56 protein-coding genes, 2 tRNA genes, 1 other RNA gene and 1 pseudogene are annotated in these 51,630 nt (G+C 66.0%); 35 read left to right on the forward strand and 25 right to left on the reverse strand.

Features of this window, described 5'->3' with window-relative positions; genetic code table 11:
* Positions 1–233 (forward strand): C-terminal helicase domain-containing protein (locus Q0925_RS06570; RefSeq protein WP_299333109.1); only part of this gene is annotated, 233 nt, incomplete at its 5' end.
* Between the two features lie 37 nt (positions 234–270).
* On the opposite strand, the gene Q0925_RS06575 is transcribed toward Q0925_RS06570, so the two are convergent.
* Positions 271–825 carry an HTH domain-containing protein gene (locus Q0925_RS06575; RefSeq protein WP_299333112.1) on the reverse strand — a complete coding sequence of 185 codons (555 nt, stop codon included), beginning with the start codon at positions 823–825 and terminating at the stop codon, positions 271–273.
* A 138-nt stretch (positions 826–963) separates the two neighbouring features.
* Here Q0925_RS06575 and Q0925_RS06580 point away from each other — a divergent pair, with 138 nt between their 5' ends.
* Complete coding sequence (locus tag Q0925_RS06580) at positions 964–2,199, forward strand: lactate racemase domain-containing protein (RefSeq protein ID WP_299333115.1); 1,236 nt, start codon at positions 964–966, stop codon at positions 2,197–2,199.
* Here the strand turns inward: Q0925_RS06580 and Q0925_RS06585 are convergent.
* Positions 2,182–4,950: an ATP-dependent helicase gene (locus Q0925_RS06585; RefSeq protein WP_299333118.1), complete on the reverse strand. Its 2,769-nt coding sequence runs from the start codon at positions 4,948–4,950 to the stop codon at positions 2,182–2,184. The genes Q0925_RS06580 and Q0925_RS06585 overlap by 18 nt on opposite strands.
* An 86-nt stretch (positions 4,951–5,036) precedes the next feature.
* Between Q0925_RS06585 and Q0925_RS06590 the strand changes: the two genes are divergently transcribed.
* The 3 genes from Q0925_RS06590 to Q0925_RS06600 are packed head-to-tail and all read left to right on the forward strand — an operon-like array spanning position 5,037 to position 7,140.
* Positions 5,037–5,342: a hypothetical protein gene (locus Q0925_RS06590; RefSeq protein ID WP_299333121.1), complete on the forward strand. Its 306-nt coding sequence runs from the start codon at positions 5,037–5,039 to the stop codon at positions 5,340–5,342.
* 56 nt (positions 5,343–5,398) lie between these two features.
* Positions 5,399–6,403 (forward strand): mevalonate kinase, encoded by a 1,005-nt coding sequence (mvk, locus tag Q0925_RS06595; protein WP_299333124.1) that lies wholly within the window; start codon positions 5,399–5,401, stop codon positions 6,401–6,403.
* Positions 6,400–7,140, forward strand: a complete 741-nt coding sequence (locus Q0925_RS06600; RefSeq protein WP_299333127.1) for an isopentenyl phosphate kinase — start codon at positions 6,400–6,402, stop codon at positions 7,138–7,140. The genes mvk and Q0925_RS06600 overlap by 4 nt, the downstream gene beginning before the upstream one ends.
* A gap of 64 nt (positions 7,141–7,204) precedes the next feature.
* Here the strand turns inward: Q0925_RS06600 and Q0925_RS06605 are convergent, their stop codons facing one another.
* The 4 genes from Q0925_RS06605 to thyX all read right to left on the reverse strand — a co-directional run bounded on the left by Q0925_RS06605 (position 7,205) and on the right by thyX (position 10,108).
* On the reverse strand, positions 7,205–7,951 hold the full coding sequence (locus tag Q0925_RS06605; protein ID WP_299333130.1) for an MBL fold metallo-hydrolase: 747 nt from the start codon (positions 7,949–7,951) through the stop codon (positions 7,205–7,207).
* 82 nt (positions 7,952–8,033) lie between these two features.
* The gene (locus tag Q0925_RS06610; RefSeq protein WP_299333132.1) at positions 8,034–9,068 is read right to left on the reverse strand and encodes a DHH family phosphoesterase; all 1,035 of its coding nucleotides are present in this window, start codon (positions 9,066–9,068) and stop codon (positions 8,034–8,036) included.
* 40 nt (positions 9,069–9,108) lie between these two features.
* On the reverse strand, positions 9,109–9,318 hold the full coding sequence (locus Q0925_RS06615) for a TRAM domain-containing protein (RefSeq protein WP_299333134.1): 210 nt from the start codon (positions 9,316–9,318) through the stop codon (positions 9,109–9,111).
* Between the two features lie 46 nt (positions 9,319–9,364).
* Positions 9,365–10,108: an FAD-dependent thymidylate synthase gene (thyX, locus tag Q0925_RS06620; RefSeq protein WP_299333136.1), complete on the reverse strand. Its 744-nt coding sequence runs from the start codon at positions 10,106–10,108 to the stop codon at positions 9,365–9,367.
* Between the two features lie 374 nt (positions 10,109–10,482).
* On the opposite strand from thyX, the gene Q0925_RS06625 reads away from it, so the two are divergent.
* On the forward strand, positions 10,483–11,061 hold the full coding sequence (locus Q0925_RS06625) for an MBL fold metallo-hydrolase (RefSeq protein ID WP_299333138.1): 579 nt from the start codon (positions 10,483–10,485) through the stop codon (positions 11,059–11,061).
* Here the strand turns inward: Q0925_RS06625 and Q0925_RS06630 are convergent, their stop codons facing one another.
* From Q0925_RS06630 to Q0925_RS06640, 3 genes are all read right to left on the reverse strand, one after another.
* Positions 11,062–11,331, reverse strand: a complete 270-nt coding sequence (locus tag Q0925_RS06630; protein ID WP_299333140.1) for a DUF5827 family protein — start codon at positions 11,329–11,331, stop codon at positions 11,062–11,064.
* Positions 11,332–11,432: 101 nt separating this feature from the next.
* Complete coding sequence (gene sod / locus Q0925_RS06635) at positions 11,433–12,032, reverse strand: superoxide dismutase (RefSeq protein ID WP_299333143.1); 600 nt, start codon at positions 12,030–12,032, stop codon at positions 11,433–11,435.
* A gap of 123 nt (positions 12,033–12,155) precedes the next feature.
* Positions 12,156–12,761 carry a DJ-1/PfpI family protein gene (locus Q0925_RS06640; RefSeq protein ID WP_299333145.1) on the reverse strand — a complete coding sequence of 202 codons (606 nt, stop codon included), beginning with the start codon at positions 12,759–12,761 and terminating at the stop codon, positions 12,156–12,158.
* Positions 12,762–12,842: 81 nt separating this feature from the next.
* Between Q0925_RS06640 and Q0925_RS06645 the strand changes: the two genes are divergently transcribed.
* Together Q0925_RS06645 and Q0925_RS06650 are read left to right on the forward strand one after the other, a co-directional pair.
* The gene (locus Q0925_RS06645; protein WP_299333147.1) at positions 12,843–14,066 is read left to right on the forward strand and encodes an HD domain-containing protein; all 1,224 of its coding nucleotides are present in this window, start codon (positions 12,843–12,845) and stop codon (positions 14,064–14,066) included.
* Between the two features lie 156 nt (positions 14,067–14,222).
* Complete coding sequence (locus Q0925_RS06650) at positions 14,223–14,669, forward strand: universal stress protein (RefSeq protein WP_343218109.1); 447 nt, start codon at positions 14,223–14,225, stop codon at positions 14,667–14,669.
* Here Q0925_RS06650 and Q0925_RS06655 read toward each other — a convergent pair.
* Positions 14,666–15,613 (reverse strand): biotin--[acetyl-CoA-carboxylase] ligase, encoded by a 948-nt coding sequence (locus Q0925_RS06655; RefSeq protein ID WP_299333149.1) that lies wholly within the window; start codon positions 15,611–15,613, stop codon positions 14,666–14,668. The genes Q0925_RS06650 and Q0925_RS06655 overlap by 4 nt on opposite strands.
* Positions 15,610–17,409: an acetyl-CoA carboxylase biotin carboxylase subunit gene (locus Q0925_RS06660; RefSeq protein WP_299333151.1), complete on the reverse strand. Its 1,800-nt coding sequence runs from the start codon at positions 17,407–17,409 to the stop codon at positions 15,610–15,612. The genes Q0925_RS06655 and Q0925_RS06660 overlap by 4 nt, the downstream gene beginning before the upstream one ends.
* Before the next feature lie 106 nt (positions 17,410–17,515).
* On the opposite strand from Q0925_RS06660, the gene asd reads away from it, so the two are divergent.
* Positions 17,516–18,550: an aspartate-semialdehyde dehydrogenase gene (gene asd / locus Q0925_RS06665; protein WP_299333226.1), complete on the forward strand. Its 1,035-nt coding sequence runs from the start codon at positions 17,516–17,518 to the stop codon at positions 18,548–18,550.
* Between the two features lies 1 nt (position 18,551).
* Here asd and Q0925_RS06670 read toward each other — a convergent pair whose 3' ends face one another.
* Positions 18,552–18,932 carry a cyclophilin-like fold protein gene (locus tag Q0925_RS06670; RefSeq protein ID WP_299333153.1) on the reverse strand — a complete coding sequence of 127 codons (381 nt, stop codon included), beginning with the start codon at positions 18,930–18,932 and terminating at the stop codon, positions 18,552–18,554.
* 88 nt (positions 18,933–19,020) lie between these two features.
* Positions 19,021–21,675: pseudogene (locus Q0925_RS06675) on the reverse strand (FAD-binding and (Fe-S)-binding domain-containing protein); the annotation flags it as partial.
* Here Q0925_RS06675 and Q0925_RS06680 point away from each other — a divergent pair.
* From Q0925_RS06680 to Q0925_RS06705, 6 genes are read left to right on the forward strand one after another with little or no spacing between them, the layout of a single operon-like run.
* Positions 21,616–22,626, forward strand: a complete 1,011-nt coding sequence (locus Q0925_RS06680; protein ID WP_299333228.1) for an ABC transporter substrate-binding protein — start codon at positions 21,616–21,618, stop codon at positions 22,624–22,626. The pseudogene Q0925_RS06675 and the gene Q0925_RS06680 sit on opposite strands and share 60 nt — an antisense overlap.
* A gap of 9 nt (positions 22,627–22,635) precedes the next feature.
* Positions 22,636–23,520, forward strand: coding sequence for an urea ABC transporter, permease protein UrtB (urtB, locus tag Q0925_RS06685; protein WP_299333155.1), 885 nt, complete (start codon positions 22,636–22,638; stop codon positions 23,518–23,520).
* Position 23,521: 1 nt separating this feature from the next.
* Positions 23,522–24,637 (forward strand): ABC transporter permease subunit, encoded by a 1,116-nt coding sequence (locus Q0925_RS06690; protein ID WP_299333157.1) that lies wholly within the window; start codon positions 23,522–23,524, stop codon positions 24,635–24,637.
* On the forward strand, positions 24,634–25,383 hold the full coding sequence (locus Q0925_RS06695; protein ID WP_299333159.1) for an ABC transporter ATP-binding protein: 750 nt from the start codon (positions 24,634–24,636) through the stop codon (positions 25,381–25,383). Before Q0925_RS06690 ends, Q0925_RS06695 begins: the two co-directional genes overlap by 4 nt.
* 11 nt (positions 25,384–25,394) lie before the next feature.
* Entirely contained in the window at positions 25,395–26,093 is a 699-nt protein-coding gene (locus tag Q0925_RS06700) for an ABC transporter ATP-binding protein (protein WP_414652099.1), read from the forward strand.
* Positions 26,094–26,140: 47 nt separating this feature from the next.
* Entirely contained in the window at positions 26,141–26,509 is a 369-nt protein-coding gene (locus tag Q0925_RS06705) for a VOC family protein (protein WP_299333163.1), read from the forward strand.
* 57 nt (positions 26,510–26,566) lie between these two features.
* Here the strand turns inward: Q0925_RS06705 and Q0925_RS06710 are convergent, their stop codons facing one another.
* On the reverse strand, positions 26,567–27,493 hold the full coding sequence (locus Q0925_RS06710; protein ID WP_299333166.1) for an HpcH/HpaI aldolase/citrate lyase family protein: 927 nt from the start codon (positions 27,491–27,493) through the stop codon (positions 26,567–26,569).
* Between the two features lie 176 nt (positions 27,494–27,669).
* Between Q0925_RS06710 and gatE the strand changes: the two genes are divergently transcribed.
* From gatE to Q0925_RS06725, 3 genes are all read left to right on the forward strand, one after another.
* Complete coding sequence (gene gatE, locus Q0925_RS06715; RefSeq protein ID WP_299333169.1) at positions 27,670–29,538, forward strand: Glu-tRNA(Gln) amidotransferase subunit GatE; 1,869 nt, start codon at positions 27,670–27,672, stop codon at positions 29,536–29,538.
* Between the two features lie 45 nt (positions 29,539–29,583).
* Positions 29,584–30,021, forward strand: a complete 438-nt coding sequence (locus Q0925_RS06720) for a MaoC/PaaZ C-terminal domain-containing protein (protein WP_299333171.1) — start codon at positions 29,584–29,586, stop codon at positions 30,019–30,021.
* A gap of 107 nt (positions 30,022–30,128) precedes the next feature.
* Positions 30,129–30,287: a hypothetical protein gene (locus tag Q0925_RS06725; RefSeq protein ID WP_299333174.1), complete on the forward strand. Its 159-nt coding sequence runs from the start codon at positions 30,129–30,131 to the stop codon at positions 30,285–30,287.
* A gap of 12 nt (positions 30,288–30,299) precedes the next feature.
* Here Q0925_RS06725 and Q0925_RS06730 read toward each other — a convergent pair whose 3' ends face one another.
* Positions 30,300–31,067 (reverse strand): RNA methyltransferase, encoded by a 768-nt coding sequence (locus tag Q0925_RS06730; RefSeq protein ID WP_299333176.1) that lies wholly within the window; start codon positions 31,065–31,067, stop codon positions 30,300–30,302.
* Positions 31,064–31,636 (reverse strand): hypothetical protein, encoded by a 573-nt coding sequence (locus Q0925_RS06735; protein WP_299333178.1) that lies wholly within the window; start codon positions 31,634–31,636, stop codon positions 31,064–31,066. The genes Q0925_RS06730 and Q0925_RS06735 overlap by 4 nt, the downstream gene beginning before the upstream one ends.
* Before the next feature lie 92 nt (positions 31,637–31,728).
* Between Q0925_RS06735 and folP the strand changes: the two genes are divergently transcribed.
* The 6 genes from folP (at position 31,729) to Q0925_RS06765 (ending at position 36,989) form a co-directional block, all read left to right on the forward strand.
* Positions 31,729–32,874 (forward strand): dihydropteroate synthase, encoded by a 1,146-nt coding sequence (gene folP / locus Q0925_RS06740; RefSeq protein WP_299333230.1) that lies wholly within the window; start codon positions 31,729–31,731, stop codon positions 32,872–32,874.
* A gap of 114 nt (positions 32,875–32,988) precedes the next feature.
* A complete protein-coding gene (locus Q0925_RS06745) occupies positions 32,989–33,666 on the forward strand; it encodes a 6-hydroxymethylpterin diphosphokinase MptE-like protein (protein ID WP_299333179.1) in 678 nt (225 codons plus the stop codon).
* Positions 33,667–33,766: 100 nt separating this feature from the next.
* The gene (locus Q0925_RS06750; protein WP_299333180.1) at positions 33,767–34,699 is read left to right on the forward strand and encodes an RsmB/NOP family class I SAM-dependent RNA methyltransferase; all 933 of its coding nucleotides are present in this window, start codon (positions 33,767–33,769) and stop codon (positions 34,697–34,699) included.
* Entirely contained in the window at positions 34,696–35,217 is a 522-nt protein-coding gene (locus tag Q0925_RS06755; protein WP_299333181.1) for a DUF7122 family protein, read from the forward strand. Before Q0925_RS06750 ends, Q0925_RS06755 begins: the two co-directional genes overlap by 4 nt.
* Positions 35,218–35,259: 42 nt before the next feature.
* Complete coding sequence (locus tag Q0925_RS06760; RefSeq protein ID WP_299333183.1) at positions 35,260–35,604, forward strand: hypothetical protein; 345 nt, start codon at positions 35,260–35,262, stop codon at positions 35,602–35,604.
* 74 nt (positions 35,605–35,678) lie between these two features.
* Entirely contained in the window at positions 35,679–36,989 is a 1,311-nt protein-coding gene (locus tag Q0925_RS06765; protein ID WP_299333184.1) for an amidase, read from the forward strand.
* 15 nt (positions 36,990–37,004) lie between these two features.
* Here Q0925_RS06765 and Q0925_RS06770 read toward each other — a convergent pair whose 3' ends face one another.
* Complete coding sequence (locus Q0925_RS06770) at positions 37,005–38,129, reverse strand: hypothetical protein (RefSeq protein WP_299333186.1); 1,125 nt, start codon at positions 38,127–38,129, stop codon at positions 37,005–37,007.
* Between the two features lie 64 nt (positions 38,130–38,193).
* Between Q0925_RS06770 and Q0925_RS06775 the strand changes: the two genes are divergently transcribed.
* Positions 38,194–38,277 (forward strand) — tRNA-Leu (locus Q0925_RS06775).
* A gap of 724 nt (positions 38,278–39,001) precedes the next feature.
* On the opposite strand, the gene Q0925_RS06780 is transcribed toward Q0925_RS06775, so the two are convergent.
* Together Q0925_RS06780 and Q0925_RS06785 are read right to left on the reverse strand one after the other, a co-directional pair.
* Positions 39,002–39,154, reverse strand: a complete 153-nt coding sequence (locus tag Q0925_RS06780; RefSeq protein WP_299333188.1) for a hypothetical protein — start codon at positions 39,152–39,154, stop codon at positions 39,002–39,004.
* A gap of 61 nt (positions 39,155–39,215) precedes the next feature.
* Positions 39,216–40,250, reverse strand: coding sequence for a DUF7504 family protein (locus Q0925_RS06785; protein ID WP_299333191.1), 1,035 nt, complete (start codon positions 40,248–40,250; stop codon positions 39,216–39,218).
* A 147-nt stretch (positions 40,251–40,397) separates the two neighbouring features.
* Between Q0925_RS06785 and dph2 the strand changes: the two genes are divergently transcribed.
* Both dph2 and Q0925_RS06795 read left to right on the forward strand, forming a co-directional pair.
* A complete protein-coding gene (gene dph2 / locus Q0925_RS06790) occupies positions 40,398–41,432 on the forward strand; it encodes a diphthamide biosynthesis enzyme Dph2 (protein ID WP_299333194.1) in 1,035 nt (344 codons plus the stop codon).
* 94 nt (positions 41,433–41,526) lie between these two features.
* Positions 41,527–41,850: a DUF7322 domain-containing protein gene (locus tag Q0925_RS06795; protein ID WP_299333196.1), complete on the forward strand. Its 324-nt coding sequence runs from the start codon at positions 41,527–41,529 to the stop codon at positions 41,848–41,850.
* Here the strand turns inward: Q0925_RS06795 and Q0925_RS06800 are convergent.
* Entirely contained in the window at positions 41,811–42,269 is a 459-nt protein-coding gene (locus Q0925_RS06800) for a TIGR00725 family protein (protein ID WP_299333198.1), read from the reverse strand. The genes Q0925_RS06795 and Q0925_RS06800 overlap by 40 nt on opposite strands.
* 96 nt (positions 42,270–42,365) lie before the next feature.
* On the opposite strand from Q0925_RS06800, the gene Q0925_RS06805 reads away from it, so the two are divergent.
* A complete protein-coding gene (locus Q0925_RS06805) occupies positions 42,366–43,292 on the forward strand; it encodes a hypothetical protein (protein WP_299333201.1) in 927 nt (308 codons plus the stop codon).
* On the opposite strand, the gene Q0925_RS06810 is transcribed toward Q0925_RS06805, so the two are convergent.
* A complete protein-coding gene (locus tag Q0925_RS06810) occupies positions 43,284–43,781 on the reverse strand; it encodes an NYN domain-containing protein (RefSeq protein ID WP_299333204.1) in 498 nt (165 codons plus the stop codon). The two genes, Q0925_RS06805 and Q0925_RS06810, sit on opposite strands and share 9 nt — an antisense overlap.
* 112 nt (positions 43,782–43,893) lie before the next feature.
* On the opposite strand from Q0925_RS06810, the gene Q0925_RS06815 reads away from it, so the two are divergent.
* The 5 genes from Q0925_RS06815 to Q0925_RS06835 all read left to right on the forward strand — a co-directional run bounded on the left by Q0925_RS06815 (position 43,894) and on the right by Q0925_RS06835 (position 47,528).
* Positions 43,894–44,307: a DUF7548 family protein gene (locus Q0925_RS06815; RefSeq protein WP_299333207.1), complete on the forward strand. Its 414-nt coding sequence runs from the start codon at positions 43,894–43,896 to the stop codon at positions 44,305–44,307.
* Between the two features lie 54 nt (positions 44,308–44,361).
* Positions 44,362–44,671, forward strand: an RNA gene (ffs, locus tag Q0925_RS06820) — signal recognition particle sRNA.
* A 517-nt stretch (positions 44,672–45,188) separates the two neighbouring features.
* A complete protein-coding gene (gene trkA, locus Q0925_RS06825) occupies positions 45,189–46,526 on the forward strand; it encodes a Trk system potassium transporter TrkA (protein WP_299333210.1) in 1,338 nt (445 codons plus the stop codon).
* Between the two features lie 67 nt (positions 46,527–46,593).
* On the forward strand, positions 46,594–47,175 hold the full coding sequence (locus tag Q0925_RS06830; protein ID WP_299333213.1) for a rhomboid family intramembrane serine protease: 582 nt from the start codon (positions 46,594–46,596) through the stop codon (positions 47,173–47,175).
* Between the two features lie 221 nt (positions 47,176–47,396).
* Positions 47,397–47,528 carry a hypothetical protein gene (locus tag Q0925_RS06835; RefSeq protein ID WP_299333215.1) on the forward strand — a complete coding sequence of 44 codons (132 nt, stop codon included), beginning with the start codon at positions 47,397–47,399 and terminating at the stop codon, positions 47,526–47,528.
* A gap of 6 nt (positions 47,529–47,534) precedes the next feature.
* Here the strand turns inward: Q0925_RS06835 and Q0925_RS06840 are convergent, their stop codons facing one another.
* Positions 47,535–47,744 (reverse strand): pro-sigmaK processing inhibitor BofA family protein, encoded by a 210-nt coding sequence (locus Q0925_RS06840; RefSeq protein ID WP_299333233.1) that lies wholly within the window; start codon positions 47,742–47,744, stop codon positions 47,535–47,537.
* A gap of 438 nt (positions 47,745–48,182) precedes the next feature.
* Between Q0925_RS06840 and Q0925_RS06845 the strand changes: the two genes are divergently transcribed.
* Together Q0925_RS06845 and Q0925_RS06850 are read left to right on the forward strand one after the other, a co-directional pair.
* A complete protein-coding gene (locus Q0925_RS06845; protein WP_299333217.1) occupies positions 48,183–49,169 on the forward strand; it encodes a YihY/virulence factor BrkB family protein in 987 nt (328 codons plus the stop codon).
* 182 nt (positions 49,170–49,351) lie between these two features.
* Positions 49,352–49,591 (forward strand): CDGSH iron-sulfur domain-containing protein, encoded by a 240-nt coding sequence (locus Q0925_RS06850; protein WP_299333219.1) that lies wholly within the window; start codon positions 49,352–49,354, stop codon positions 49,589–49,591.
* A gap of 75 nt (positions 49,592–49,666) precedes the next feature.
* Here Q0925_RS06850 and Q0925_RS06855 read toward each other — a convergent pair whose 3' ends face one another.
* From Q0925_RS06855 to Q0925_RS06865, 3 genes are all read right to left on the reverse strand, one after another.
* Positions 49,667–49,963, reverse strand: coding sequence for a potassium channel family protein (locus tag Q0925_RS06855; protein WP_299333221.1), 297 nt, complete (start codon positions 49,961–49,963; stop codon positions 49,667–49,669).
* A gap of 683 nt (positions 49,964–50,646) precedes the next feature.
* Positions 50,647–50,717, reverse strand: a tRNA-Gly gene (locus tag Q0925_RS06860).
* 48 nt (positions 50,718–50,765) lie between these two features.
* Positions 50,766–51,630: NAD(P)/FAD-dependent oxidoreductase (locus Q0925_RS06865; RefSeq protein ID WP_299333223.1), on the reverse strand; the 865-nt coding region annotated here is incomplete at its 5' end.

Consider the following 51,630-nt stretch of genomic DNA (forward strand, 5'->3'; position numbering starts at 1 on the left):
GCCGGGTCGATGTCGCCGTCGACACCGTCGACCGCTTCCAGGGGTCGAGCGCCGAGGTGGTGGTGGTCTCCTTTGTTGCAACGAACGAGCTGGATGGGCCGATCTTCGAGGACACGCGTCGTGTGAACGTCGCGCTTACCCGGGCGAAAAAGGCGCTCGTCCTCGTCGGCGACACCGAGGCACTGGAGTCGGAGCCGTTCTACGCCCGGATGCTGGACTGGGCACGGCGGTGACGCGGCGGCGTCTCGCTCCGACAGCTCCAGGGTCGCCTCACTGCTCCGTGGTCGGTCGTTCGTCGGGCTCTGTCCCGGACTGCTCGCCTCCCTTTTTGAGCGCAGTACGGACGGGGTGGTCCGGGGGCAGGTCTTCCAACACCCGGGCCGGCCGACCGTCTTGGTCGAGCAACGACTCCACGTCAGAGAGCGCGTCCGCGGCGGTGTAGGCCGTCGTGTCGGTGGTGTGTGGGGCGACGGTGACGAGGTCGCCGTCGACCCGGACGGCCAGACACACGACGGGAAGCACGAGAAACGCGTCCGGATCATCACCGGCCATCGTCGTTCGGGTCCGATGCTCGAACGCCGGTTCGAGCGAGACACCGTCGTTGTCGGCCCACGCTCGGAATCGCTCGTAGTCGTCGATCACCGCCGCGCTCCCCTCTGTGTCTCCCAGACGGATCCTATCGGGCCAGATATCGATGGAGTACCCGTCGACCAGTCCCGCGTCGGCGTACTCGTGGACCGCTTCGAGAAGGTCGTCGACCTGATCCAGAGCCGCCGAGGCCCGCACGTAGCAGTCGATTGCCACATGCGGTTTGTGCCGCGTCATACCAGCACCGACGGCGCGGTTCGTCATATGATTTTTTCACACTTACATACCACATGACAAAACGAGACAACGGCGAAACCGCCGGCGGCCGTCCCGGTGGCCGACAGGTTGAGGCGGGCGCGTGCCGGACATGGTGGTATGCGACTTCCCCTCGGGGCCGGAACGGTCGAGGGATCGCTTCCGGACTGCGAGGTGCGGACGGTCGAGCGACCCGGCGGGACGGCCGTCGACCCCGCGACGGCGGCCCGGACCGCTCTCGACGACCCACACGGACCGGCACTCTCCACACTCGTCGACCCTGGCGACGACGTGACCGTCGTCGTGACGGACGTGACCCGGGCGACGCCCGATGGCACGCTGGTCGATGCCGTGATGGAACGTCTGCCGGTCGACCGCGACAGCCTGTCGATTCTGGTCGGTCTCGGCCTCCACCGCCCGATGACCGACGCCGAACTCCGCGAGAACCTGGGCGCGTACGCCGACCTCGCGGTGAACCACGACCCCGAGGCGGCCATCGAGGTGGGAACCGTCCGGGGTGTCGGCGACGACACCGTACCGGTCCGGGTCCACCCCCTCGTCGCCGACGCGGACCGCGTGTTGTCGACCGGGATGGTCGAACCCCACCAGTACGCCGGCTTCTCCGGCGGGGCAAAGACCGTCGCCATCGGTGCCGGCGACGACTCGTTGATCGGCTACACCCACGGTCCGGACGTGTTGGCCGACCCGGGCGTCAGACTCGGTCGGATCGACGACAACCCCTTTCGCGAGACGGTCGACCGTGCGGGCGACGCCGTTGGTCTCGACTTCTGTTTGAACGTGACGAAGGGGCCGTCGGGCATTCTCGACGCGAGCGCCGGCCGACCCCGCGAGGTGGTCGCCGATCTCGCGGCAACGGCGCGGGCGGCGTTGTCCGTGTCGATGGACGAAACCGACACCTACGACGCCGTGATCGGCGGCGTCGGCGCGCCGAAGGACGCGAACCTCTACCAGACGACCCGTGCCGCGACCTACCTGCTTCTGGGCGATCATAACCCCGTCCGTTCGGGGGGGCGGGTCGTTCTCCCCGCGCGCCTACAGGAAGGGGCCGGCGACGGCACCGGCGAGCGCCGGTTCTACGACCGCCTGCGGTCGGCGATGACTCCCGAAACGCTGTACGAGTCGATGCGGTCGGGCTACGACCCCGGCGCACAGCGAGCGTTTGTCGTTGCTCGTGCCCTCCGCGACGCCGAGGTGTACGTCACGAACGCGGAACGTCCGGATGTCGTCGAGGCGTGTCTGATGCACGCCGCCGACCGCGTCGAGGACGCCGTCGACCCCGGGAGCCGCGTGTTGGTCGTCTCGGACGCGTTGAACACGTTACTCGTCGAGGGATGACGCTCCGGGATCACCGCTCCCGGCTTCATCCAAGTTTTCGCCTTCGATTTCGGCCAGTACCCGCTCGTGGAACGTCCGGAGGGCGGCGCTCTCGTCGTCCGCGATGACGGTGTCCGTCGCGGCGAGCGTCGCCAGTCCGAACGCCCGCGGGGTCGGGGTCTCGACGGTCGACCCGACTACCTCTATCGACCCCGACCGGATGCCGTCGAGCACCTCGACGATCCCTGCAGCGTGGAGTTTGTCCTCGAGGAGTTCGCGGTCTGTCTCCTCGATCACGGCGAAGTCGTCGAGATCATCGGCCAATGAAAGAAGCGTCTCGCTTTCGACCTGCTGGCGGGCCGCGGATTTCTCCGTTCCCTTGTACCGCTTCAGGATCATCAGGGCGCGTGTGGCGTCGATGCGGAAGTAACGCTTCCGGAGGTCGGTTCCTCGGAGCGCCGCCCGAAGATCGGCCCGGGCGTCGTCGGGGTCGAGGCCTCGGAGCAGTCCGAGCACGTCGATCCGGCGGTTGAGCGGCATCGAGAGGACGAACCCGTTGTCCGCGACGGCGACGGTGACACTCGCCGTCGCCTCGTTTGCGCATCTCGCGGCCACGAGCCGAGAAAGGCCGTCGTTGAACCGACGGCCGTAAACGGTGTGGACGTAGTAGCGCCGGCGGTACTCCCCGCGGTCGCGAACCTCCTCGACCGCGATCCGGTCCGGCGTCGACACGCTCTCGGCTCCGGCAAAGGCGACCTGCTGGTCGTAGAGGCGGGTCAGCGCCCGCACCGCCCGCTCGGAGAGCGGCGATCCGCGGAGCCAATCCCGGACTGCGGGTGGGCCACCGACATCGAGGCGGTTGAGCAGGTCGCGTTGGAAGGCGAGTACCTTGCGGGCGAGGTCGTAGGAGAGCGGCAGGCGCTCGGAGTACCACGAAGGCACGGTCGGGCGGGCGCTCGTCCGGTCGACGTACACCTTCGATCCCCGGCGATAGCGGAACTCGAAGCGGTCGCCGCCGATAACGAACACGTCGCCCGTCTCCAGTGTGTCGAGGTAGTCCTCATCGAGTTCCCCGACCCACGCGTCCTCGCCCCGGACGAACACGTCACAGGCAAACGAGTCGGGGATAGTGCCGACGTTGGTCAGATAGATCATCCGTGCGAGGCGGCCGCGCTTGCCGATCAGCCGCGTGCCGACGTCGAACTCGGGGTGGTGGTGGTCGCCCTCGGGCGGGTCGTTGCGGTCCCGCCAGATCTTCGGGTAGACGTTCCGTTCCTCCAACCCCTCGTAGTCGGCGGTGAGGTAGCGACACAGCGTCTCGAACCGCTCGTCGTCGAAGTCGCGGTAGGGGTAGGCCCGACGGAGAATCGCCCGCACCTCACGTTCGGGACGGATCCGGGCGATGGCCATGCCGTAGACGTGCTGTGCGGCCACGTCGTAGGCGTTCTCGGGCACGAACACGCGGTCGACGAACCCGGCCTCGGCCGCGCGGGCCATCACCGCCGTTTCCACGAGGTCGTCGCGGTCCAGCGCGATCACCCGGCCTTCGACGACCTGTCCCACCTGGTGGCCCGCCCGCCCGACCCGCTGGAGGAGCGCCGCCACCGATTTCGGCGAGCCGACCTGAACAACCAGATCGACGTGTGGCATGTCGACGCCGAGTTCGAGACTCGTCGAGGTTGTGACCACGTCGAGAGCGCCGCTTTTGAGTCCGTTCTCCACCGCCTGCCGACGGTCGGCCGAGAGGCTGCCGTGGTGGCACGCCGAGTCCGTGTCGTCGTAGCCGAACCGGTTTCTGAGTGCCTGTAACACCCGCTCGGCACCGGATCGCGTGTTCGTGAACACGAGCGTGTTGGTGTGGGTCGCAACGAGGTCGTCGAGACGGTCGTAGAAGCGATCCCGGATCGCCTCGCTGGGCGTCCCCACGAGGTCATCGACCGGACACTCCACCCGGAGGTCGAACTCGCGTGCGAAGCGAGCATCGACGATTTCGCAGTCGCGTGGCTCGCCGTTCTCGTAGCCGACGAGAAACTCCGCCATCGTCGACAACGGTTCCACCGTCGCCGAGCAGCCGATCCGGGTCGGGGAGCCGTCGGCGAGTTTCTCCAACCGTTCCAAGGAGACCGAGAGGTGGGTCCCGCGCTTGTTCGCCGCCAGCGCGTGAATCTCGTCGACGACGACGTACTCGACGGACCGGAGTTTCTCGCGGAATTTCGGCGAGTTGAGCAGGATGGCGAGCGTCTCCGGCGTCGTGTTGAGCACGTGGGGCGTCTCCTCAAGCATCCGCCGGCGGGTCGCGTCGTCGGTGTCGCCGTGACGGGTGGCGTGGCGCACCGCCGTCGACTCGCCGCGGTCGGCCAACCGGTCACGGATGCCATCGAGTGGGTCCGAGAGATTCCGTTCCACGTCGTTCGCGAGCGCTTTCAACGGCGACACGTAGAGACAGTACACCGCGTTGTCGAGTCCCTCCCCGCGCTCCCGCCCGAACAGTTCGTTGATGATGGCGGTGAAGGAGGCAAGCGTCTTCCCGCTGCCCGTCGGCGCACAGATGAGAGCGTTTCGCTTCTCGTGGACCAGCGGGATGGCCTCACGCTGTGGCGGGGTAAAGAAGCCGCCGTTCTCGGGGACGAACGATCCGAACCGGTCGACCCACCACTCCCGGACCGCCGGATCGAGAAGGGAGAGCACGTCGGCGTCGACCGCTGCCCCGGCGTCGACGCCGCTCGGTAGCTCCAGTCCCGCCAACGGGTCGGATCCCTGCGACCGGTCCATCGGTCCGTAGTTGGCGCGGAGAATAAAGTGGGTTGTGCCCGGACGGGTGTCACAACCGATAAGTCCACGGTCGGTGTACCCATTGTATGGCAGACACGAAATTCACGCTTCTGGAGTTTCACCTCCGTGACGGCGCGGTTCGGCTCGGTTCCCGGACCTCCGCCGACGGCGCGACCGGGGCGGCCACGGGGTCGGCACCCGGCGTGTCCGGTGGCGACGGCGACGCCGACGGCGACGACGCCGGGGGGCGACTCGCCCGTACGGCCGGGAAACTCCTCCTTCTGGTCGGCGGCCTCGTCGTTCTCGCCGTTGCAGTCTCGAAGCTTCTCGGGGGCGGCGAGGAAATCGACGAACTCGAGCAACTCGAAGAACTCCCCGACCCGGACGAGTAGCGTCCCCGGACTCCCATCCGGACCGCTTAACCGACGGCCGCCCGGTAGAGACGGATATGACGGTATCGAGTGCGCCGGGCAAGGTGTATCTCTTCGGTGAACACGCCGTTGTCTACGGCGAACCCGCCGTCCCCTGTGCCATCGAACGCCGGGCGACGGTCACCGTCGAGCGGCGCGACGACGACCACGTCCGTGTCCGAGCGTCGGATCTCAGTCTCAACGGCTTCACCGTCGAGTACGCCGGGTCGACCGACGACCGGCCGGATGTCGACGTGCCGGCACCGCTTGTCGAGGCGGCGATGGGCTACATCGACGCAGCGGTCGAACAGGCCCGTGACGCCGCGGACGCCCCCGGTGTCGGCTTCGACATCACCGTCGAGAGCGAGATTCCGCTGGGCGCGGGGCTCGGCTCGTCGGCGGCGGTGACCGTCGCCGGTATCGACGCCGCCACGCGGGCGCTTGGGGCTCCGCTCTCGGCCGAGGCGGTCGCGGACCGCGCCTACCGGGCGGAATCGATGGTACAGGACGGTCAGGCGTCGCGGGCCGACACCTTCTGTTCGGCCGTCGGCGGAGCCGTCCGAATCGAAGGCGACGACTGTCGAGCCATCGAGACGCCGAACCTCCCCTTTGTCGTTGGCTTCGACGGCGGGGCGGGAGATACCGGTGAACTCGTCGCAGGGGTTCGCGCGCTCAAATCGGAGTACGGTTTCGCGGACGACACCGTAACCGCCATCGGCGATATCGTCCGGACGGGGGAGCGATTGCTCGACCCCGAGGTCGACACCGACGCCGACACCCTCGTCGAACTCGGTCGGCTCATGGACTTCAACCACGGTCTGCTCGAGGCACTCGGCGTCTCGTCGCGGTCGCTCGACAGCATGGTGTGGGCGGCTCGCGAGGCCGGCGCGCACGGCGCGAAGCTCACCGGTGCGGGCGGTGGGGGGTGTATCGTTGCGCTCGATCCCACCCCCGAGACGCTGACCGCACTCCGGTTCACGCCGGGCTGTGACGAGGCGTTTCGCGCCGAACTGGCGACCGACGGCGTCCGGAGGCTGGAATGACGACCGTTCTCAAACTCGGTGGGAGCCTCATCACCGAGAAAGAACGGGCGGAGACACTCGACGGTGCGGCTCTCGACGCGGCGGCCAACGCCGTCGCGGCCGCCGTCGGCGACGGCACCGACCTCGCACTCGTCCACGGTGCGGGGAGTTTCGGCCATCATTACGCCGAGAAACACGGCGTGACCGTTGAGGAGGGGACCGCCGACGCCGGCGCGGCCCTCGAGATTCACGGCTCGATGACGACGCTCAACAGGTTCGTACTCTCGCGTCTCCACGACCGCGGCGTGGGCGCGCTCCCGGTCCACCCCCTTTCTGCCGGCGCGCGAGACGCCGGCGCGACCCTCGACCTGTCGCTCTCGTCCGCGCGGACGATGCTCGGTGAGGGCGTCGTCCCGGTCAGCCACGGGGACGTAATCGCCCACGAGGGCCAGGGGACGACGGTCGTCTCCGGGGACGAAATCGTGGTCGACTGGGCGACCGGCCTCAACGCCGACCGGGTGGGCCTTTGTTCGACCGTCGACGGCGTTTACGACGGGGCGGGCGACGTGATCGACCGCATCGACGACTTCGACTCCGTGGCGGACGCTCTCAACGGAAGCGACGCCACCGACGTGACCGGGGGGATGGCCGGCAAGGTGCGGACGCTTCTCGGCCTCGACGCCCCGGCCTTTGTCTTCGGATGCGACGATCTTTCTGCCTTTCTCGCCGGCGACCGGGTGGGAACGCGGATCGACTGAGCGTGCGCCGACGCCGTCGGCTTGCACTTCGCTCCGGGCACGCCGGCCGGCGGTGCCGAGGCACTCAACACTCCACGCGCAGGCCGTCGCGAGCGAAGCGCACGTCGCCGTCGAAGCGGCCCTCGATGGCGTCCAGCATCCGGTCGTGTCGCCCTTGGGTGTGGGGGTAGAGGTGAGTGAGATAGACACGGCCGTACTCGTGGCCGGCGAGGGCTTCCCCGAGGGTCGTCGGGGTCGGGTGGTTCGAGACGTCGACACCGTCGGGAAAGGAGCAGTCGTGGACGACCACGGCGGCCCCATCGGCAAAGGCGGCCATCCCCTCGAACGCCTCGGTGTCGCTGCTGATCGCGAGGTCACCCTCGCCGTCCTCCCCGGCGAAGCGGTAGGCGAGGCCGTCCATCGAGTGACGCGTCCCGCGGGCGGTCACGTCGAAGCCCGCGACCGAAAAGTCGTGGGCACCCACCTCGCGGACCCGGAGGTTGACCCGGCCATCGAGGTAGGCGTAGGCGTCCAACAGGGCGTCGACGTGGGCTTTCGTTCCGGCCGGACCGACCACCTCCAACCTCGTCTCGCCGGCAAGCCACCGCGCTTTCAACAACGGCAGAAGGTCGGACACGTGATCCAAATGATGGTGGGTGAGAAGAACGGTCGAGACACCCTCGTAGCCCGCGTCGGTGGCCGCGAGTCGGTTGAGGACGCCCGACCCGACGTCGACGAGCAGTCGACGGTCGTCGCGTTCGAGCAACAGCCCGGTCTGGACCCGGTCGGGGAGTGGCATCGCGCTGCCGGTGCCGAGAAAGGTAAGCCGCATGGCCGGGCGTTGGTGGGGGGCGGTAAAACGGGTTCCGCCTGGCGTCCCGGCTCCGTTGTCCGACGGCGCTGGGCTTTCTGAGTCACTCCTCCGCCCGGTCCAACCCGAGGGCGGCGTCGAGTCTGGCCGTGACGACCCGTTCGACGATGTCGATCAGAGCGTCGTCGTCGTCGCTGGCCGCGTAGCCGGCGAAGATGCCAAGCGGAATCTCGCCGCCGGCCATCTCGCGGTGGCCACCGGCGCTGCCAACGTCCGCGAAGGCGTCATCGAGTGCGTCTCCGACGTGGATTCGCGAGTCAGTCGACCGGGCGCTGACGTGGATGGCGTCGTCGACGAGACCGAACACGACCGCCGTCTCGACGCCCTCGAGCGTTGCGAGATAGTCCGCGGCCTGTGGAAGTGCGTCACGCTCGCTCGTGTAGCCGACGTGGGTGACGAGCGTCGACCCTCGGACCGAGCGGTTGCCGATGGCGTCGGCGACGGCGTTGACCGTCGCGCCGCTGACCGACGGGGTCGACAACCGATCCAACAGGTCGGCATCGATCCGGTCGTGGAGCGCGGTGACGGCCTCGTACTCGGCGGTCGTCGTTCCCCGCAGAAACCCCAGCGTCTCCCGTCGGATCGCGAAGGTGAGCGCCGTCGCGAGCGGCGTGTCCACCTCCACCTCGACCGTTGTTTCGAGTTCCGTGACGTACTCCGCGAGAATCGTCGCCGTCGCACCGATCTCCTCGCGGTGGTCGATGAAATCGGCCTCGATCCCCTCTGCGGGGTGGTGATCGATCACGATATCGACCGGCGTCCCCTCTGGCACCTCGTTGTTCGCCCCCGGGACCGAGTGATCGACAAAGGCAAGCAACGAGCCGGCTGGTCTGTCACGAACCGACTCGGAGTCGAACGGTTCGAGATCGATGCCGAGCAGATTGACGAACGCGCGGTTCTGCTGGTGTGAGATCTGGCCGCTGTAAAGGATCCGGGACTCGTCGGTGCCGGCGGCGGCGGCGATCCGACAGAGCGTGAACGCACTCGACAGGCAGTCGGGATCGGGATTGTTGTGGCAGACAACCGTGATGTCGTCACCGTCCGCAAGCAGATCGTACAGGGTGGTTGCGTCACTCATCGGCCGTTTTTTATACCCCACACTGAAGCCGCTGTCCCCGTCAGTCGAAGCCGAACTCGCTGTCGACCACCTCGCCACGGGCGAACGTCGGTCCCACCTCCGTGATCTCGACCCGCACCGTCTCGCCGAGGGTCGCCCCGTCGACGACGACGGTGAAGTCGTCGACGTAGCCGATGCCGTCGCCCTCGGCTCCCAACTCGGTTATGACGAGGACGTGTGTCTCGCCGGGCGTGACCGGTTTCTGTACCATGAGTGTCACTATTACACAAACACGGAAATAACTCGGGGCGGTCGCCTCAGGGCGCGAGGCGGTTCTTTCGTCCCTTCATCCGCTTCTCGTAGTGATCGAAGGTGATCGGACACCAGTCGGCGGCCAACTCTAAGATGGCCTCGGTCATCTCACGGATCTCCCACTGGCTGTCGGCGGCGGCACGCATGTCCGCGATATGCATCAACATCCGGGCGTTGACGGACATGACGATGTTGACTCCGGTGCCGATGGGGAGAACGAACCGGGCGTCCTCGGGCGGCATCCCCAGATCGAGCAGTCGCTGGTAGGACTCGACGGAATCGCGCACCGTCTCGCGGAAGATCCGTTCGCGCTTCGCGACCGTCTCCTCGTCGACGGGACCGCTCGACTGGTTGCGCCCGATCCACTCGGGGTCCGTCGCCGACGGCGGTGTCACCACCAGCGCCCCCTCTTCGACGTCCGCGGGGTCTACATCGTCGAAGGAGACATAGCGCATGCTCTGGATGTCGAAACTCGCGTGGCGGTGTCGGGTGATCTGTGCCATACACGACCGGCTGACCCCCTTGATTGCGAACGTCGCCTGCGGGTGTTCGAACGGGCCGAAGTGGCCGTGATCCAGCAGGCGGCCGATCAGCGTCTCCCGCTTTTCGCGTGTCGTCTCGCCCTCGATGCCCTCCATCGCCTCCTCGAAGGGGATGTCGCCGACGAACTCCGTGAGGTAGTCGTTTCGCGCCGCCGAGCAGATCACACGCTCCGGATCCGACGTCGCCTCGAGCAGTTGGACCTCCATGCGTTCGACGGGGGCGGCGGGCTACTTCAAGGGTCGGGAGGTTTCGGTGGTCGGGGTCGACACCACGTCGAGAACGGCCCCCGTCGTGGGCGGGATGGGTGGGGACCGTGCCCGACATCCCTCGACACGGTGGCGACCGTCGACCCACTCGGTCGGGGCTCCGGCGAGCACGACGATGGGTGCGTTCCGGACCGCCGACGGGTGAGGTGTCGCCGAGCGACCGGCACGCGAGACGTTTACACCCACGGGGGTGGCTCGAACGCCGGAGCGATAACGGCCACACGCCGATTGAGGCCGCCGGCATGCCCGCCGTCGGGGAGCGGACGGGCCACGGACGAACCGTTCAAGCCCCAAGGGGTGGTACAGATCGGTACATGACCGACGTGACGAACCTCGCGGCCGACGTGACCGACTTCACCAGCAACGTCTTTCTCGTGACCGGCGACCGGACGGTCCTCGTCGACGCCGGCGCGAACTTCGACGTCGTCTCCCGGGTCGCATCGCGGGTCGACGGCCTCGACGCCGTCGTGTTGACCCACACCCACCGGGACCACGTCGGCAACATCGACGCCGTCCGCGAGGCCTTCGGCGTCGAGACGTGGGGGTACGATCCGAGCCATCCCGCCGTCGACCACGAATTCGGCGAGACGGTTCGTCTCGGCGACGACGACTTCTCTGTCCTGCACACGCCGGGGCACAAGAACGACCACGTCTGCCTGTACGCGCCGACACAGGAGGTGTGTTTCGCGGGCGATCTGGTGTTTGCAAACGGCGCGTTCGGACGGACGGATCTCGAAGAGGGGGACCGCCGGACGCTGATCCGGAGCATCGACCGCCTGTTGAACGCGGTCGACCCGACCCTCGCCGCCCTCCACACCGGTCACGGGCCGAGCGTCACGACCGACGCCTACGCAACGGTCGAACGCGCAGGGCAGGCCGCCCGACAGTGGTGACTACTCCGTCCGTAGGCCGTAGTATCCGGGGTCGTCGTCGGTCGGTGGTTCGCCGACAACCAACTCGTCGGCGTTGACCATCACCCACGGAACCGCCCAGTCGACGATGACGGCCTCGGTCCCCTCATCGACGTCGGCGTCGGGGTCAAGCCCCTGTAACAGGCGGGCAATCTCTCCGATCGTGTACATCTCGTCTCCGTTGAGCAGCTCCTCGGGGTCGTAGAACTCACAGGGATAGATCCCTTCGAACTCGGATTTGGGTCTGGGCACACGGGAGCGAGCGGGCGCAGGCGCTAAACCGTTGCCGTCGGAGCGCCGCCGCTCGCGGGCGTTAGTAAAAAAACGTGCGTGTCGGCCAGGTCGTCGCGTTCCTACTCGAACAGCTCGACAGCCTGCTCGAAGCGGGCGCTTGGCTCCTCCCAGTCGACGACCTCGAAGAAGTTGTCGACGAAGTCGCCACGGGCCGGACCGTAGTCGTGGTAGTAGGAGTGCTCCCAAACGTCGAGCGCGAGAACGGGGTGAGAGCCCCAGAGTGCGCCCTCGTCGTGGTTGTCGACCACGACGTTTCGAAGTTGGTTCGAGAAGCTGTCGTAGACCAACAGCGCCCAGCCGCTGGCGTCGCCCGCGGCGGCCTCGAACTCGCCTCTCCAGGCCTCGTATGATCCGAAGTCCTCCTCGATCCGGTCGGCGAGCGCACCGCTCGGTTCGTCGCCACCTTCCGGCGACATACAGTTCCAGAACAGGTCGTGGAGCATATGCCCACACCCGTTGTGGGTTACGTCCCGAATCGCACCCGCAGAGGAGCCGAAGTCGTGGTCCTCACGGTTCGCCTCGAGCGTCTCCTCGGCGCTGTTCCAGCCGTTCACGTAGCCCTGATGATGGGTGTCGTGATGCCAGGTCAGCACCTGTCCGGAGATGTGTGGCTCCAGCGCGTCGTAGTCGTACGGAAGTGGGTTCAGTTCGTAGCTCATTGAAGTAACCTCCATCGTAATGATGAGTTGGCATGCTGTTAAGCTTTGAGGAACCGTACGATAACAACTCACACGGGCACTCGTCGGTCAGCGGGAGGATTCGGCGGCACCTCGGCTGACAGATCACGACACCGACACGTCGTCCCGGCGGTCGTACTCCAATCCTCGCGCCACTCTTTCGGCGGTTTCCCGGTCCACGAGGCGTTCGAGTAGGTGGAGTGCTAAATCGAGTCCCGACGTGATCCCGCCGGCGGTCACCACATCCCCGTCGTCGACGACCCGCGCCGCAACGACGTCGGCATCCGTCGCCCGCAGGTCGTTTAGCGCGCCGGAGTGGGTGATGGCGGGCCGCCCGGCCAGTAGTCCGGCCCGTGACAACAACATCCCGCCGGTACACACCGACGCGACGGTCGCGCCGGCGTCGTGGACGCCGGCGACCACGTCGGGGACAACCCCTCGCTCCGCCTCTGCCCACGCGCCCCGTTCTCGGCGGTCGTTCCAGCCGCCTCCGGGGACGAGCAAGAGGTCCGGCGGATCGTCGGCCGATAGGACGCCGTCGGTGTCGATTCGGAGGCCGTGGGCGGCGGTGACGCGCGCTTGCCTCTCGACGGTCACGAGCGACACCGCAAGGGATGCGCCATCGTCGACCGCCATCTCGAACGCCTCGAACGGGCCGATCGCATCCAGTTCGTCGAAGCCGTCGTAGACGAGGATCTCGACCGTCGCCATGATCGCCGGTCGGCACGGACCGACAAAACTGTGTGCCTCTCCGGGCGGAAATATATACTGTGTGACGGCCAACGGACCGCCATGGTGACGATCAAGGACAGCGTCCACGACCATATCGGGGTGACCGGGGTCGCAGAGGCATTACTCGACACGCCCGCGGTACAGCGGCTCCGTCGGGTCCGCCAACTCGGCACCGTCTCGCTTGTCTACCCGTCTGCCAACCACACCCGCTTCGAGCACAGCCTCGGGGTCTACCATCTGGCCAGCGAGGCACTCGACCACCTCGGGGTGGCCGGCCGGACGGCCGAACGGGTCCGCGCCGCTGCCCTGTTACACGACGTTGGCCACCCGCCGTTCAGCCACAACATCGAACGGCTGCTCTACCGGCACACTGGAAAGCTCCACGACGATGTCGGCGACCTTCTCGCGAGTGGGCGTGTCGGCGCCGTTCTCCGGGACCACGATCTGGACCCCGCGGCGGTCGCCGACATCGTCGCCGGCGAGGGGCGGTACGGCCAGCTCGTCTCGGGCGAACTCGACGTCGACCGGATGGACTACCTCGTCCGGGACGCTCACCACACCGGCGTCCCCTACGGCACCATCGACCACGGCCGACTGGTTCGGGAGCTCACCTTTGTCGACGGCGAACTCGTTCTCGGGGAGGGGAACGTCCAGACGGCCGAGAGCCTCCTGCTCGCGCGGGCGTTAATGAATCCGACGGTGTATCAACACCACGTCGCCCGCATCGGCAAAGCGATGCTTCGCCGTGCGACCGAACGGCTTCTCAACGAGACTGAACACGACGCCGAGGCGGTCCGGCGGTGGGACGACGCCGACCTGCTCGCGACGCTCCGACGCACCGACGCGGCCGCCGGGTTCGCCGACCGGCTCTCGACGCGCGACCTTTACAAACGGGCGGTGTGGGCCGAACTCCCGGACGTGCCCGAGTCGCTCCGGACCGCGGACCGGGAGCGCGTACGTAGGTTAGAACACGAGGTGGCCGAGGCGGCCGACCTCGACCCCGGGTCGGTCATCGTCGACGTACCCCCACCACCCGAAATGCGGGAGTCGTCGTCGCGGGTCGTCGTCAACGGCGAGGTCCGTCGGCTCGACCACCAGTCGCCCCTCGTGAGCGCGCTCCGCGTGGCCGGCCAGAACCAGTGGCGGTTCGGCGTCTACGCGCCCTCGAATGCCGTCGAACGGGTTGGGCGGACTGCCGTTCGGACCCTCGGCCTCGACATCGACGGTGCGCTCGTCTCCGACGTGCGCCGGGGACTCGACGCCACGCTCGACGAGTTCGGGTAGATCCACGCGCCCAACGGGCCACACGACCGACGCGTGTCGAGGGGACCGTCCCGGGCGGGAGTTCGAACGGGCCGAACGAGCGGCCCGGGACACCGGTGACCGTCGGGTTCCGCGAAGGTGTGAAGAATTATGTGACGACATGCGGTACCAACACCCATGGCATCGTACGACCGCATCCTTGTACCCACAGACGGTTCGGACGGCGTCGAGCGGGCCATCGATCACGCCCTCGAAGAGGCGGCGACCCACGACGCCACCATCCACGGACTGTACGTCCTCAGTACGGATTCCTACGCCGGGCTGGCGATGGAGTCGTCGTGGGAGCGCGTCGATCGGTTGCTCCGTGAGGACGCGAAGGCGGCGGTCGCACGGATCCACGAACTCGCCGACCAGAAAGACGCAAGTGTTGAGGTTGAAACCGTCATGATAGAGGGGAATCCGAGTCGGGAAATCGTCCGGTACTCCGAAAACGAGGGCTGTGATCTGATCGTGATGGGAACCCACGGTCGCGGTGGCATCGACCGCCTGTTGCTCGGGAGCGTCGCCGAGAGCGTCATCCGGGCGTCGTCGGTTCCGGTGACGACCGTCCCCGTCGACGGTTAGGCCGGTCGGAGGTGTTCGCAGTCGCCCGCGTGGACGACACGCTCCCCGCCGTCGGTACAAACGACGAGCGACCCCGGGAACCGGATGTCGACGGCCTCGCCCTCGACGACACCCGCGGGCGTCTCGACACGGACCGCCCGCCCGAGCGTCGCGGCGTACTCCCGCCACGCGGGCAGGACCGCTTCGGGGTCGGTACGGAGGGTATGGAACGTCTCGATCACCCGCTGACAGAAGCGCCGCCGGTCGACGGCCTCCGACCCCTCGCCGTGGCCCGCGGCGCGGACGCTCGTCGCCCCGTCCGGCAGGTCGGCGGCGGCGACGTCGACGTTCGCGCCGACCCCGACGATCAGCCACGAGACGCGGTCGGCCTCGCCCTCCATCTCGGTCAGGATCCCCGCCAGTTTCCGCTCGTCGCCGCCCAGCAACACGTCGTTTGGCCATTTGATCACCGCGTCGACGCCCACCTCCCGACAGGCGCGGGTGACGGCCACCGCAGCCGCCAGTGTGAATACGGGGGCATGCGCCGGGGGACGGTCCGGGCGACAGAGCAGGCTCGCATAGACGCCCCCAGGCGGGGAGTGCCACGACCGGTCGAGCCGCCCCCGACCGCCCGTCTGTGTGCCGGCGACAACGACGGTGTCCGTCTCACCCTCTGTCGCCAGTTCTCGCGCCCGGTCGTTCGTACTGGAAAGGCGGTCGTGGTACTCGACAGCGTAGGGGGCGTCGAGGCCGAACGCGATGGCCGCTGCACCGTAGTCGGGGAGCGACCGGACGGCGTACCCCTCCGACTCGCTCTCGACCTCGAAACCGGCGTCGCGCAACGCCTCGACGTGTTTCCAGACGGCCGCCCGCGAGACGCCGAGACGGTCGGCGAGTGTGGGCCCGGACACCGGCCCGTCGGCCGCCGAGAGGGCATTGAGCAGACGGCGGCGCGTGTCGGTCATTCCAAAACGAGCATCGGGTCGCCCATATCGACGCTCTCGCCTTCGCTCACGAGCACCTCGGAGACGGTGCCGCCGCTTTCTGCGACGATGTCGTTTTCCATCTTCATCGCCTCCAACACGAGAACGACGTCGCCAGCCGCCACCTCGTCGCCGGCCGTTACCTCCACCGAAAGGACCGTGCCCTGCATCTCGGCCTCGATCCGTTCGCCGTCGCCGGCGACGGCCTTCTCCCCGCCGTCGTCGGCGGTGGCGGCGTCGGGGCGCTCCATCCGGTCGCCACCCGATCCGCCGCCGGTCGGTATCTCGGGGGCGCCACGTTCCTCCAAGTTCACCTCGAATCGCTTGCCGTTGACCTCGACGGTGAACTCGCGTTCGGTCACGTCCCCGTCCTCGTGCCCGTTCTCGTTCCCGTCGGTCTCCTCGTCCGGCCCCCAACGTTCGACCGCCCGGTCGATGCGCCCGGGATCGAGGTCCTGATCGAGGTAGTTCGTGGTGTGGGTGCCCGCCGTGAACCGTTCGTCCGTGAGCATCAGCCGATGGAACGGGACAACGGTGTGGATGCCCTCGATGTCGAACTCCCTGAGAGCGCGTTCGGAGCGGGCGAGACACTCCTCGCGGTCGCCGGCGTGGACGATCAGTTTCGCGATCATGGAGTCGTAATCGCCGCCGATGTCGTCGCCTTGTCGCACCGCGTCGTCGACGCGGACGCCGATGCCGCCCGGCGGGTCGTACGTGTCGAGTCGACCCGTCGCGGGCGCAAAGTCGTCCGCCGCGTTCTCGGCGTTGATGCGGAACTCCACGGCGTGGCCGTCGATCTCCACCGCCTCCTGTTCGAACCCGATCTCCTCGCCCGCGGCAACGCGCACCTGCGATTTGACGATATCGATGCCCGTGATCCACTCGGTGACGGGGTGTTCGACCTGGATGCGGGTGTTGACCTCGAGAAAGTAGAACTCGCCGTCCTGGACGAGAAACTCGACGGTGCCGGCGTTGGTGTAGTCGGTGTCGGCGATCCCCTCGCGGGCGGCCGCCCCGATCCGCTCACGGAGGTCGTCGGACAGGGCCGGACTCGGCCCCTCCTCGATTATTTTCTGGTGGCGACGTTGGAGCGAACAGTCCCGCTCGCCGAGGTGGCGCACGTTGCCGTGGTGGTCGGCGATGATCTGCACCTCGATGTGTCGCGGGGCGTCCAGAAAGCGTTCGAGATACACCGAGTCGTTGTCGAAGTAGGCCTCGCCCTCCCGCTTTGCGGCTGCGAGTCGTTTCTCGATTTCGTCAGGGGCTTCGACGACCTTCATCCCCCGTCCGCCGCCGCCGCCCTCGGCTTTGATCGCGATGGGGTAGCCGTGTTCGTCCGCGAACGCCTCGACCGCGGATGGGTCATCGACCGGATCGGTCCCCGGAACCACCGGGACGCCGGCGTTGGCCATCACACTCCGAGCCTTTGTCTTCTCGCCGAGGCGCTCCATCGCCGCCGACGGCGGGCCGATCCACGTGAGGTCGCCCGCCTCGACGCGCTCGGCAAACGCCGCGTTCTCGGCCATAAAGCCGTATCCGGGGTGGATCGCGTCGGCATCGGCCTTGCGCGCGGCCTCGAGGACCGCCTCCTGATCGAGATAGGAGTCGGCCGCTCGCGCCGGCCCGACGTTGTACGCCTCGTCCGCGTACCGAACGTGACCGGCGTGCTTGTCGGCCTCGCTGTAAACGGCGACCGTTCGGATCCCCAACTCCTCGCAGGCACGCATGACCCGGACGGCGATTTCGCCCCGGTTGGCAACGAGGACCTTGTGGAACATGCACGCCTCTACGTGAAAATCCCCCGTTAGTGTGTCGGTCGGCACACCGGGTCACCGCGAATCCAAACGGCCTTATGCGAGTGCCCCGCACGAAACTCCAATGTCAGTGTCAGTACGAGTCGGCATTCTCGGTGCGACCGGTGCGGTCGGACAGCGCTTCATCCAACTTCTCGACGGACACCCGACCTTCGAACTCGCGGCGCTCACCGCGAGCGAGGAGAGCGCGGGCAAGCCGTACCGCGAGGCGGCGAAGTGGCGGGTTGACTCGCCCATCCCCGTCGACGTGGCGGAGATGACCGTCCGCTCGACCGAACCGGACGCCGTCCCCGACGATGTCGACCTCCTCTTTTCGTCGCTCCCCTCGAGTGTCGCCGTCGACGTCGAGGAGGATTTCGCCCGCGAGGGCTACGTCATCTCGTCGAACTCGTCGAACGACCGCCTCGCCGAGGATGTGCCCCTGACCGTCCCGGAGATCAACCCCGACCACCTCGACCTGATCGAGGTCCAACGCGACGAACGCGGCTGGGACGGCGCGCTGGTGAAGAACCCGAACTGTTCGACGATCACCATGATCCCGCCGCTGGCGGCGGTGGACGGGTTCGGTCTCGACCACGTCAACGTCACCACCCTCCAGGCCGTCTCCGGCGCCGGCTACTCCGGGGTCACCTCCATGGAGATCATCGACAACGCCCTCCCGAACATCGGCGGCGAGGAAGACAAGATGGAAACCGAGTCACGGAAACTCCTCGGCGACTTCGACGGCGCCGAACTCACATGGCACGATGTCGACGTCGCCGCCTCGTGCAACCGGATTCCGACCCTCGACGGCCATCTTGAGAACGTCTTCGTCGACCTCGCCGACGGCCCCGAGGCCGGCGAGGTGGCCGACGCGATGCGTGAGTTTCCCGGCATCGATCTGCCGAGCGCCCCCAACCAACTCATCCACGTTTTCGACGACCCCGAACGCCCCCAACCCCGGCTAGACCGGACGCGCGGACAAGGGATGCAGATCTGTGTCGGTGGGGTCCAGTCGACAACAAACGGGGTCCAGTTCGACTGTCTCGCCCACAACACCATCCGCGGTGCGGCCGGTGCGAGTCTGCTGAACGGCGAACTGCTCGTCGAGAACGGCTACCTGTAGCTCACTCCGAGAGCTCCACCGTCGCGCCGGCGCCATCCGGAAGCGCCGCCAACGGCGACAGATCGGGGATCCTCCCCACGACGTTCACCGGCGACGCCGCCTTCGGCTCCGGCCCCGTGCTTGCCGGCGTTGGCCCCCAGAACACACACAGCGCCAAGCTCCGCGGCCAGTAGGCGACCGTCCCCGGGTCGACAGTCGTCCGTGGGTCCTCAGCGTCCACGTCGACGGGGATTCGAAAGTAGAGTTCGTCACCCCAACGCGTCGCTTCCCGCGAAAACGGCAGGGCATCGGCGAGCGCTCGACGTGTCCGCGGGCTTTCGTCGGTCCACGTTGCGGTCACCTCGGTGCCATCGATCGCAATCGTAAACTCCGAACCTGACATCAACCACAGGTCGGCGGCGACCGAAATATAGGTGGTGAAACCGGGAGTAAACCCGGAGCTGGAGCAGGGGTGACCGCTCTCTCCCCGACTAGTCGAGCGCGTCCGCGAGTTTCTCGACCGGGTGGGGCGGGTGGTCGTCGTATTCGTCGCCGAGTTGCGAGCGACAGGACGCGCCGGGGGCGGTCACCTCGTCACCCGGGCTCTCATCGACCTCCTCGAACAGGAGACTGCCGATAGCCTGCGAGATGTCGTAATGTTCCTCGTGGTAGCCGAAGGAGCCGGCCATTCCACAGCAGGTCGTGTCAAGCGGGTCGACCTCGTAGCCCGCTTTTTGAAGCACGCCGAGGGCGTGGTGGTCCTTGTTCGTCGCCTTCTGGTTGCAGTGGCCGTGGTAGGAGAGCGACCGCGTGGGCTGGCCGAACTCGACGGCGTCGGTCATGTCCGTCACGTCGGCATACTCCATGATCCCGTAGGCCGCGTCGGCGACCGTCTCGACGGCCGACCCGGAGAGCAGGTCGCGGTACTCGTCCTGGAACATAACGGCGTCGGACGGTTCGATGAACACGACCGACCAGCCGTCGTCGACCGCGTCACGAAGCACGGAGACGTTCGTCTCGGCGCGGTCCCGGCAGAGATCGAGCATGCCCGACGAGAAGGCTGCGCGTCCCGAGGGAGCCACGCCGTCCGGGATGCGGACGAACACGTCGGCCGCCTCGAGAACACGAACCGCCGCCTTCCCCGCGTCGGGGTAGATGTAGTTGGTGTAGGTGTCGGGGAACAACAACACCTGGTCGCGTGCCTCGCTCGGTGGCACCTGACACCGGCCGCGGGCCTCGAACCAGTCTTCGAGGCTCTCGCTCGCGAAGGTGGGGAGTTCGCGCTCGCTGGAGATACCGATCGCTTCCTCCATCACCGTCCGCGCGCCCGGAATCTTGGGGGCGATGTTCGAGACCGGGGCGAACATCGAGCCGAGTTTCGACAGCGTGTCGATGTTGGCGAAGACACGTTCGCGGAGGCTCACACCCTCCTCCTGATGATACTGGTGTTTGACCTCGGTTTTGAGCTTCGCCATGTCGACGCCGGTCGGGCAGTCGCTCTTACAGCCCTTACAGCCGATACACAGGTCCATCACCTCCTCCTGGAAGCGGTCGGAGTAGATTTCGTCCTCGTCGAGTTCGCCGCTGATCGCCGCCCGAAGCATGTTCGCCCGGCCACGCGTCGTTTGAATCTCCTCCTGGCTCGCGCGGTAGGTCGGGCACATCACTTCTGAGTCGGTCTGGCGGCAGGTGCCACAGCCGTTACACAGTTCGACGAGGTGGGCAAAGCCGCCCTCGTCGTCGAAGTCGAGTGCGGTCTGGGGTTCGACCGATTGGTAGTCGGCACCGTAGCGGAGGTTCTCGCGCATGTCCGCACCGACACCCCGTTCGGAGTCGGGTCCGATATCGTCGGGGCCGTCACGGTAGACGACGTTGCCCGGGTGCATCTGCCACTCGGGGTCGAAGGTCGTTTTCAGCTCCTTGAACGCGTTCCAGAGATCCTCCCCGTACATCTTGGGGTTGAACTCCGTGCGCGCCATCCCGTCGCCGTGTTCGCCCGAGAACGCCCCGTGGTGGTCGAGAACGAGGTCGGTCACGTCCTCGGTGATCGAGTGCATCGTCTGGATGCCCCCGTCCTCCTTGAGGTTGAGGATCGGGCGGATGTGGAGCGTCCCGCTCCCGGCGTGAGCGAAGTAGGCCGCGGAGGTGCCGTGGTTCTCGAGAACCTCCTCGAACTCGAAGACGTACTCTGAGAGTTCTTCGGGGGGAACCGTTGCGTCCTCGATGAACGGGTACGGCTTGGGGTCGCCCTCCATTCCCATCAGGAGCGGAATCGCCGCCTTCCGGAGCTTCCAGATGTCGGCTTGGTCCTCCTCGGTGTAGGCCTCGATGGCGTGAAAGGCGTCGCCGTTGTCGACGAAGTAGTCGTTCGTCTCGGCGATGGCCTCCTCAAACTCGTCGACGAGTTCGGAGTCGTACTCCAGCATGAGCGCGGCCTTCGTGCCGTCGGGGATCATCTCGACGTACTGGGCGTACTCCGTCGAATCGGCCGCGAGCGCGAACACCTCGTCGTCCATCAACTCCACGGCGCTGACGTCGAAGTCGAGTGCCTCGGGAACCGCTTGCATCGTCTCGACGAGGTCGTCGAAACAGTAGAGCACGAGCGTCGTCTCCTCGGGGAGGGTGACCAGCGAGATTTCGGCCTCGACGATAACGCCGAGGGTTCCCTCCGCACCGACGAACAGTTTCGAGAGGTTGATGACCTCCTCACCCTCGTCGTTCTCGTAGATGACCTTCTGGAGGTTGTACCCGGAGACGGATCGCTTGAGATCGGGATACTTGTCGTCGATCTCCCCCTCGTGTTCCTCGACCAGTCGGCGGACGGTCTCGTAGATCCGCGCTTCGAGACCGTCCCCTGCGATTTTCTTTTCCCACCGGTCGCTGTCGAGTACGATGGGCTCGGTGTGGATCAACGACCCGTCGGCGAGCACCACGTCGAGTTCCTCGGTGTAGGCGTCCGTGATGCCGTAGCGGACCGAGTGAGCGCCCGTCGAGTTGTTGCCGATGCCGCCGACGATGGTCGACCGGTTCGACGACGCGGGGTCGGGGGCGAACTTGAGGCCGTGTCGTTCGAGGTGGTTGTCGAGGTGGTCCTGGACGACGCCGGGTTGGACGACCGCCCGTTGATCGTCGGGGTCGACGTCGACGTCCTGTTCGGCGGCTTTGCAAGCAGTTCCCGCGAGGCCATCCGGCCCATCGTCGACGAGAACCAGCAGCTATACTTCTATACGAACCAGTACGAGGGCGGCGTCTGTGACACGTACACATGGTGTACCGGTGCTGTGCCGGAACAACAGATTTCGACCACGCTCGAATTTCTGACCAACGAGTTCGGGAACGACATCTACACCATCGCGGCCGACTACAACTTCGGTCAGATCACCGCCGCTTGGTACCGGAAGATCGCCGACGAGGTCGGGGCGAACATCATGGAAGAGGAGTTCATCCCGTTGGATGTCTCCCAGTTCGGCTCGACGATCAACCGGATTCAGGAAGCCGACCCCGACCTGCTTGTGACACTGCTGGTGGGTTCGAACCACGCGTCGTTCTACGATCAGAAGAACGCCGCCGGCCTCGACGTGCCCATGTCGACGACCGTTAACATGGCACAGGGGTACGAACACCTGCGGTTCGACCCGCCGGCGCTCACGGACATGTACGTTGGCGTCAACTATATGCAGGAGATTCCGACCGATCAAAACCAGACGTTCGTCGACGGTTACTACGAGCGGTGGCCCGACGCGGACTACGTCGGTCAGATGGCCCAGAACTCGTACTTCACGACGTACCTGTACAAGCAGGCCGTTGAGCGGGTGGGCACCACCGACCAGGACGAAATACTGGCGACGCTCGACGAGGAGCCGATCACGGTCGAAGCGCCCGAAGGCACGGTGACGACCGACCCCGAGACCCACCACGTCACCCACCAGATTCGACTGGCCCGGGCCGACGAGAACCACGAAATCTCCTTCCAGAACCAGCAGGCCGTCGAGCCGTACTGGCTCCGCGAGACGCCGTACCCCGGCTGTGACCTCACCGAGACCACCGGCGCGAGCGAGGACGAGGAGATGACCCAGTACGAACCCGAGGGAGTCTAACCGGGAGCGATGACGGCGTTACTCCCGCAGGTACTCAACCTCCTCCTCCAGTTTCTCGACAGTTTCGGCTTTCTGATTCTATCGGCTGTCGGACTGGCCATTATTTTCGGGATGATGGGTGTCATCAACCTGGCTCACGGGGAGTTTATCACCGTCGGAGCGTACGGCACGGCGCTCAGTTACCACGCCGGCCTACCGCTGGTGGCGGCGATGGTCGTCGGCGTCGCCACCACCACGGTGTTCGGCCTCATTCTGGAGTTCACCGTCGTCCGACGGCTGTACGGTCGCCTGCTCGATTCGATGGTCGCAACCTGGGGTATTAGCCTCATTATGATCCAAGGGTTACGGGTCGTCTTCGGGTCGTCGCTCGACAGCATCGGGACCCCGCTGGGAAACATCCAGTACGGCACGTTCTCGTACTCCACCTATCGACTGTTGCTCGCGGGGGCTAGCCTCGCGCTGCTTGGGGCGCTCTACTGGATGTTTACGGCCACCGAGTTCGGGACGCGCGCCCGCGCAACGATTCAGGACGAGGAGATGAGCCGCGCACTCGGCGTCGACACCAATCGGATGTACCTGCTGACGTTCGGTATTGGCTCGGCGCTGGCCGGACTGACAGGCGCGTTGTACGCGCCAACGATGACCATCGTCCCCGGCATGGGGTCGACGTTTCTTGTCGAGGCGTTTGTCACCGTTGTCGTCGGGGGAGCGTCGGTGCTGGTCGGAACGACCGGCGCCGGCGTGTTGCTCGGCGCGATCAACGCCCTCTTTTCGAACCTTTTCGGAACGTTCGCGGGGCGGATGGCGCTGCTCGTGACGACAATCCTCATTATCCGGATTCTTCCCCAAGGGATTACCGGACTCCTGAACCAGATTCGAGAAGAGGAGGCCTGAGATGGCGAGCGAAACCACCACAGGCGTCGAGCGGTCGACGGCCGACGCGCCGGACGGCCCGCTCACACGCGTCCGAGACGCGCTCGAAGGACCGAACACGCTCGGAAACAGCCGCGCCTTCTGGGCCGCCTTTGTCGCCCTCGTCGGCTTCCTGTTCGTGTACCCGATGCTCCGGTCGACGTACTACGTCAACAACACTGCCTTTCTGCTCGCGTCCGCGTTCCTCGGGCTGAGCCTGTGTCTCGTCTGGGGGTACGCCGGCATCTTCAGTTTCGGTCAGGTCGCCTTTTACGGTGTCGCGGGGTACACCTTCGGTGTTGTCAGCATCAACATCACCGGCCCGCTCGGCACCGTCGCGGGCCTGACCGTTGGCGTTCTCGTCGCCGCCGGATTCGCCTTTGTCATCGGCTACTTCATGTTCTACGGGGGTGTGAGCGACGTATACGTCGCCATCATCACGCTGGCCGTTACCCTCGTGTTGAACACGTTCATGGGCCAGACCGCCGGAGAGCAGTGGGCCGTCGGAACGGCCCGACTCGGCGGATTCAACGGTATGACCGAGATTCCCAGCCTCGCGCTCGGCATCGGGGACACCGCCATCAGGGTCGCCGACGTGCCGTTCTACTACTTTGTCGTCGGGACGTTGCTGGTGACGTATCTCGGTCTCCGCGTTCTGGTCAACAGCGACCTCGGATACGTGATGGTCGGGATCCGCGAAAACGAGGAGCGAACGGAACTGTTCGGCTACGACACCCGACGGGTCAAGTTGGGTACGTTCACGCTTGGGGGGGCTCTGGCCGGCTTCGGCGGCATCGTCTACGCCTCCTGGGGAAACTACATCGATCCCAGCGTGTTCGGGCTGACCTTCGCCGCGCTTCCCATCATTTGGGTCGCGACCGGCGGCCGCAAGTGGCTCAGCGGTGCCATCATCGGGACGTTCGTCGTCACCTTCATCTCACAGAAACTGTCGGTGTTCGGCGGGCAGTTTTCACAGATCATCCTCGGGGCGTTGTTGCTGATCGTCATCCTCGGCCTCCCCGAGGGGTTTGTCCCACAGATTCACGCACGGCTCCCGTGGCTGTTGAATCGGCTTCCGGGTGGAGGTGACTCGTCGTGACTGCGAGCGAGACAACGACGGACGTTGCGGGGGCGGCCCTGCTCCGAACCGAGGGGCTGACAAAACAGTTCGGCGGCCTCATGGCCGTCGACGACGTTGACCTGCGGATCGAGAGCGGCGATATCCGGTGTCTGATCGGACCGAACGGCGCGGGTAAGAGCACCCTGTTGAAGCTCATAGTCGGCCAACTCGAGCCGTCGGCAGGGCAGGTGTTCTACCGCGGCGAGGATATCACCGACCTCTCACAACACGACCGCGCCCGCGAGGGACTGAGTATGAAATTTCAGGTGCCCGCGGTGTACGGCGACCTGAGCGTCCGGCAGAACGTCCATATTCCGCTCCAACGCGAGGTCAGTCGCCGCGACATCGACGCGGAGATCGACGAGACGTTGGAGTCGTTCGATCTCTTAGACGAGGCCGGCACTCGGGCAGACGATCTGGCTCACGGTCAACAGCAGTGGCTCGAAATCGCGATGGCGGCGGCACTCGATCCCGACCTCCTCCTACTCGATGAACCTGCGGCGGGTATGTCGGTTCAGGAAACCGAGCGCACGGCGGAGTACGTTCACCGGCTGAACGACCGGGGCGTGACGCTTCTGGTCATCGAACACGACATCGACTTCGTGCGTTCGATCGCTCAGTCGGTGACGGTCCTGCATCAAGGCGAGGTGTTCGCCGAGGGAACCATCGACGAGATCGAGGACGATCCGGAGGTTCGTCGGATCTACCTCGGGGAGGGCCACTGATGACCGACACCGTGCTCGCACTCGACGGGATCGACGTCTCCTACGGCAGCACTCCAATCCTCCGGAATATCGACCTGTCGATCGAGGCCGGCGAGACCGTCGGGATCATGGGCCGCAACGGCGTCGGCAAGACCACGCTGATGAAGACGGTTATCGGGCTTCTCTCCCCGACGGAAGGGACCGTCACCTACCAAGGGGAGGATGTGACCGATCTCCCGGCCAACCGCCGCGCCCGCCTCGGAATGGGGTATATCCCCCAGGGACGGGACGTTTTTCCGGATCTCACCGTCCACCAGAACGTCCGGATGGGCCGGTCTATCAGCGATCACAAATCCGAGAACCTCGTCGACCGCGTCTACGAATATTTCCCCCGCCTCGACGAGCGCCGCGGACAGAAGGCGGGGACGGTGAGCGGCGGCGAACAACAGATGCTCGCCATCGGACGGGCACTCGCAGGGAACCCCGACCTGTTGTTGTTCGACGAACCCTCGGAGGGCATCCAGCCTTCAATCGTCCAACAGATCACGGCGGATATCGGGCGGATGAGCGAGGAACTCGGGGTGACAGTGCTCTTTGTCGAGCAGAACCTCCGGGTGATCCGCGAACTCGCCGAGCGGTGTTACGTCATCGACAACGGCCGTATCGAGACGGAACTCGGTGCGACCGACCTCGAAGACGAGGAGGCCGTCGCAAACTACCTCGCGGTCTAACCCGTTCAGGCATCTTTTTATCGCCGCGCGGCCGAGTCCGGGACGGAATGAACCTCATACACGTCTGCCTGAACGTCGCGGACGCGGACGAGTCGATCGGGTTTTACGAGCAGTTCGGCTTCGAGGAGTCGTGGTCCTTCGAGACGCCGGACGGCGAGACGGAGAATCGTTATGTCGCCGACGAGGACGGCGTCGAACTCCAACTCTCGGAAACCGAGGGCGAAACCGTGTTCGAGAAGGGGACGGCGTGGGACCACCTCGCCATCGGCGTCGACGACGTGGACGCCGTCTTCGACGATGTCGACCACCATGGGGTCGTCGAGGAACCCGGCGACCAACCGGCGGCCGGGGCCCGCACGGCGTTCATCGAGGACCCGGACGGTCACGTCGTCGAACTCGTCGAACCGCTGGACTGACGCGGCGGACGCTGATCCGTCGGCGGTGGAAAAAAGAACGGAAGTGAGCCGACCGACCTACAGGATGCCGGCGGCGCGGGCCGTGGCGACGATGTCCTGTGCCATCTTGTTGGTCGCCTCGTCGACCATCTGGCCGTCGACGGAGACGGCGCCTTTACCCTCCTCCATCGCCTCGGCGTAGGCCTCGACGATGCGTTCGGCGCGTTCGGCGATCTCGGGGTCGGGCGCGAACACGTCGTTGCCGATCTCGATCTGACTCGGGTGGATCGCCCACTTGCCGTCACAGCCGAGCATGTTCGCACGCTCCGCGGACGTGCGGAATCCGTCGGGGTCGTCGATGTCGGCGTACGGGCCGTCCAGACACGGTAGGTCGGCGCTTTTGGCGGCGGAGTTACACTCCGAGAGGGCGTGGTGCCAGTAGTGGCCGCGGTAGTCGGGGAACTGCCCGATGTCCAGTCCGGGCGTCCCCATCGCCGCCGAATAATCACCGGGACCGAAGATGATCGAGGAGAGTCGATCGGAAGCGTGGGCGATGTCGTGGACGTTGTGGATGCCCTCGCCGTCCTCGATCTGGGGTTCGAGACCGATCCCCCCGATTTCCAGTCCGTTGTTCTCCTCGACCTGGGTCAACAGGTTCTCCACGGTATGCACGTCGCTCGGTCCCGCAACCTTCGGGACGATGATGTCGTCGATATACTCGCCCACGTGGCCGACGACCTCGATAATATCATCGTACCACCATTTCGTGTCGATCCCGTTGATCCGATAGGATAGAATCTTGCCCGACCAGTCGTGGTCCCGTGCCGCCTCGATCAGCGGCTCCCGGGCCTCGACCTTGGCGCTCGGCGCGACGGAGTCTTCCAGATCGAGAAAGACCTCGTCCGCGTCGCTGTTCGAGGCACTCTCCATGAAGTCGGGATCACTGGCAGGTGTCGCGAGTTGCGTCCGCCGGAGTTCGACGTCGTCAGCCATGTTTTCAACCATCAAATAAGACTTGCTCGCTTACGGATAAAGATTCCTCAGTGTGCGTACTTTCGCGGCCTGACGAAGACGTATTCGTCCGTTGTCGACAACGGTCGAACCGAAAGGGCCCCGGCGGTCAGGGATCCGTCGTCCGGCAGACTGAACGCTTTTAGGCTCGCCGGGTAGAGGTAGAGATAATGAGCGAGTACGATTACGAGGCGCTCGGACTCGTCGCAGGGCTGGAGATCCACCAGCAACTCGACACCGCGACGAAGCTGTTCTGTGCGTGTCCGACCGAGCGTCGGGACCCCGAGGCGTCGACCCGGCGGTTCTTCCGGTATCTCCACCCGACAAAGAGCGAACTCGGCGAACTCGATCAGGCGGCCGTCGAGGAGAGCCGCGTCGACCGCGAGTTCGAGTATCTGGCCTACGACACGACCTGCCTCGTCGAGGAGGACGACGAACCACCTCACAGAATCGACGACGAGGCACTCGACGTGGCGCTCCAGATCGCCGCTCTGCTCGACATGTCGGCGGTCGATCAGGCCCACGTCATGCGGAAGATCGTCGTCGACGGCTCGAACACCTCCGGCTTCCAGCGCACGGCGCTGGTCGGACAGAACGGCACGATCGAGACGAGTGCCGGTTCGGTCGGTGTCGAAGACCTCCTCTTAGAGGAGGAAAGCGCGGGTCGCATCGAGGAGACCGAGGACGGCGTCCGCTACAGCCTCGACCGCCTCGGCATCCCCCTGGTCGAAATCGGGACGAAGCCGGACATCCGCTCGCCCGAACAGGCCTACGAGGCCGCCGAACGCATCGGTATGTTGCTCCGCTCGACAGGGATGGTGAAACGTGGACTCGGCACCATTCGTCAGGACGTGAACGTCTCCATCGCCGAGGGTGCACGCGTCGAGATCAAGGGCGTCCAAGCGCTCGATCAGATCGACGAGATCGTCCGCCTCGAGGTCGAACGGCAGGTCGAACTCTTAGACATCGCCGAGACGCTCGCCGACCGGGACGCGTCGGTCGGGGGGCCACGCGACGTGACCGCCGTCTTCGAGAACACCGACAGCGGCGTGATCCGGGGTGCGATCGGCGACGGCGGGACCGTCGAGGCCGTCCCACTCTACGACTTCGACGGGCTGGTTGGCCGCGAGATCCAGCCCGACCGCCGGTTGGGGACCGAACTCTCGGACCACGCCAAGCGCCACGGCGCGGGTGGAATCTTTCACACCGACGAACTCCCCGCGTACGGCATTACCGAAAGCGAGGTCGAGGCGCTTCGCGCGGCGGTCGACGCCGGCCCGGACGACGCCGTCGCTATCGTCGCCGACGACACCGAGACGGCCGATCTGGCCATCGACGCCGTCGCCGAGCGGGCGCAGACGGCCACCGAGGGCGTCCCCGAGGAGACCCGGGACGCGACCCCGGAGGCGACGACCCGTTACCTGCGGCCCCTCCCCGGCGCGGCGCGGATGTACCCGGAGACGGACGTGCCGCCGGTCGAACTCGACCTCGTCGACGTGGAGACGCCCGAACTCCTTACCGAGAAGGTCGAGCGCTACCGGTCCGACCACGGCCTCGACGCCGGCCTCGCCGAGCAGGTGGCGTACGGTCGCCACATGCCCCTGTTCGAGGAAAGCGTCGCGGCGGGCGTCGACGCGACCTTCGCCGCCGGCGTCCTCGAAGGGACGCTCACAGAACTCAGCCGCGACGGCGTGGCGGTCGACCGCCTCACGGACGACCACCTGCTCGCCACCCTCCGACTGGTCGAGGACGGTGACCTCGCAAAGGAGGGCGTCGACGAGGTGTTGACGACGCTGGCCGACGATCCCTCCCTCACCGCCGAGACGGCGGTCGAGGTGGCCGGGCTCTCCGGCGTCTCCGAGAGCGAGGTCCGCGAGGCCGTCACCGACGTGATCGAGCGCAACGCCGAACAGGTCGAGAACGAAGGGATGGGCGCGTTCTCCGCGCTCATGGGCGAATGCATGGGTGCACTCCGCGGGAAGGCCGACGGCGAAATCGTCAGCGACGTGCTCCGCGAGGAGATCGGAAAACGGGCGTAAGGGCGGGCGGAACCCACTTCACCTCGGCTCCCGAGAATGGATGCGATGCCGGTCTACCTCGACGAGGTCGATCGTTGGGACGAGGAGTCGCACGGGACGTACGAGGCGACGGAGGCCGAGATGGTCGCGTTCGCCGAGCGGTACGACCCGCAGTGGTTCCACACCGACCCCGAGCGGGCGGCCGACTCCATCCACGGCGACCTGATCGCCAGCGGCTGGCACACCGCCTCGATGTCGATGCGGTTGTTCGTCGACGGCTTTCTCTCGGAGACGGCGACGCTCGGCGCGAAGGGGTTAGACCGGCTCCGCTGGCCGAGACCCGTCGTCCCCGGCGACGAACTCACCGTCCACTCGACGATCCACGGCGTCGACGAGGAACGGGAGGAGTACGGCGTCGTCCGCTGGGGGGTCGAGACGACCGCGAACGACGGCGAGAAGACCGTTCTCGCGCTCGAAGCGTTGGTGATGGTTGATAAAGGGTGATCCCGGTTCCGGACCGCCGGGAACCGGTTTCGCCGAGTCCACGGTTCCGGGAATCGGCGATACGGCTACCCCGCCCTGCCCACACTTTCCGAACGAGGTGGCAACAAATGAGCATCCGTTCGTTCGAAGCGCAAGCGTTCGGCGAACCGCTACGCAACAGTGAACGCCTCGTCGCCGGCTTCGTCGCTCTCGTCGGCGCCGCCGGACACGTCGCACTCGTCTTGACCGCAGCGGTGTTGTTCGCCTTCGTTCTCGGCGTTGTCTGAGGTCGAGGCGCCCTACCACCGGTCCGGTTCGTCGTACTCGTCGAGCAGGGTCTGGCGGTGTTCGAGTTGGCCGGTCGCCCGTCGAAACACCCCTAACAGGGTGTGTATCTCCCGGTCGGTCGGGTGAGCGCGCCCGACGAGACGGCGGACGAGTCGGCGCGTCTTCTCGCGTTTCACGTCCTTATACCCGCTCGCATCGAGAAAGTCGGCAACGAAGCCGTGGAACCGCTCGATATCGGCCTCGTTGGCTCGCTCCCGCTCCACGTCGGGGAGTTGGGTCTCCTCGGTCGTCAGTTCCCGGAGTTCATACAGCAGGACCGTCGCGGCCTGTCCGAGATTGAGAACGGGGTAGTCGGCGCTGGCCGGAATCGAACACACCTCGTCCAACCGACCGAGTTCCTCGTTGTCGAGCCCACGCCCCTCGCGGCCGAACACCAACGCCGTCTGTGTGTCGACCGTCCGCAGGTCGTCGGCGAGTTCCGCGGGTGTCTTGAACGGAAAACGGACGTGTCGGCGGCTGTCCTCGCCGGTGATAGCAGTACAGCCGACGGTGTGATGTGTCTCGACCACGTCGTCGAAGGTCACCGTCTCGGCGTTTGGCAGAACGTCCTCGCGGGCGTGGCCGGCGAAGCCGTACGCCTCCCCACCGGGGTCGAGTTCGGGCGGGTTCACCAGTTTCAGGTCGGACAGCCCGAAGTTCTTCATCGCGCGGGCGATGGTGCCGACGTTCCCCGGCGTCTCGGCGTCGACGACAACCACGGCCGGCCGTTCTGTCGTCATGACGGGTAATCCGTTTCGAGGTCGACGTCGTCGGGATCGAGGTCGGGGTTGAGGTCGACGTCGTCGTCGGCCATGCCCTCGCGGAGGTCGATCGTTCGACCCTCGAACTCCTCGTTCAGCCGGCGGTGGATCTCCTCCGGGTCCGGCGGGTCGGGAAGGGCTTCGGGGTCGGTCTCGACGTGGTCGAGGCCGCCGTAGTCCTCCGGTGCCCGGCCCCCACCGGCGAACCACTCGTGGAACGCGTCACGGAAGGTTGGCTCGCCGCGGTGGCTTTTGCCGCCGGCCTCGCGGTACCAGTAGAGAAAGTCGGCCTCGTGGGTCCCACACAACAGGACCTCCTCGTTGGGTTCGCCGTAGACGATGGCCGCGGGCGTACACCGCTCGACGTGCTCCTCGCCGTGGACCAGATAACAGGCGTCGCAGGGCTTTTCGACGAGGTATGCGAGACGGACGAGCCGTTCCCGTGGCTCCTCCGGGATCCCGTTTAACGGTTTGAATTCACCGTCAGGGGTGAACACCTCGCGTTCCTCGAAGCGCCAGCCGCGAAGCCCGATACTGACCTTTGGCATCGTCCCAACGGTAGGGAGTGCGCGAATAAAAGCGGCGTGTCTTTGCGGAGGCGACCGGGTTACATATAATGCTCGCGTCCCCAGAAAACGGCATGCAGAACGTGGACGCCGCGGGGCTCGGCATCGGCGACGACTATCCACCCCGGATCATGGGTGTGTTGAACGTCAGCGAGGAATCACCGTACGACCCGAGCGTCTTCAACGACCCCGGCGAGGCGGCCGCCTACGTCGATGCGGAACTGATCGACGAGGGAGCCGACATCGTCGATATCGGGCTGGAATCCGCGAACAAGCGCTTCGAGGTGCTGTCCGCCGATGCGGAACTCGACCGTCTCGACACCGCGGTGGCGGCGATGGAAAGCGTCTCCGGTGACGCCGTCTTTTCCATCGAGACGCGCTACCACGAGGTGGCGGCGGCGGCGCTCGACGCCGGGTTCGACATGGTCAACGACATCTGTGGGTTCGCCGATCCGGAGATGCCACGGGTCTGTGCCGAACGGGATGTCGCGGTCGCGAAGATGGCGAGTCCCCCTGACCTCGAACGGCCCGGCGCCGTCGAGGACGTCGACGACATCTACGCCGCCTTGGAACGGGAGGGGCTGACCGACAAGACCATCGTCGACCCCGCGTTCGGGGGGTGGAGCGAGCAGAAGACCCTCGATGACGACCGGGAGACCTTCGACCGTCTCCGGGAGTTCAGGGCCCTCGACCGGCCAATCCTGATCTCGATCAACCGCAAGAACTTTCTCCGCGACATCGCCGACCGCTCGACCGAGGACGCGCTCCCTGCGAGTCTCGCCGCCACCGCGATAGCCGTCGAGCGGGGAGCACACGTGGTCCGGACCCACGACGTGGCCGAGACGCGTGACGCCGCCCTCGTCGGCGACGCCCTCGCCCGGGACCGTCTCCGGACGACCGACGGTGACGTGACGGTCGAGGAACTCGACGTGACGACCGACCGCGAGTTGGCCCGTCACCTCGCCCGCATAGGCGACGACGGGACGGCCGGGGACGGAACGACACAGGTGTTCGAACTCGGGGGACTCTCGTCGGCCGAGTGCGACCGCCTCGTAGCCGCCGCCAGCGGAACGGGGGCGACCGTCGCCGGCGCGCCGGACGATGACAGACGGCTCCTCTTCGGAACTCCGACGGCCATCGCCGCCGTCGCCGACGGGGCTCGTGGCGGATCCGGATCGCTCGATACCGTTCTCGCGACCGTCGCGAGGGTTGTGGAGTAAGAGAAAACTTATGCCGGACGCTTCGAAAAGAAGGGCGTGGAAACCGGGGCGGCACGCGGGTAGGGGTACTTCGTGTCGTACCGGTTGCTGTGGCCTCATTATCGGTGGAGCACCGTGAACTACGCCGCGTGGAGTCCCGTCTACGAGCGGATCCTCGGTGACTTTGGGTTCGACCCCAAAGCCGACGAACGGGCGCGGGACCGACTGGCAGCCAACGTTGACCCGTTCGACGAGCGTCGCCTCGATCGGATCGACGGGGCGACCGTCGCCATCGCCGGAGCCGGGCCGTCGCTCGCCGATGAGACCGGCGTCGCCGCCGGTGCGGACGTGGTGGTCGCCGCCTCCGCGGCGGCGGAGACGCTCGCTCAGGCGGGCGTGGGGGTCGACCTGATGGTGACGGATCTGGACAAGACCCCAGACACCGCCCGCGGGTTGACCCGCGAAGGCGTCCCCGTGGCGGTCCACGCCCACGGCGACAACCGCGATGCGGTCGAGGAGTGGGTGCCACGTCTCGCCGGCGAACACGTCCTCCCGACGACGCAGGCTGAACCCCGTGGCCCGGTCGTCAACTACGGCGGGTTCACCGACGGCGACCGAGCGGCCTTTCTCGCCGACGCCTTCGGGGCCGCCTCGCTTCGGTTCCCCGGCTGGGACTTCGATGATCCGTCGGTATCACCGGCGAAGCGCCGGAAGCTCATGTGGGCCGAGCGACTGCTTTGCTGGCTCGAACGCCGGCGCGACGACCGGTTTGCGGTTCTTGACGGACGGCGCGGCGGTATCGACCCGCTCTGAAGGGTTCGGCGACCGGGCAGGCGACGGAGGGCGGGCGCGGCGGCCTTCCGGCCGCCGCGCGGTCGAAACCCACTAACCGGCCCCCCGCGAAATGCGGTCGATGACTCCGCTGGAGCGGTACGAATCGCTCGTCGACGACCCCGAGGCGTTCCGGGCCGCCTGCGACCGGCCCCTCCCTTCGGTCGTCCGTGTCAACACGATCAAGACAACGGTCGACCGGGTGCGTGAGGCGTTCGACGACGCGGGGATCAGCCACATCCCGACCGACTGGCACCCCGGTGTACTCCGCCTCCCGGAGGCGTCGCCGGGACGTAACTGGCCCCACGCCCACGGCTGGATCCACGGCCAAGAGGAGGTATCGAACCTGCCGGCCGCGGTGCTTGACCCGGACCCCGGTGACCGGGTGTGGGACACCTGTGCCGCTCCCGGAAGCAAGACCACGCAACTCGCGGCGCTGATGGACGACCGCGGCCTTCTCGTCGGCAACGACAACAACCTCGGCCGACTCTCCGCACTCCGGCACAACGCCGAGCGCCTCGGCGTGACGAACCTCGTCGTCACCAACCGCGACGCCCGGAACTTCTCGCTGAAACCGTTCGGAAGCGACGGGGACGACGACGCACGCGTCGACGCCTTCGACGCCGCACTCGTCGATGCCCCCTGCTCCTGTGAGGGGACGATTCGGAAGAACCCCGACGCCTTCGACACGTGGTCGTTGGACCACGTCCACAGCGTCGCCGGGGTCCAGAAGGGGATCCTCCGGCGGGCGGTGCAGGCGACCCGGCCCGGTGGGGTCGTCGTCTACTCCACCTGTACGTTCGCCCCCGAGGAGAACGAGGCGGTTCTCGATCACGTTCTCGACACCGAGGCCTGTCGGCTCGCCGATGTCGACGTGCCACTCGAGGGGGTTGCCGGTGTCACCGAGTGGGAGGGAGCGGAGTACGACCCGAGCGTTGAGCGGGCGCTCCGGATCTACCCACACCACAACGATACGGGCGGGTTCTTCTGTGCGAAACTGGAGGTGACGGGATGAGCGATCCCACAAACGACGGGCAGGTGTTCGACCGCCTGCCGTCGACGAGCGACGACCGCGACGTGGCGGGGCGGGCGACCCGGTCCGAGGTGATCGAGTGGTGGGGTGACCGCTTCGGCGTCGACGCCGAGACGTTCGAGAACTACACCTTCTGGGAGAAGGGCGCGGGGAAGATCTGGGTTTTCGCGGCGGATCTGCCCTCGCCGACGGACGCCGAAGGGATCGGGATGACGTTCCTGCGGACGCGTCAAGAACACTGGAAACCGACGACGAACGCGGTCCAGCGGTTCGGCGGCCGGGCGACGCATAACGTCATCGACCTCGGCCCCGACGAGGCGGCCCGATTCCTCGCCGGTGACGACCTCGACCCCGACTGGGACGGTGACTGGGGCTATCTGATCGTCACACACGAGATGGCGGGCGAACGAGAACCGATCGGCGTCGGGCTCTACGTTCACGACGAACTCCGATCGGTCGTTCCGAAGGGACGGCGAGCGTCGCTCACGGCGCGGGAGTGATCGGTCGTGGCGCTGTCGCGGCACCGACGGCCCGACTCGACGGTGTCCGGCGTCACAGGGGGAGATGCGCTCCGACCGACGACGGCCGGCGGGGGGTCGGCCGTCGTCGTGGAGGGCGAACGGGGAGAGGGGCAGTACGAGCATGGGGACCGTCTGTCCCCACCCGAAATCAAGGAGCGCCGGGACATCAACCCCCGAGCCGCGTTTCCCGCGCCGAAACACCGCCTGCGACTGGGGCTTCGACCCCGCCTCGTCCGGTTGGAGCATTACGACCCCTGCCAACTGTCGAACCTTCGTCCGGGTACGCTCCCCGGAGAACCGGCCGACGCCGGCGACCCTGTCGTCACCGAAGGGCACCCTACCCGGAGCATCCGATCGCGATGCTGAAACGTTGGCGACACCGAGGCGGGTGAGACAGTGGCCCCGAAAGAATATAGCCTGTGCTGTCCGGTGACTGTACGATGTTCCACAGTCCAGACGCCCTCGACCCCCTTGTCCGGTCGCTCCGGACCGGCGACCGGGATCCCACGGCACTGGCCAACGACTGCTGTGATCGGCTCGATGCGGTCGACAACGATATCGAGGCCGTTCTCCCCGAACCCGGGCGGCGAGACCGCTTGACGCGGGAGGCAGCGGCGCTCTCGGCTCGATACGACGAGCCGTCCGAGCGCCCGGCGCTGTTCGGGGTTCCCGTCGGGGTCAAGGATATCTTTCACGTCGACGGCTACGCCACGAGAGCCGGGTCGTCCGTTCCGCTGGCGGCGATCACCGGGTCACAGTCGACGGCCGTCGACCGATTGCTTGACGCCGGTGCGCTCCACCTCGGCAAGGCCCACACGACCGAGTTCGCCTACTTCGATCCGGCTCCGACCCGGAACCCGAACGACCTCGCTCATACGCCGGGTGGCTCCTCGAGCGGATCGGCCGCCGGTGTCGCAGCCGGCGAGTTCCCCCTCGCGCTCGGCTCTCAGACCGTCGGCTCGGTCATCCGCCCCGCGGCGTTCTGCGGTATCGTCGGGTTCAAACCGAGCTACGACCGTATCCCGCGCGACGGCGTGATTCCGTTCTCGCCGTCCGTCGACCACGTCGGCATCTTCACCGGCGACGTGGCCGGCGCGCGCCGGGCGGCCGGTGTGCTCTGTGACGGCTGGGACCCGGTCGACCCCGACGAGCGGCCGATTCTCGGTGTCGTCAAGGGTGCATACACCGAACAGGCGACGGCCGCCGGCCGCGCGGGTGTCGAGGCAGGGGTCGGCGCACTCACCGACGCCGGGTACGAGGTCCGTCGTGTCCCGATGCTCGACGACATCGAGACGGTCAACGACCGCCACGACCGACTGATTTCGGCCGAGCTGTCGCTCACGCATGCGGAGTTGTTCGCCGAATACGGCGACCGCTACGCCGCGGCGACGGCCGATCTCATCGAACAGGGTCGCGAGGTGGGATCGGGCGAACTCGCCGACGCCCGGATGGCGGCCCGCGAGTTTCGCGCCCGGATCGGCGAGCGGATCCGGGAGGCCGGTGTCGACGTGGTGCTCTCGCCGGCCGCCCCCGGCCCCGCACCGGAAGGTATCGACACGACCGGCGACCCCACGATGAACCTGCCGTGGACTCACGGCGGCACCCCGGCGCTGACCGTCCCGTGCGGTCGGGTCGGTGACCTCCCACTGGGTCTCCAGTGTGTCTCGCCGTTTGGCACCGACGAGTCGCTTTTGACCTGGGGCGAGTCGCTGGCCAACGTCGTCGCCGACGTTGGCGAGGTCGATAGCTAGCCCAGCCGAGGCGGGTTACCCGGTCTCGGTTCCGGTTCCACCCGCCGCACCCTCGGACTGTGTCCGTGCCTCCTCGAAGACGGAGGCGGGGAACAGGCCGCTCACCTCGTCGAACGAGAGGGTCTCGATCAGCGCCGATGGCGCGCCGGAGATGAGCACCACGCCGAACTGATTGACGCTGTCGTCGACGGAGACGGAGACGTTTCCGGTCCGGTTCTGAAACGTCTCGACGGCGTCGGCTGTCAGTTCGGTCTGACCCTCGCGGAACTCGGCCTGTGCCTCCGTTCGGCTGAGTTCCCCCGACTCGACCCGTGACTGGATATCGGACTGGAGCTCCTGCAAGGACTCCTCGTCGGGTTGGACGCCGAGCGTGACCGTCACCGGTTCGGCGGAATCGTCGCCGCTGCCCTCCGCGTCGTCGCCCATCTGCTCGGAGATTGCGCTACAACCTGCCATCGAGAGCGCCGTCCCCGTTCCGGCGAGTTGGAGAAACCGGCGTCGGTTCGTATCGTCAAACATTCCTAAAGTAATTGTGGCAGGATAGTAATAAGCCCACCCATCCGGCCGGGAAACCGGTCGACACCCCGTCTCCCCCCGTCGAAGGCCAACGCGAGGAGGCCCGCGCCGAAGACGTAGACGTTCGTCGCTCCCACCCGCGCACGGCGCGGGGAGCGTCGGCGTCCGGCCGGGTTGGACCGCCAGGAACGACCGCGGATCGGAGTCGATCAGTCCGACGATCACCTCGGCGACGATGCGGTATCGGAGACGGGCTTGGCTGTGACCGAAGCGGTAGGCTGCATCCGCAAACTCCACTTCCAGTGGGAGTGGCGTGTACGCCTCGTCGTCGTGGCCGACGGTGAAACGACGACGCTCCCCGCGGACCACCTCGACGACGGCCGGACCGCACACCGTCGGGAGACACTCCTCAAGAACGAGCCACCGGCAGTGCCAACACGCCAACTGCTGGGGGCGCTCGAAGCGGTGTTCCGTGTTCTCGGGGAGCCACTCGGAGATGCGGTCGTGGACGTGCAGCATCGGGTACTGTGACTGTGAGCGGATGTGATTCTCGTCGTTCCGCGGGCCGCCGACCAGCGCCGTGCCCTCACGGTTCCGTGGGAGGTCGGGCCGGTCGTCGGTCACCTCGGAATCGCCGAGCGGGAAACCGCAGGACCGAAATAGCACCCCCTGCAAACCGGTAGTGCGTGCGAGGGTAGCCAAGCCCGGAAACGGCGGCGGACTCAAGATCCGCTCCTGTAGAGGTCCAAGGGTTCAAATCCCTTCCCTCGCATCGAAGGGCTCTACGCCCGGCGCGATAGCCCATCGCTATCGTCAACGATGCGGAAGGCGCTTTGGGAGCGTTCTTCCCTCGCAAAACGTCATCGCAGCTCCAGCGTGCCAACGAGTGACCACGAGGGTTCGTGCTCGGTGCTTCCGAGCGCCGCTCTCGTCGTCAACATGCCGTCAGACCGTCTCGGTCCTATCCTGAGTCGGCCGCTCACCGATACCCGCCTGCAAGGGCCCGATTGAAGCGATAGCTTGCGGCTCGGGGTCCAGTTGTCGAGTGGGTGGCACCGCCCGGCACGGATATGATGACAGGTGATTGTCCGGTCGACTGGAACCGACACCAGCCGAAACTGCTTCCGCTCTTTCATCACCTGTGTCTCAACCCGATACACGGGTCCGTTCGGCCAGGTCGGCCCCACGGGCCTCGCACGCTCCACGGAGGCTACCGTTGTCGTTGTGCGCGACTCACGCCAACCGGGATGCCCAGTTCATGACCTCCGTGGGGAGGAGATGCCGGTCGCGGTCGACTCGATGCGGACAGGACACGCCGCGGCCCGTGAGTCGGCCGGCGACCGGACGCCCGCACCGGTCCGTGCCGGACCGGCCGACTCGCTCCCTCGCCAAGGCACCCGTACCGGCCACGACGACGGCGCGTCAACGGTGGCCACGTCACGTGATGGCCGGGTGAACTCCGAGCGGACGTACGGACCGGACACACCGGTGATGGATCACTCGCGAGCGTCTTTGGCGTTGGACTCCGACTCCGGCTGAGATTCCGATTCGTCCTCCGGACACAACACGTCCGGCCGACGGTTCCGAGATGCTCGCTGCATAAACTCCCTGATTCGCCGCCGGTCGTCCTCGGTGAGGCCGGTTGTCATACGAGTCCCCTGTAACTGTCAGGCAAAAAGAGTTACTATGAGGGCTACCGAGCCGTCCCTATCAGCCCAGTTCTATCGTCTCCACGTATCTGAGAAACGATTCGAGGGCGGGGTTGCCGTGGTACCGCACGGTCGGGCCGTCGGGGCTGTACTCTAGGATGCCGAGGTCAGCGAGTTTCGGCAGGTGGGCATGAGCGAGCGATACACGGACCGCATCCCGGGAGTCCGGGGTCTCCCGGGCCGGAATCGACCGTTCGCGCGCTACCACCGCCTCAACGAGGTCGTCGAACGTCATCGTTCCGCTACCCACGTCTTTCAGCCAGTAGAGCAGCGTTCGCCGCCGCGGGTCTGAGATGAGACTGAGCGTCTGGTCGAAGGAGTAGGGAATAGGGACCGTTTCCGGCCGGTCCGGATCGGTGCTCGCCGTCCCGCCGGGTGGAGCCGTCGAGCGTCGGAAGGAGGGGGCGTCGGCGTCGCTGTCGGCCAACGCTACCCGCCACCCGTCCTCGGCGTCGACCTCGATCACCGCGTCGTACAACGGCCGGAACATGGCGAGGGTCTCGTCGTCGTGTGCCGTAGGGTCGAGATGATGGTGGGCAACCGCGTCGACCGTCTCGCACAGCCCGTTCAGACTGTCGACCAGCGAGATAATCGCGTCACGGTCGAAGGCCTCAACAAGTGCCGTCACGGAGTGGAGACAGAGTTCCGTCGGCTCCGATGTCGGCTCCCAACCGCCGAGCCGTCGTGCGGCCGCGACGCCGAGGTCAACCGGTTCGGCATGCTCGGGCAGGCGGTCCAGTGTGAGCTCCGGAGGCAGGTCGTCGATGTCGCTTTTGGCCGTGGGCCGAACACCCCGACCGGCGTCGATCATGGCCGCTCGCTTGGGGAGTCCCTGTGGAACCCTGCGCTGCCAGAGCGCGAGTCGATCCTCCGGAGACCGGGAGACGGTCACTCCGAGAACGTTCGTCCGGTCGGGTCCGTGTCGGGTCAGCAGAGAGATACAAGCGTCACCCTCGATATCGGACGACGATGCGAGGAGGAGAACGGACGAACAACCCGCGAAAGCCTCGTCGAGACGATCCGGAGGCGTTGCCATCACCGGTCATACGTCACGGATGAATAAAAACGTACTAGCTGACAGATCGGTCGGCCGGACGTATCTCACCTCGGGCCGTGACCCGCCGCGTGGTCGTTGTTCGTGGAGGCGCGGATGTTAAACGGCCTCGCCGGCAACGGGACAGTAATGAGCCAGGACGCGTCCACAGAGGGTGACCTTCGCAACACGGGGATGTCGCTGAAACACGACCGGGAGTGGGATTACGAACTCGACCGGATCGTCGAGGCCGTCGAGGAGCGAGACGCCACAAAGGTCGGCCTCCAGTTTCCCGAGGGACTGAAACGCCGCGGGCCGGCCGTCGCCGATGACCTCCGGTCGCTCACCGACGACGACGTGACGTACATGCTCTCGGGTCAACCCTGTTACGGCGCCTGTGACCTCGACACCTACCTGATGCGCCGGACGGACGTGTTCGTTCACTTCGGCCACTCGCCGATGAAGGAGTCGGACAAGATCATCTACGTTCCGTTGTTTTCGAACGTCGACCCGTTCCCGATCATGGCGGACTCGCTCGATGAACTCGACGTCGGCGACGTGGGGTTGGTGACGACGGCCCAACACATGAACCGCTTCGAGGAGATGCGGGAGTGGCTTGAAGACGAGGGCTTCACCGTCCACACCCGCAAAGGCGACGACCGCCTCACCCACGAGGGGCAGGTGCTCGGCTGCAACTACGCCTCCGCCGACATCGACGCCGATCAGGTGCTGTACGTCGGCGGCGGAAAGTTCCACCCCCTCGGTCTCGCGATGGAACACCCCGACAAGACGGTGGTGATCGCCGACCCTGTCAACAACGTCGTCACCGTCGCGGATACCGAGCAGTTCATGAAACAGCGCTACGCCTCGGTGCACAAGGCGATGGACGCCGAGAAGTGGGGGGTCATCTTTTGTACGAAGATCGGACAGGGCCGCTGGGACGTGGCCGAGTCCATCGTCGAGGACAACGACAATGCCTATCTTATCACGATGGACGAGGTGACGCCGGACCGACTGCGAAACTTCGACATGGATGCGTTCGTCAACACGGGATGTCCCAGGATCACGACCGACGACGGGCCCCAGTTCCACAAGCCGATGCTCACGCCGGGCGAGTACCGCATCGCCGTTGGCGACGAGCCTTTGGACTCGTTGTCGTTCGATACGTTCCACGGAACGTGGTGAGCGACCACGGGCGGTTCCGGGTTCCGCGCCGGCGCCGTGCCCTCCGCTCCCGAGACGGTACGGTCTTTATGATCCCGCCCCGACTCCGACCGTGGTGTTAGATCCCGACTCCCTGTTGGACGACCCCGAACCGACGGGGGAACTGAGCGAGTCGATTCTGGCCCTCCCCGCCGCGACGCTGTGGGCGTTCGTTCTCGCCGCCCTCCTCACACAGGCCGGGCTACTCGGCGCGAGCCTCGGGCTGATGCTCGTCGGGTTCCGCGGGCGGTGGACGGTGGGTGGGGCGCTCATCGTCGTCGGGACGGTCGCACTGCTCGGCGCCGTCGCGATCCAGCGGTGGCACCGAACCCGGACCGCGGTCGGCGGGCAGGAAACGCCTCAGGGACGGGAGCCGGAGTCGGCCTCGGATTCGACGTAGTCGACCGCCGCCTCTGGCGTGTCGACGGCGTCGACGCCGGGCACGTCGTGGGTGCCCAACCCGGCGACGGGCCGGTCGAACACACCGGCGAACCCGAGTTCGGAAAGCGTTCCGGCGCTGCCGTCGATGGCGACGACGGCGTCGCCGTTCATTACGACCATCGCGTTGCGAGCGTGACCCATCCCCGTCGCGACGGCGGTGTCGATGTAGTCGTTGGCGTCGTCGGGGTCGGCCGTCGGTAGAATGCCCATCGTCTCGCCGCCTACGGCGCTCGCCCCGCGACACGCCGCCTCCATGACACCGCTGAGGCCGCCGCACACGACGACGTGTTCCCGGCGGCCGAGCAGGCGACCCACGGTTCGTGCTCGCTCCGTCTCGGTCGGACCGACGGTACTCCCGCCGACGACGCTGACGCGCATGATCCGGGGGTCGGCGGGCACCGATATATGCCTTGCCTGCGGCCGTGGCGCGGTCGACACACCACATTTATGTGGCGGCTACGCCCGGTCATGAGTATGACAGCCACCGGGTCCCTCCGAACGGCGGTCGGCGCGCTCTCGCGCAACCCCGTCCTCGTTCTCGGCGCCCTCGTCTACGCGCTGGTGCTCCTTCCACAACGGGCCGTCCAGTTGGCCGGCATCCCCGTCGCTCCGACGCTACTCCAGTTGGTCACCTTCTTCGTGACACCGTTTATGATCGCGGGCGTTCTCGGCATGGCACGGTCGGCACTCGACGGCGAGACATCGCTCGCCGATCTGACCACCGTGGGTCGGGACCGATACGCCGACCTCCTACTCGCGACGCTCGTCGAATTCGGCATCCAGTTGGCGTTCGGCGTCGTCCTGGTCGTGGTCGCCCTGATCGCGGTCGTCGCCGGCTCCGCGGCCGGCGGCCCGGCGACACTCGTCGCGGCCGCAGCCGTCGTTGTCCTCGTGATCGCGTATCTCGTCGTGCTCTTTCTCATTCAGTTCTATCCGGTCGTCGTCGTCGTCAACGACGCCGGTCCCGTCGACGCCGTCACCGGGAGCATCGATTTCGTCCGGAGTAACGTCGCCGGGACGCTTGGCTACACGCTCATCACGGTTCTTTTGGGCGGTCTCGCTTCCCTCCCGGTGACGGGATTTATCACATACCGGGCGGTGACGAGCGGCGGGGGGCCGCTGGGCGGCGGGAGCGGCGACAATCCCGGCCCCATCGGCGGGGGTATGAGTCCCGACGGCGGTGCGGGCGGCGGGGCCGGGGGCGCTCCGGAGGTGGCGGATCTCCTCGGGGGCGGTGCTGGTCTCGGCCTCTCGACGCCCGAGGTCGTTGCGCTTTCCGTGGCGTCGATGGTGACGACGGCGCTCTTTTTCGCGTTCCGACACACCTACGCGACCGCGTTCTACCGGCACCACGGGCGGTCCGTCGAGGAACGCGTTCTCGGAGACGAAGACCTAGAGTAGGAACGTCTCCTCGCGGTCGGAGAGGTCGAGAAAGGAGTCGGCGGCGTCGACGAGTTCGTCGGCCGTCGAGGAGCCGAACGCCATCACCTCGACGCGAACGCCCTCATGGCGGAGGTGCGAGCAGAGCCGGGAGAAGTCACCGTCGCCGGTACACAACACGACGACGTCGACGTGGTTTGCGAGCGTCACGGCGTCGAGGCTGATTCCAACGTCCCAATCGGCCTTCTTGCTCCCGTCGCCGAAGGTCTTGATGTCTTTTATTTTCGTCTCGAAGCCGATGTCTTGGAGTGCCTCGAAGAACCGCTCCTCCTCGGGTGAGTCGGCCCGGATGACGTAGGCGATGGCACGGACGAGTTCGCGGTCCGAGGCGCTCTTCGACAGCAACGCAGAGTAGTCGATGTTCCGAGAGTAAAGACTCTGTGCGGAGTGATAGAGGTTCTGCGCGTCCGCGAGTACCGCGACACGCTGGTTGGTGTGAATATCCGTCACGCTACCACGACATGGGCGGCCAGCGATTAAATTCCTTGCTCATCGACGTCGCGTCCGTCGCCCGGGCGACGAACGCAGGCCATTTAACCGCCCGGCGGGACCACGGGTGCGTATGCGTACCGAGCAGGTCGCTGCCGCACTTGGCATCGCCGGCTGTGTCGCGGTCGTCGTCTCGCTTGCCCTCCCATACGTGGCCGCATCGGGGTGGGGGACCGCACTCGGGCAGTACTACGCCGCCGGCCCCCTCGGTGTCTGGGGACTGGTCTTTTTTGCACTGGTCGGCATCGTCGTGTTTCTCGCCGGCGTCCGCGGGCGAACGGACCCGACGACTGCGGCGGGCATCGCACTCGCAATCGGTGTCGTCGCGCTCCTTATCGCGCTCGTGTGGGCGCTGTCGGCCTCCCTCGAATCGTTGTTTGGCTACCCCGGATCGTGGATCACCGACCACCGCTGGGCCGTCGTCGCCGTGACTGCCGTCGTCCCCCTCGCGGCCGCGCTGTACACCCGGTCCGTGTTGGCGTCGTGACCGCCCGATGGCGCGCCGAGTCGAAAGGGCCTTAAGACGAAGCGGCATACGTCAACACGGACTAGGTCGGGCAGTTAGGCCCTGCTCGTGACCCGCACTACGGTCTTTAGCGGGGACCGAACTCGGGGGCGTCCGGTCAGACCGGTTCGGGCCTCGGGAGCCAACGTGGAAGCCTCGTCCTTCGGGGACAGCGGTCCACGGCGCGTGTCCGCAGGGATGCTCCGTCGTGGTTCACCGGCGACATCGGGCCAGGCGCGGAAGCGAGCAGCCTGCCGCCGGACGCCCGTCGCTCGACGGATCGCGGGGTGGAGGAGGCGACCGGGACTCCCCGGACTGGAACGTCGGGCAAACCCGCAGTCCACATTCATCACATCCGCCGTGGGTGGCCCCATCGCATACGGTTTCGAACTGCCAGCAGTCACGCGTGGACTGGTACTCGGTATCGTGTGACCGAAAGCCAACGAAACAAAAAGAACCGGTGCTGCTCCGAGCGGAATGCACCGACGGCATCGACCGAGCCAGCAACACGCTCGAACGGTTCTGTAAAAACGGTCGCGACGACGCCTGTGACTACGTCCCGCGGTGAGTTCTCACCCCCCAGAGTTCGTCGACGGCAGGTCCCATCACCGACGGTTATACTCGCTCGATCCGCGGACACGACGGGTCGGACACACGACATACTCGACGGACTCCGAGTCGGGGCTGGGCGGCGTCCCTATCGGGTCCGATTCGGTCGTCCCGCCACACCGAGGATCGACCGCCGGTCACCCGCCCCGTTCCCGTCCGTTCCGGGCCACACCACGCTATGCCCCCGGCCGATGGAAATGCACTTGACCACGCCGTGTAAATGCGTCAAGTATGCATGATGCGGGAGGTCGGAGATGTACGCCGTGATCGTGGGAGCCGGGACGGTCGGATCGTCGATCGCTCGGAGCCTCTCGGAGACCCACGATGTGGCCGTCATCGACCTCGACGGCGGTTTGATCGAGTCGCTGATGTACGACGCCGATATTCTCGGGATCACCGGCGACGGAACCGACATCGAGACCCTACAGGAGGCGGGAATCGGGCAAGCCGACATCGTTATCGCCAGCACCGACGACGACGAGACCAACCTCGTCGTCTGCGGGACGGCCCGGACCGTCGGCGACCCCCTTGCGATCGCCCGGGTAAAGAGTGACAAGTTCGTCCGGACGTGGGAGGCGTCGGCGGGAGCGTTCGGCGTTGACCACATGGTCGCGACGAACCTCTTGGCCGCCGAGACGATCACCCGGATCGTTGGCCTCCCCGCCGCGGGAGACGTCGAGACGTTCGCCGACGGTCTCGTCCAGATGGCGGAGTTCGAGATCGACCCGACGAGCCCGATCGCGGGCCAGACCGTCGAGGAAGCCGACCGCTACGAGTCGCTGACGTTCGCGGCCGTGTTCCGAGAAAGCGATGACGAGGTCGTGATCCCGCGCGGGGACACCGTTCTGCAGGCCGGCGACGATGTCGTCGTTATCGGCAGCCCCGAGAGTGTCCGCACGTTCGCCCACGCGGTCGCACCGGGCGTCGAGAGTGCAGAGAACGCCCTCATCATCGGCGGGAGCGATGTGGGCTACCACACGGCCAGACTCCTCCAGAAACAGGGGCTAACGCCTCGACTCGTCGAGCGCGACCCCGACCGCGCTCGCGAGATTGCGGAGGAACTCGCCGGCACGACCGTTTTAGAAAGCGATGCGACCGACCGGTCCTTTCTCCGACGGGAACATATTGAGGACGTCGATGTCGTCGTCGCGGCCCTCGATAGCGACGAAAAGAACCTTCTCGCCGCACTCTTGGCCGAACGACTCGGGGCCGACCGGACCGTCGCGACCGTCGAGGCGCCCGAGTATGTCGACCTTTTCGAGGAGGTCGGCATCGACGTGGCGATCAACCCGCGTGAGGCGGCCGCGGAGGAACTCACGCGGTTCACCCGCGAACACCGTGCCGAGAGCGTTGCTATCCTCGGAGACGACCGGGCCGAGGTGCTGGAGATCGAAATCGACGCCGACAGTATCCTCGTCAACCGACCCATCCGCGAATCGGTCGCCGACCTCCCGGCCGGGGCGGTCATCGGTGCGATCACCCGCGACGGCGCGTTCGTGATCCCGCGTGGGGACACCGTGGTGGAACGTGGCGATCACGTCGTCCTGTTTGTCGATACAGACTGCCTCGACGAGACGAGCGACAAACTGTAACTGTAAGCTAACGCGCCCCTGACGACGCGCGGCACGCCTATGTCGGGGCCGCCCCAACGGATGGCACATGCGGGATCCAAGCAGTCCGACGGTCGACCTCCTCGTCCTGTTTGGTTTGGTCCACCTGTGCCAGCGACTCGGCGGTGCCGTTGGCCTCGGAACGGCGTGGTTCGCGCTGGCCACACCCGTATCGCGGCCGTGGACGCTCCTCACCGCGGTGTATGCACACGCCTCCGTGGGTCACCTTCTCGCGAACGCCGTGGCTCTTAGCCTTGTCGGCCTCGCGCTCGAACGGGTGACAACCCGTCTGCGGTTCCACGCGTTCGTCTTCGGAACGGGGACGCTCGCCGCACTCGCGGAACTGCTCGCCGGGGCGATTCTGGGCACGTCAGTCGCCGTTCTTGGGGCGAGCGGTGCGGTCCTCGCGTTGTACGGCTACGTTCTCGCCGGAAACCCGATCACCGAACGGGTGCTCGGTGCCGTCGACATAGGCCGCCGTGGCAGAGCCGTTCTGGCCGTTGTCGCCGCCCTCGTCGTGACGGCCCTCACCGCCGGTCCTGGTGTTGCCCTCGTCGCGCATTTTACCGGGTTCGGGATGGGTGTGGTTGCAGGACGGGCGGGGGTGTTGAGGGGGTCGTCGCGGATCTGAGCCCGTGGTCGAAGCCCGTCTCGACCGTCCGACTCTGAGCATCGGCGTCGGGCGAGCGAACACAGCGACTCGACCGGTGGACTCTCAAGTGGTGACGGTGGCGGGAACTTGAGCGGCGTCGGTGCCGAGTGACCCGCGATCCACGAACAACGCGAGACGGGGCACGGGGATCGGTTGCCGAACCCGCCAGCGGTCGCGCCGGAGAACCGTCGAGCGCACCGATGGACGTTGGATGTGGCGGTGCTGGCCGGATCGACGGCGTCGATATCCAGGCTCTCCTGATCCGGCCGGTCGGTCACAACATCAGCCGGGCGGGCGGACGGTTCGACAACACGAACCGTGCCGTACGGTAGACGGTCTCATACGAAAATCACCGGAACTACCGTGGCCGCGAAGGCGACATTCAGCACCGCGAGCAGTATCACCAGAATCGCACCGGGGACCCCTAACACCGCACACACCACGAGCGTGATGAGCGATATCTGTACGCCCAGCCCGACGGCGTTCGCGATGATCAGGATGACGAGGCCCACGACCGCGTTGACAGCGAGGACTCGCAAGGAAACCATGGCCACCAGTTCCGATGCTGTACACTTTGTTAGGAGTCAGTTATCCGACTCTCCCGCACAAGCCCGCCTCAAGCACACCCCTGCTGGGTCGCTCCCCGTCTGCATCCTGACTGCTGCCAGCCTCTGAGGCTCACTGACACCGCCACCGGTGCACGTACACGGCACACGACCACGGGGAACAGCTCAGCCCCGAGCGCGGCCCTACATCCCGCCGTGACCGGTTCACGGACCGTTCTTGACGCGTCCGGACGAGAGCACTTACGTGCACGCGCGTGACCGGCACGGCGGGGGAGCCACTCTCCCCTCCCTGCTAGGTGTAATGGCCGACCGACCCACGCTAACCGGGGCGTTAGGCTCCCGTTTGTTACGGTGCCCGCGCGTGATGCGTGTGGTATGGATGCTCAGTCGGTCATCCTCCGGGTGAGATCCGTTGCCCGCATGTTCAACGACAAGAACGTGACGTTTCTCGCCGGTAGTATCGCCTACAGTGCGTTCGTCTCGCTCGTTCCGTTGTTCATGTTCTTTCTCCTCGGGGTGTCGGTGTTCGGCGCGCCCGAACTACAACAGCAGATAATCGAGGTGGCGACAGACAGCGTCTCTCCATCGGTCGGTGGCGTTATGGAGGTGATGATCGAAGAACAGCGTGACGCCGGTACCGGTTCAACGATCAGTGACTCTCTCATCGGAGCACTCACCCTCGTCTGGGGGGCGAAAAAGGTGTTTCGCGGGCTCGATACGGCGTTCTCGGAGATCTACGAAACGGCTGCCCGGGGGTCGCTTCTCGGCCAGATCAAGAATAGTTTGGTGGTGCTTTGTACCCTCACGCTCGGCGCCGTCGCGATGATCGGTACGACTGCCGTTATCGCAGCCTTCCCGTCGGTCCCGCTGATCGGCTTTGCGGCCCCCTTACTACTGCTTGTCAGCCTCTGTGGCACCTTCTTCCCGATGTACTACCTGTTTCCGAACGTCGATCTGGCGCCACGCGAGGTGGTTCCGGGGACGATGGTCGGGGCCGTCGGGTGGGCGGTTCTGCAGGTGGTGTTCCAGGCGTACGTCTCCCTGAGCGGCGGCGACGGGAGTCTCATCGCAGGCATCCTTCTGTTGGTCACGTGGCTGTACTTCAGCGGTGTCGTGTTGTTGCTCGGTGCTGCGGTCAACGCAGTCGGCTTTGTTTGCACCGACGACCGGCAGGCGTCCTCGGTGCTGGACACGGAGATGACCCGTGGCGAGGCAGCGACACATCTCCAGCGACTCCGCGAGGACCTCACCGGCCGATTTGAGGGAGTACGGTCGGCCGATAACGGACCTGTGGTGAAACGCAACCCGCCGAGGGGTTCCATCCTCATCACCGAATGGGCCCGGGAAACCGAGGAGGGAACGACCCACGAGGTCCGGTTGGAGTGGGACGCGGACAACAACGGCTGAGCCATCACAAGCGGTCACCACATCGACGTAGGCGACCGGCGGACGCGTGTCCCCGCTCATCGGTGTGTTCACCGCCCGTCTCTACCGTCCAATCACGTAATCAGACGGTAGTCGGTCACAACGGGTCCGTGCGTTCGTGTTATTCACCCACAACTTTTGTGACTCCCCACCCTTACTACGTTGTGTCACGAGAGATAACCCACGACGCGAACGGCCCGAAACTCATCGGCGAGGACGAACTGGAAGAACAGGGCGGCAGTGTTCACCTCTGTATGTGTGGGCTGTCGAACGATTACCCGTACTGCGACGGGTCACACACCGCCACCACCGATGAGGACGCGGACACGCGTTACAAGTACGAAAACGACGACGACGAGAACCCCCGCCACGTCGTCGCAGAGATGGTGTTCGAAGAGGACTGAGACGGGAGCGTTTCAACACATCGCAATCCGCCTGTCAGCCCCGACGAGTTTGTCTGCTGAGTTTTACGCGACCCACTACCGCGCCACGCGCCGACCGATGGCGAACACGAACAGGGGGATAAACAGCGCCCCGATCAGCGATTCGATCCCGACGAGAATCCGGGAGAGCGGACTAGCAGGGTAGAAGTCTCCGCAGCCGACGGTAGAAAAGGTAATGACGCTGAAATAGACCCCGTTTAACGTATCAACCGGTGCCGCTCCGGGGGTTGTGAGATCGGTCAGCGTGATACGATAGGTCGTCTCGGGATCGTTCCGTGCGATACCGGCTACCGAATAGATGAGCCCACAGTCAAGAATCAGTGAGCCAGACACACAGAGTAGTCTACGGAGACTCTCACCGTGGCGGTGGAGGTGCCAGTTCAACGTCGAATGGTCTATAACACGGATTACGTCCGACCCCTCGAAGTATCAAAAGAATGATTAGTCTTGACAAAAATCGGACAGCTAAAATCAATCGTCACCGAGGGGAGATGCCCAGCCATCATTACCCCCGGTGACAAAGCTACGACCGATAACGCCCCCACGTTCAACAACTCATCGAAGTAATCCGTGAGGACGGGGAAGCGTTCGACAACGATCCGATACCCTCATCGAGTTTATCGAGGATTCGAGCAGAGCGTGGAAACGGACCGTCCGGAGGGGTGGGTGATCCTGATACCACTAGGTATAATCGGTGATGTGGGTCAGCGAGCAAGGGTGACGGGCGTTGACGGACGGTTCAGTCCGGCGGTGTAGCGCGGGTTCCTGACTCGTTCCGTTGTTTCGGAGCGGTGTTTTGAGGCCCATCGAATGATCACCGTTCCTCACACCGTGACACAGTTGTAGTACCGCGTGAGGGTTCGTCTCCTTTTATCGAGGTGTTTGAGCCGGAAAATATTGTAATCGGGAGCGGTAGCGACCGATGCGCCGGCCGGGATTTGAACCACGGTCGTTTCGCTCGCTCCACTCTCTGGTTCAAATTCCTTTGGGCGATTCTCCTCGCTTCGCTCGGAAAATGCGCCGGCCGGGATTTGAACCCGGGCCATGAGCTTGGAAGGCTCAGGTCCTACCACTAGACCACCGGCGCGTATAATTTGATTCAGACCGGTGGAATAAGGCAGTTACGTTACGGAGTTCAGTCGTCCGCGGAGGCGGTGGCCTCGGTTTCGGTTTCGGCTTCTGCCTCGGTCTCACGGAACGCCCGCGCCTGTTCCCGGAGGGCCTCGGATATCGCCGGCACCTCGTCGGGATCGACTGCGCCCTGCTTTTCGATTTCGTCGACACTCCGCGGGAACGTCCGGAGGTCCATGTGAATGGCGATTCCGGCCTTCGCGCCCTGACCCATGGCGACCGGGATCTGGTTGTGACCCTGTACGAGGTCGCCGACAGCGTAGACACCGTCGACGCTCGTCCGTCCGTGGTCGTCGGCGACGACGGTGCCGTCGTCGTTGCGCTCACAGCCGACCTCGGCCGCCAGCCCGCCGTTGTACTCCGAGCCATACATCGGGAACCCACCGCGATACTCGCGAACCGCGCCGTCCTCGAACTCGAAGCTTTCCAGCCACCCATCGTCGCCGCGGTTCATATCGCTGATCTCCTCGTGGATCACGTCGATCGGATGGGCATCGAGCATGCGCCCGGTTTCATCGCTCCACGTCGGGTCGTCGCCGCGGGTGAGCAGATCCACCTCGTCGGTGAAGTTGAGCATGATCATGGCGACGTAGGCGGCGCTGTCGCCATGACCCATCACGTACACCGACTCGTCGACGAACATGTAGGCGTCACAGTGGAGGCAGTAGTGAAGTCCCCGGCCCGTCGGCGGGAGCGGCGGATCGGGTTCCGCGTCGCTGAACCCCGTGGCGAGAACGACGCGGTCGGCGGCGAGGAGTCCGTTGTCGGTCTCCAGTCGGAGCCGATCGTTGGCGGTGCGGTCGAGGCCGGAGACGAACGCTCTACGGTGTGTCGCGCCGTACGATTGGACCTGTTCACGCGCCGTCTGC

Origin of the sequence: Haloplanus sp. (assembly GCF_028275055.1) — an archaeon.
Classification (GTDB): Archaea; Halobacteriota; Halobacteria; order Halobacteriales; family Haloferacaceae; genus Haloplanus.

Coding starts and splice junctions, on each gene's coding strand:
- thyX (WP_299333136.1), bottom strand. CDS start 10,108: ATGGAGGTCCAACTGCTCGAGGCGACGTCGGATCCGGAGCGTGTGATC.
- Q0925_RS06835 (WP_299333215.1), top strand. CDS start 47,397: ATGGACGTTGGATGTGGCGGTGCTGGCCGGATCGACGGCGTCGATATC.
- Q0925_RS06785 (WP_299333191.1), bottom strand. CDS start 40,250: ATGGCAACGCCTCCGGATCGTCTCGACGAGGCTTTCGCGGGTTGTTCG.
- Q0925_RS06640 (WP_299333145.1), bottom strand. CDS start 12,761: ATGGCGACGGTCGAGATCCTCGTCTACGACGGCTTCGACGAACTGGAT.
- Q0925_RS06610 (WP_299333132.1), bottom strand. CDS start 9,068: ATGAGTGACGCAACCACCCTGTACGATCTGCTTGCGGACGGTGACGAC.
- sod (WP_299333143.1), bottom strand. CDS start 12,032: ATGAGCTACGAACTGAACCCACTTCCGTACGACTACGACGCGCTGGAG.
- gatE (WP_299333169.1), top strand. CDS start 27,670: ATGAGCGAGTACGATTACGAGGCGCTCGGACTCGTCGCAGGGCTGGAG.
- Q0925_RS06720 (WP_299333171.1), top strand. CDS start 29,584: ATGCCGGTCTACCTCGACGAGGTCGATCGTTGGGACGAGGAGTCGCAC.
- Q0925_RS06710 (WP_299333166.1), bottom strand. CDS start 27,493: ATGGTTGAAAACATGGCTGACGACGTCGAACTCCGGCGGACGCAACTC.
- urtB (WP_299333155.1), top strand. CDS start 22,636: ATGACGGCGTTACTCCCGCAGGTACTCAACCTCCTCCTCCAGTTTCTC.
- Q0925_RS06650 (WP_343218109.1), top strand. CDS start 14,223: ATGGCATCGTACGACCGCATCCTTGTACCCACAGACGGTTCGGACGGC.
- Q0925_RS06625 (WP_299333138.1), top strand. CDS start 10,483: ATGACCGACGTGACGAACCTCGCGGCCGACGTGACCGACTTCACCAGC.
- Q0925_RS06830 (WP_299333213.1), top strand. CDS start 46,594: ATGCGGGATCCAAGCAGTCCGACGGTCGACCTCCTCGTCCTGTTTGGT.
- folP (WP_299333230.1), top strand. CDS start 31,729: ATGCAGAACGTGGACGCCGCGGGGCTCGGCATCGGCGACGACTATCCA.
- trkA (WP_299333210.1), top strand. CDS start 45,189: ATGTACGCCGTGATCGTGGGAGCCGGGACGGTCGGATCGTCGATCGCT.
- Q0925_RS06645 (WP_299333147.1), top strand. CDS start 12,843: ATGGTGACGATCAAGGACAGCGTCCACGACCATATCGGGGTGACCGGG.
- Q0925_RS06815 (WP_299333207.1), top strand. CDS start 43,894: ATGCGTACCGAGCAGGTCGCTGCCGCACTTGGCATCGCCGGCTGTGTC.
- Q0925_RS06660 (WP_299333151.1), bottom strand. CDS start 17,409: ATGTTCCACAAGGTCCTCGTTGCCAACCGGGGCGAAATCGCCGTCCGG.
- Q0925_RS06730 (WP_299333176.1), bottom strand. CDS start 31,067: ATGACGACAGAACGGCCGGCCGTGGTTGTCGTCGACGCCGAGACGCCG.
- Q0925_RS06600 (WP_299333127.1), top strand. CDS start 6,400: ATGACGACCGTTCTCAAACTCGGTGGGAGCCTCATCACCGAGAAAGAA.
- mvk (WP_299333124.1), top strand. CDS start 5,399: ATGACGGTATCGAGTGCGCCGGGCAAGGTGTATCTCTTCGGTGAACAC.
- Q0925_RS06605 (WP_299333130.1), bottom strand. CDS start 7,951: ATGCGGCTTACCTTTCTCGGCACCGGCAGCGCGATGCCACTCCCCGAC.
- Q0925_RS06800 (WP_299333198.1), bottom strand. CDS start 42,269: ATGCGCGTCAGCGTCGTCGGCGGGAGTACCGTCGGTCCGACCGAGACG.
- Q0925_RS06705 (WP_299333163.1), top strand. CDS start 26,141: ATGAACCTCATACACGTCTGCCTGAACGTCGCGGACGCGGACGAGTCG.
- Q0925_RS06615 (WP_299333134.1), bottom strand. CDS start 9,318: ATGGTACAGAAACCGGTCACGCCCGGCGAGACACACGTCCTCGTCATA.
- Q0925_RS06575 (WP_299333112.1), bottom strand. CDS start 825: ATGACGCGGCACAAACCGCATGTGGCAATCGACTGCTACGTGCGGGCC.
- Q0925_RS06670 (WP_299333153.1), bottom strand. CDS start 18,932: ATGTCAGGTTCGGAGTTTACGATTGCGATCGATGGCACCGAGGTGACC.
- Q0925_RS06585 (WP_299333118.1), bottom strand. CDS start 4,950: ATGGACCGGTCGCAGGGATCCGACCCGTTGGCGGGACTGGAGCTACCG.
- Q0925_RS06580 (WP_299333115.1), top strand. CDS start 964: ATGCGACTTCCCCTCGGGGCCGGAACGGTCGAGGGATCGCTTCCGGAC.
- dph2 (WP_299333194.1), top strand. CDS start 40,398: ATGAGCCAGGACGCGTCCACAGAGGGTGACCTTCGCAACACGGGGATG.
- Q0925_RS06590 (WP_299333121.1), top strand. CDS start 5,037: ATGGCAGACACGAAATTCACGCTTCTGGAGTTTCACCTCCGTGACGGC.
- Q0925_RS06765 (WP_299333184.1), top strand. CDS start 35,679: ATGTTCCACAGTCCAGACGCCCTCGACCCCCTTGTCCGGTCGCTCCGG.
- Q0925_RS06840 (WP_299333233.1), bottom strand. CDS start 47,744: ATGGTTTCCTTGCGAGTCCTCGCTGTCAACGCGGTCGTGGGCCTCGTC.
- Q0925_RS06805 (WP_299333201.1), top strand. CDS start 42,366: ATGACAGCCACCGGGTCCCTCCGAACGGCGGTCGGCGCGCTCTCGCGC.
- Q0925_RS06755 (WP_299333181.1), top strand. CDS start 34,696: ATGAGCGATCCCACAAACGACGGGCAGGTGTTCGACCGCCTGCCGTCG.
- Q0925_RS06690 (WP_299333157.1), top strand. CDS start 23,522: ATGGCGAGCGAAACCACCACAGGCGTCGAGCGGTCGACGGCCGACGCG.
- Q0925_RS06725 (WP_299333174.1), top strand. CDS start 30,129: ATGAGCATCCGTTCGTTCGAAGCGCAAGCGTTCGGCGAACCGCTACGC.
- Q0925_RS06735 (WP_299333178.1), bottom strand. CDS start 31,636: ATGCCAAAGGTCAGTATCGGGCTTCGCGGCTGGCGCTTCGAGGAACGC.
- Q0925_RS06780 (WP_299333188.1), bottom strand. CDS start 39,154: ATGACAACCGGCCTCACCGAGGACGACCGGCGGCGAATCAGGGAGTTT.
- Q0925_RS06845 (WP_299333217.1), top strand. CDS start 48,183: ATGTTCAACGACAAGAACGTGACGTTTCTCGCCGGTAGTATCGCCTAC.
- Q0925_RS06750 (WP_299333180.1), top strand. CDS start 33,767: ATGACTCCGCTGGAGCGGTACGAATCGCTCGTCGACGACCCCGAGGCG.
- Q0925_RS06655 (WP_299333149.1), bottom strand. CDS start 15,613: ATGACCGACACGCGCCGCCGTCTGCTCAATGCCCTCTCGGCGGCCGAC.